Source organism: Mycoplasma sp. 5912 (assembly GCF_054353835.1).
This window is the reverse complement of record NZ_JBTHHI010000004.1, coordinates 1-57,671: the sequence shown is the minus strand read 5'-3', so window position 1 is coordinate 57,671 and position 57,671 is coordinate 1. Positions and strand designations below refer to the sequence as shown.

The 57,671-nt window shown below is 29.6% G+C and carries 60 protein-coding genes, 8 tRNA genes, 1 rRNA gene, 1 pseudogene and 1 riboswitch (1 of these 71 running past the window's edge); of the genes and pseudogenes, 11 read left to right on the top strand and 59 right to left on the bottom strand.

Annotated elements, in window-relative coordinates:
- The 11 genes from ACXYRP_RS02030 to ACXYRP_RS01980 all read right to left on the bottom strand — a co-directional run.
- On the bottom strand, window positions 1-223 hold the beginning of the coding sequence (locus ACXYRP_RS02030) for a hypothetical protein (RefSeq protein ID WP_458615109.1). The gene continues 233 nt to the left of window position 1, outside the view; only the first 223 of its 456 coding nucleotides appear in the window; it begins with the start codon at window positions 221-223; the stop codon falls past the left edge of the window.
- A complete protein-coding gene (locus tag ACXYRP_RS02025; RefSeq protein ID WP_458615108.1) occupies window positions 211-2,619 on the bottom strand; it encodes an ATP-binding cassette domain-containing protein in 2,409 nt (802 codons plus the stop codon). The genes ACXYRP_RS02030 and ACXYRP_RS02025 overlap by 13 nt, the downstream gene beginning before the upstream one ends.
- The gene (locus ACXYRP_RS02020) at window positions 2,612-3,661 is read right to left on the bottom strand and encodes an ABC transporter ATP-binding protein (protein WP_435130201.1); all 1,050 of its coding nucleotides are present in this window, start codon (window positions 3,659-3,661) and stop codon (window positions 2,612-2,614) included. The genes ACXYRP_RS02025 and ACXYRP_RS02020 overlap by 8 nt, the downstream gene beginning before the upstream one ends.
- Before the next feature lie 8 nt (window positions 3,662-3,669).
- The gene (locus ACXYRP_RS02015; RefSeq protein WP_458597243.1) at window positions 3,670-5,025 is read right to left on the bottom strand and encodes an ABC transporter permease; all 1,356 of its coding nucleotides are present in this window, start codon (window positions 5,023-5,025) and stop codon (window positions 3,670-3,672) included.
- Complete coding sequence (locus ACXYRP_RS02010; protein ID WP_458597242.1) at window positions 5,026-6,186, bottom strand: ABC transporter permease; 1,161 nt, start codon at window positions 6,184-6,186, stop codon at window positions 5,026-5,028. It abuts the gene before it with no gap.
- 55 nt (window positions 6,187-6,241) lie between these two features.
- On the bottom strand, window positions 6,242-9,241 hold the full coding sequence (locus ACXYRP_RS02005; protein WP_458614210.1) for an OppA family ABC transporter substrate-binding lipoprotein: 3,000 nt from the start codon (window positions 9,239-9,241) through the stop codon (window positions 6,242-6,244).
- 1 nt (window position 9,242) lies between these two features.
- Window positions 9,243-11,084 carry an oligoendopeptidase F gene (pepF, locus tag ACXYRP_RS02000; RefSeq protein ID WP_458615107.1) on the bottom strand — a complete coding sequence of 614 codons (1,842 nt, stop codon included), beginning with the start codon at window positions 11,082-11,084 and terminating at the stop codon, window positions 9,243-9,245.
- A 95-nt stretch (window positions 11,085-11,179) separates the two neighbouring features.
- Window positions 11,180-11,346, bottom strand: a riboswitch (Lysine riboswitch).
- A 187-nt stretch (window positions 11,347-11,533) separates the two neighbouring features.
- Window positions 11,534-11,851 carry a histidine triad protein HinT gene (gene hinT, locus ACXYRP_RS01995; RefSeq protein ID WP_435130186.1) on the bottom strand — a complete coding sequence of 106 codons (318 nt, stop codon included), beginning with the start codon at window positions 11,849-11,851 and terminating at the stop codon, window positions 11,534-11,536.
- Window positions 11,844-13,142 (bottom strand): HinT-interacting membrane complex lipoprotein P60, encoded by a 1,299-nt coding sequence (locus ACXYRP_RS01990; RefSeq protein WP_458614666.1) that lies wholly within the window; start codon window positions 13,140-13,142, stop codon window positions 11,844-11,846. The genes hinT and ACXYRP_RS01990 overlap by 8 nt, the downstream gene beginning before the upstream one ends.
- Complete coding sequence (locus ACXYRP_RS01985) at window positions 13,142-15,316, bottom strand: HinT-interacting membrane complex protein P80 (RefSeq protein ID WP_458615106.1); 2,175 nt, start codon at window positions 15,314-15,316, stop codon at window positions 13,142-13,144. The genes ACXYRP_RS01990 and ACXYRP_RS01985 overlap by 1 nt, the downstream gene beginning before the upstream one ends.
- A 217-nt stretch (window positions 15,317-15,533) precedes the next feature.
- Window positions 15,534-16,745 carry a hypothetical protein gene (locus ACXYRP_RS01980; protein WP_458615105.1) on the bottom strand — a complete coding sequence of 404 codons (1,212 nt, stop codon included), beginning with the start codon at window positions 16,743-16,745 and terminating at the stop codon, window positions 15,534-15,536.
- A 252-nt stretch (window positions 16,746-16,997) separates the two neighbouring features.
- Between ACXYRP_RS01980 and ACXYRP_RS01975 the strand changes: the two genes are divergently transcribed.
- On the top strand, window positions 16,998-17,528 hold the full coding sequence (locus ACXYRP_RS01975) for a hypothetical protein (RefSeq protein WP_458597234.1): 531 nt from the start codon (window positions 16,998-17,000) through the stop codon (window positions 17,526-17,528).
- On the opposite strand, the gene rrf is transcribed toward ACXYRP_RS01975, so the two are convergent.
- A 5S ribosomal RNA gene (gene rrf, locus ACXYRP_RS01970) occupies window positions 17,528-17,633 on the bottom strand. The two genes, ACXYRP_RS01975 and rrf, sit on opposite strands and share 1 nt — an antisense overlap.
- Window positions 17,634-17,768: 135 nt before the next feature.
- Here rrf and tig point away from each other — a divergent pair.
- Window positions 17,769-19,088 carry a trigger factor gene (gene tig, locus ACXYRP_RS01965; protein WP_458597233.1) on the top strand — a complete coding sequence of 440 codons (1,320 nt, stop codon included), beginning with the start codon at window positions 17,769-17,771 and terminating at the stop codon, window positions 19,086-19,088.
- A gap of 95 nt (window positions 19,089-19,183) precedes the next feature.
- On the opposite strand, the gene ACXYRP_RS01960 is transcribed toward tig, so the two are convergent.
- The 25 genes and pseudogenes from ACXYRP_RS01960 to tpiA all read right to left on the bottom strand — a co-directional run bounded on the left by ACXYRP_RS01960 (window position 19,184) and on the right by tpiA (window position 33,764).
- Window positions 19,184-20,122 (bottom strand): L-lactate dehydrogenase, encoded by a 939-nt coding sequence (locus tag ACXYRP_RS01960; protein WP_458597232.1) that lies wholly within the window; start codon window positions 20,120-20,122, stop codon window positions 19,184-19,186.
- A 147-nt stretch (window positions 20,123-20,269) separates the two neighbouring features.
- Window positions 20,270-20,710, bottom strand: a complete 441-nt coding sequence (gene rplO / locus ACXYRP_RS01955) for a 50S ribosomal protein L15 (RefSeq protein ID WP_458615104.1) — start codon at window positions 20,708-20,710, stop codon at window positions 20,270-20,272.
- A complete protein-coding gene (rpsE, locus tag ACXYRP_RS01950; RefSeq protein ID WP_458597230.1) occupies window positions 20,710-21,420 on the bottom strand; it encodes a 30S ribosomal protein S5 in 711 nt (236 codons plus the stop codon). Before rpsE ends, rplO begins: the two co-directional genes overlap by 1 nt.
- A 2-nt stretch (window positions 21,421-21,422) precedes the next feature.
- Window positions 21,423-21,773, bottom strand: coding sequence for a 50S ribosomal protein L18 (gene rplR, locus ACXYRP_RS01945; RefSeq protein ID WP_458614289.1), 351 nt, complete (start codon window positions 21,771-21,773; stop codon window positions 21,423-21,425).
- A gap of 12 nt (window positions 21,774-21,785) precedes the next feature.
- On the bottom strand, window positions 21,786-22,328 hold the full coding sequence (gene rplF, locus ACXYRP_RS01940; protein WP_435130157.1) for a 50S ribosomal protein L6: 543 nt from the start codon (window positions 22,326-22,328) through the stop codon (window positions 21,786-21,788).
- 10 nt (window positions 22,329-22,338) lie between these two features.
- Entirely contained in the window at window positions 22,339-22,734 is a 396-nt protein-coding gene (rpsH, locus tag ACXYRP_RS01935) for a 30S ribosomal protein S8 (protein WP_435130154.1), read from the bottom strand.
- A 2-nt stretch (window positions 22,735-22,736) separates the two neighbouring features.
- Window positions 22,737-22,922, bottom strand: a complete 186-nt coding sequence (locus ACXYRP_RS01930) for a type Z 30S ribosomal protein S14 (RefSeq protein ID WP_435130152.1) — start codon at window positions 22,920-22,922, stop codon at window positions 22,737-22,739.
- On the bottom strand, window positions 22,922-23,467 hold the full coding sequence (rplE, locus tag ACXYRP_RS01925; RefSeq protein ID WP_458597228.1) for a 50S ribosomal protein L5: 546 nt from the start codon (window positions 23,465-23,467) through the stop codon (window positions 22,922-22,924). The genes ACXYRP_RS01930 and rplE overlap by 1 nt, the downstream gene beginning before the upstream one ends.
- Before the next feature lie 2 nt (window positions 23,468-23,469).
- Window positions 23,470-23,805: a 50S ribosomal protein L24 gene (gene rplX, locus ACXYRP_RS01920; protein WP_435130147.1), complete on the bottom strand. Its 336-nt coding sequence runs from the start codon at window positions 23,803-23,805 to the stop codon at window positions 23,470-23,472.
- An 11-nt stretch (window positions 23,806-23,816) separates the two neighbouring features.
- Window positions 23,817-24,182, bottom strand: coding sequence for a 50S ribosomal protein L14 (gene rplN, locus ACXYRP_RS01915; RefSeq protein WP_435130145.1), 366 nt, complete (start codon window positions 24,180-24,182; stop codon window positions 23,817-23,819).
- Entirely contained in the window at window positions 24,182-24,451 is a 270-nt protein-coding gene (rpsQ, locus tag ACXYRP_RS01910; RefSeq protein ID WP_458615103.1) for a 30S ribosomal protein S17, read from the bottom strand. Before rpsQ ends, rplN begins: the two co-directional genes overlap by 1 nt.
- Before the next feature lies 1 nt (window position 24,452).
- Window positions 24,453-24,647, bottom strand: coding sequence for a 50S ribosomal protein L29 (rpmC, locus tag ACXYRP_RS01905; protein WP_458597227.1), 195 nt, complete (start codon window positions 24,645-24,647; stop codon window positions 24,453-24,455).
- Window positions 24,647-25,066: a 50S ribosomal protein L16 gene (rplP, locus tag ACXYRP_RS01900; RefSeq protein ID WP_435130137.1), complete on the bottom strand. Its 420-nt coding sequence runs from the start codon at window positions 25,064-25,066 to the stop codon at window positions 24,647-24,649. Before rplP ends, rpmC begins: the two co-directional genes overlap by 1 nt.
- The gene (gene rpsC, locus ACXYRP_RS01895) at window positions 25,044-25,718 is read right to left on the bottom strand and encodes a 30S ribosomal protein S3 (protein WP_458597226.1); all 675 of its coding nucleotides are present in this window, start codon (window positions 25,716-25,718) and stop codon (window positions 25,044-25,046) included. Before rpsC ends, rplP begins: the two co-directional genes overlap by 23 nt.
- The gene (gene rplV, locus ACXYRP_RS01890) at window positions 25,718-26,059 is read right to left on the bottom strand and encodes a 50S ribosomal protein L22 (RefSeq protein WP_458597225.1); all 342 of its coding nucleotides are present in this window, start codon (window positions 26,057-26,059) and stop codon (window positions 25,718-25,720) included. Before rplV ends, rpsC begins: the two co-directional genes overlap by 1 nt.
- Window positions 26,059-26,337 (bottom strand): 30S ribosomal protein S19, encoded by a 279-nt coding sequence (gene rpsS, locus ACXYRP_RS01885; RefSeq protein WP_435130128.1) that lies wholly within the window; start codon window positions 26,335-26,337, stop codon window positions 26,059-26,061. Before rpsS ends, rplV begins: the two co-directional genes overlap by 1 nt.
- Window positions 26,337-27,182, bottom strand: coding sequence for a 50S ribosomal protein L2 (gene rplB / locus ACXYRP_RS01880; RefSeq protein ID WP_458597224.1), 846 nt, complete (start codon window positions 27,180-27,182; stop codon window positions 26,337-26,339). Before rplB ends, rpsS begins: the two co-directional genes overlap by 1 nt.
- A 115-nt stretch (window positions 27,183-27,297) precedes the next feature.
- On the bottom strand, window positions 27,298-27,765 hold the full coding sequence (gene rplW / locus ACXYRP_RS01875) for a 50S ribosomal protein L23 (RefSeq protein ID WP_435130122.1): 468 nt from the start codon (window positions 27,763-27,765) through the stop codon (window positions 27,298-27,300).
- The gene (gene rplD / locus ACXYRP_RS01870; protein ID WP_458597223.1) at window positions 27,765-28,601 is read right to left on the bottom strand and encodes a 50S ribosomal protein L4; all 837 of its coding nucleotides are present in this window, start codon (window positions 28,599-28,601) and stop codon (window positions 27,765-27,767) included. Before rplD ends, rplW begins: the two co-directional genes overlap by 1 nt.
- A gap of 137 nt (window positions 28,602-28,738) precedes the next feature.
- Window positions 28,739-29,398, bottom strand: a pseudogene (rplC, locus tag ACXYRP_RS01865) (50S ribosomal protein L3); the annotation flags it as partial.
- An 18-nt stretch (window positions 29,399-29,416) separates the two neighbouring features.
- The gene (rpsJ, locus tag ACXYRP_RS01860; RefSeq protein WP_458615102.1) at window positions 29,417-29,725 is read right to left on the bottom strand and encodes a 30S ribosomal protein S10; all 309 of its coding nucleotides are present in this window, start codon (window positions 29,723-29,725) and stop codon (window positions 29,417-29,419) included.
- A gap of 189 nt (window positions 29,726-29,914) precedes the next feature.
- Window positions 29,915-30,253, bottom strand: coding sequence for a thioredoxin family protein (locus ACXYRP_RS01855; RefSeq protein WP_435130113.1), 339 nt, complete (start codon window positions 30,251-30,253; stop codon window positions 29,915-29,917).
- Window positions 30,254-30,263: 10 nt separating this feature from the next.
- Complete coding sequence (locus ACXYRP_RS01850; RefSeq protein WP_458597221.1) at window positions 30,264-31,235, bottom strand: hypothetical protein; 972 nt, start codon at window positions 31,233-31,235, stop codon at window positions 30,264-30,266.
- A 1-nt stretch (window position 31,236) separates the two neighbouring features.
- Window positions 31,237-32,901: a ribonuclease J gene (locus ACXYRP_RS01845; RefSeq protein ID WP_458607681.1), complete on the bottom strand. Its 1,665-nt coding sequence runs from the start codon at window positions 32,899-32,901 to the stop codon at window positions 31,237-31,239.
- Window positions 32,902-33,029: 128 nt separating this feature from the next.
- Complete coding sequence (gene tpiA, locus ACXYRP_RS01840; protein WP_458597219.1) at window positions 33,030-33,764, bottom strand: triose-phosphate isomerase; 735 nt, start codon at window positions 33,762-33,764, stop codon at window positions 33,030-33,032.
- Between the two features lie 105 nt (window positions 33,765-33,869).
- On the opposite strand from tpiA, the gene recU reads away from it, so the two are divergent.
- Entirely contained in the window at window positions 33,870-34,358 is a 489-nt protein-coding gene (gene recU / locus ACXYRP_RS01835; protein ID WP_458597218.1) for a Holliday junction resolvase RecU, read from the top strand.
- On the opposite strand, the gene ACXYRP_RS01830 is transcribed toward recU, so the two are convergent.
- The 9 genes from ACXYRP_RS01830 to ACXYRP_RS01790 all read right to left on the bottom strand — a co-directional run bounded on the left by ACXYRP_RS01830 (window position 34,355) and on the right by ACXYRP_RS01790 (window position 41,931).
- Entirely contained in the window at window positions 34,355-34,636 is a 282-nt protein-coding gene (locus ACXYRP_RS01830) for an HU family DNA-binding protein (RefSeq protein ID WP_435130097.1), read from the bottom strand. The two genes, recU and ACXYRP_RS01830, sit on opposite strands and share 4 nt — an antisense overlap.
- Before the next feature lie 81 nt (window positions 34,637-34,717).
- Window positions 34,718-35,374, bottom strand: coding sequence for a chromate transporter (locus tag ACXYRP_RS01825; protein ID WP_458615101.1), 657 nt, complete (start codon window positions 35,372-35,374; stop codon window positions 34,718-34,720).
- Window positions 35,375-35,473: 99 nt separating this feature from the next.
- Window positions 35,474-35,962, bottom strand: coding sequence for a chromate transporter (locus tag ACXYRP_RS01820; protein ID WP_458615100.1), 489 nt, complete (start codon window positions 35,960-35,962; stop codon window positions 35,474-35,476).
- Window positions 35,963-36,000: 38 nt separating this feature from the next.
- Window positions 36,001-36,504 carry a hypothetical protein gene (locus tag ACXYRP_RS01815; protein ID WP_458597215.1) on the bottom strand — a complete coding sequence of 168 codons (504 nt, stop codon included), beginning with the start codon at window positions 36,502-36,504 and terminating at the stop codon, window positions 36,001-36,003.
- A gap of 137 nt (window positions 36,505-36,641) precedes the next feature.
- Window positions 36,642-39,188 carry a preprotein translocase subunit SecA gene (gene secA / locus ACXYRP_RS01810; protein ID WP_458614296.1) on the bottom strand — a complete coding sequence of 849 codons (2,547 nt, stop codon included), beginning with the start codon at window positions 39,186-39,188 and terminating at the stop codon, window positions 36,642-36,644.
- Between the two features lie 30 nt (window positions 39,189-39,218).
- Entirely contained in the window at window positions 39,219-40,154 is a 936-nt protein-coding gene (gene tsaD, locus ACXYRP_RS01805) for a tRNA (adenosine(37)-N6)-threonylcarbamoyltransferase complex transferase subunit TsaD (RefSeq protein ID WP_435130082.1), read from the bottom strand.
- On the bottom strand, window positions 40,154-40,690 hold the full coding sequence (locus tag ACXYRP_RS01800) for a tRNA (adenosine(37)-N6)-threonylcarbamoyltransferase complex dimerization subunit type 1 TsaB (RefSeq protein WP_458597213.1): 537 nt from the start codon (window positions 40,688-40,690) through the stop codon (window positions 40,154-40,156). Before ACXYRP_RS01800 ends, tsaD begins: the two co-directional genes overlap by 1 nt.
- A 7-nt stretch (window positions 40,691-40,697) precedes the next feature.
- Window positions 40,698-41,087: a tRNA (adenosine(37)-N6)-threonylcarbamoyltransferase complex ATPase subunit type 1 TsaE gene (gene tsaE / locus ACXYRP_RS01795; RefSeq protein ID WP_458597212.1), complete on the bottom strand. Its 390-nt coding sequence runs from the start codon at window positions 41,085-41,087 to the stop codon at window positions 40,698-40,700.
- Window positions 41,074-41,931, bottom strand: a complete 858-nt coding sequence (locus tag ACXYRP_RS01790) for a DegV family protein (RefSeq protein WP_458614299.1) — start codon at window positions 41,929-41,931, stop codon at window positions 41,074-41,076. Before ACXYRP_RS01790 ends, tsaE begins: the two co-directional genes overlap by 14 nt.
- Window positions 41,932-41,969: 38 nt before the next feature.
- Between ACXYRP_RS01790 and tapR the strand changes: the two genes are divergently transcribed.
- The 4 genes from tapR to ACXYRP_RS01770 all read left to right on the top strand — a co-directional run bounded on the left by tapR (window position 41,970) and on the right by ACXYRP_RS01770 (window position 45,676).
- Complete coding sequence (gene tapR / locus ACXYRP_RS01785; protein ID WP_458615099.1) at window positions 41,970-42,548, top strand: TyrS-associated PheT N-terminal domain-related protein TapR; 579 nt, start codon at window positions 41,970-41,972, stop codon at window positions 42,546-42,548.
- A complete protein-coding gene (tyrS, locus tag ACXYRP_RS01780) occupies window positions 42,548-43,783 on the top strand; it encodes a tyrosine--tRNA ligase (protein WP_458615098.1) in 1,236 nt (411 codons plus the stop codon). Before tapR ends, tyrS begins: the two co-directional genes overlap by 1 nt.
- A 138-nt stretch (window positions 43,784-43,921) precedes the next feature.
- The gene (locus ACXYRP_RS01775; RefSeq protein WP_435130064.1) at window positions 43,922-44,578 is read left to right on the top strand and encodes a LemA family protein; all 657 of its coding nucleotides are present in this window, start codon (window positions 43,922-43,924) and stop codon (window positions 44,576-44,578) included.
- A gap of 9 nt (window positions 44,579-44,587) precedes the next feature.
- Window positions 44,588-45,676: a hypothetical protein gene (locus tag ACXYRP_RS01770; RefSeq protein ID WP_458615097.1), complete on the top strand. Its 1,089-nt coding sequence runs from the start codon at window positions 44,588-44,590 to the stop codon at window positions 45,674-45,676.
- A gap of 15 nt (window positions 45,677-45,691) precedes the next feature.
- On the opposite strand, the gene ACXYRP_RS01765 is transcribed toward ACXYRP_RS01770, so the two are convergent.
- The 3 genes from ACXYRP_RS01765 to ACXYRP_RS01755 all read right to left on the bottom strand — a co-directional run bounded on the left by ACXYRP_RS01765 (window position 45,692) and on the right by ACXYRP_RS01755 (window position 48,853).
- Entirely contained in the window at window positions 45,692-46,567 is an 876-nt protein-coding gene (locus ACXYRP_RS01765; RefSeq protein ID WP_458597207.1) for a MurR/RpiR family transcriptional regulator, read from the bottom strand.
- A gap of 175 nt (window positions 46,568-46,742) precedes the next feature.
- Entirely contained in the window at window positions 46,743-48,524 is a 1,782-nt protein-coding gene (locus ACXYRP_RS01760; RefSeq protein WP_458615096.1) for a PTS transporter subunit EIIC, read from the bottom strand.
- Entirely contained in the window at window positions 48,524-48,853 is a 330-nt protein-coding gene (locus ACXYRP_RS01755) for a hypothetical protein (protein ID WP_435129125.1), read from the bottom strand. Before ACXYRP_RS01755 ends, ACXYRP_RS01760 begins: the two co-directional genes overlap by 1 nt.
- 181 nt (window positions 48,854-49,034) lie before the next feature.
- Here ACXYRP_RS01755 and ACXYRP_RS01750 point away from each other — a divergent pair, with 181 nt between their 5' ends.
- The 4 genes from ACXYRP_RS01750 (at window position 49,035) to tuf (ending at window position 53,206) form a co-directional block, all read left to right on the top strand.
- Window positions 49,035-49,883: an N-acetylmuramic acid 6-phosphate etherase gene (locus ACXYRP_RS01750; protein WP_458615095.1), complete on the top strand. Its 849-nt coding sequence runs from the start codon at window positions 49,035-49,037 to the stop codon at window positions 49,881-49,883.
- Complete coding sequence (nagA, locus tag ACXYRP_RS01745) at window positions 49,883-50,983, top strand: N-acetylglucosamine-6-phosphate deacetylase (RefSeq protein ID WP_458597205.1); 1,101 nt, start codon at window positions 49,883-49,885, stop codon at window positions 50,981-50,983. The genes ACXYRP_RS01750 and nagA overlap by 1 nt, the downstream gene beginning before the upstream one ends.
- A 7-nt stretch (window positions 50,984-50,990) precedes the next feature.
- Window positions 50,991-51,713 (top strand): glucosamine-6-phosphate deaminase, encoded by a 723-nt coding sequence (gene nagB, locus ACXYRP_RS01740; protein ID WP_458597204.1) that lies wholly within the window; start codon window positions 50,991-50,993, stop codon window positions 51,711-51,713.
- Window positions 51,714-52,012: 299 nt separating this feature from the next.
- The gene (tuf, locus tag ACXYRP_RS01735) at window positions 52,013-53,206 is read left to right on the top strand and encodes an elongation factor Tu (RefSeq protein WP_435129111.1); all 1,194 of its coding nucleotides are present in this window, start codon (window positions 52,013-52,015) and stop codon (window positions 53,204-53,206) included.
- A 72-nt stretch (window positions 53,207-53,278) separates the two neighbouring features.
- On the opposite strand, the gene ACXYRP_RS01730 is transcribed toward tuf, so the two are convergent.
- The 10 genes from ACXYRP_RS01730 to ACXYRP_RS01685 all read right to left on the bottom strand — a co-directional run bounded on the left by ACXYRP_RS01730 (window position 53,279) and on the right by ACXYRP_RS01685 (window position 57,364).
- Window positions 53,279-53,893, bottom strand: coding sequence for a signal peptidase II (locus tag ACXYRP_RS01730; RefSeq protein WP_458597203.1), 615 nt, complete (start codon window positions 53,891-53,893; stop codon window positions 53,279-53,281).
- On the bottom strand, window positions 53,886-56,558 hold the full coding sequence (gene ileS / locus ACXYRP_RS01725; protein ID WP_458615094.1) for an isoleucine--tRNA ligase: 2,673 nt from the start codon (window positions 56,556-56,558) through the stop codon (window positions 53,886-53,888). Before ileS ends, ACXYRP_RS01730 begins: the two co-directional genes overlap by 8 nt.
- Before the next feature lie 102 nt (window positions 56,559-56,660).
- A tRNA-Phe gene (locus ACXYRP_RS01720) sits at window positions 56,661-56,736 on the bottom strand.
- Window positions 56,737-56,738: 2 nt separating this feature from the next.
- Window positions 56,739-56,814: transfer RNA gene (locus ACXYRP_RS01715), tRNA-Asp, on the bottom strand.
- 2 nt (window positions 56,815-56,816) lie between these two features.
- A tRNA-Met gene (locus ACXYRP_RS01710) sits at window positions 56,817-56,893 on the bottom strand.
- Between the two features lie 36 nt (window positions 56,894-56,929).
- Window positions 56,930-57,022, bottom strand: a tRNA-Ser gene (locus ACXYRP_RS01705).
- Window positions 57,023-57,026: 4 nt separating this feature from the next.
- Window positions 57,027-57,102, bottom strand: a tRNA-Ile gene (locus tag ACXYRP_RS01700).
- A gap of 22 nt (window positions 57,103-57,124) precedes the next feature.
- Window positions 57,125-57,201 (bottom strand) — tRNA-Met (locus ACXYRP_RS01695).
- Between the two features lie 5 nt (window positions 57,202-57,206).
- Window positions 57,207-57,283 (bottom strand) — tRNA-Ala (locus tag ACXYRP_RS01690).
- A gap of 4 nt (window positions 57,284-57,287) precedes the next feature.
- Window positions 57,288-57,364, bottom strand: a tRNA-Pro gene (locus tag ACXYRP_RS01685).
- Between the last annotated feature and the right edge of the window lie 307 nt (window positions 57,365-57,671).

The following is a 57,671-nucleotide window of genomic DNA, read 5'->3' as shown; positions in this document are numbered from 1 at the left end:
ATTTAAACACTAAAATAAGTAATACAAATGCTAATGTTATTAAGGCAGAAGCAGTAAAAGCATTAATAATTCAATTTACATCTTTTTTATGGTTTATTCCTGCTGAAATAGCAAAAATAAGCCAGAAGATAAGAAAGTATGCTAATAAAATGTAATAAAATCGTTTGCTTTTAAACTGTGATTTAATTAAATTAGTAAATTTTGCTCACATTATTTGCTTCATTTTCGGATTTGCTCATCTGTTGCATAAACATAATGAGTTTGCTCATTTTCGCTAATATCTTGATTTTTAGGTAGATTTGGATATTTTTGCTCATCCATATATGAAAGTTCAAATTTTACATCCTTAAATTTCTCATTAGCATTTGAAATTTTAGGAATTGCTTTAAATAAATTAATTGTATATGGATGAATGGGGTTTTGATAAATTGCATTAGTATGTCCTGATTCAACAATTTTACCTAAATGCATTATTAATACCCGATCTGCAATATATTCAATCATTGATAAATCGTGTGCAATAAAAATCATTCCAATGTTCTTTTGTTTACATAAATCCATAAGCAAGTTAACAATTTGTGCTTGAATCGAGATATCCAAAGAAGCAATTGGTTCATCAGCAACAATGATTTTTGGTTCTGTGATTAAAGCACGAGCTATCACAATTCTTTGACGTTGACCACCTGAAAATTCATGTGGATAACGATAGGCAAATTGTTTTAACAAACCAACATCTTCTAAACTTTTGTATATGGTATTACGAGTTAAAAGACTTGATATCTTATAAATCCGTCAAAATTTAGTGATGAAATTAATTGGTTTTTTATAAAATTTATTTTGCAGGAAAATATCATAATTGGATATACCTAAAAATAAATAAATAGCTTTCAAGTCTTTATTTAAATACCTACTTTCAATTTCAAAAGATTTAATTCCATTTAACTTATCATATACATTTGAAATAAAAACTTTATAATCAACTTTATATTGCTTTAATGTTGCTTTAAGTTTGTTATGTAAATGCACATCATCTTTTTTGTTAATAAGTTGCTGTTTAGTTTTATCAATATAATTTGCTTTAAAGTATGATAAAAATTGTTTATGGATTTGGTTGAATTTACCTATCAATCCTTTATCAATAGCAATAAATGATTTACTAATATCTTCTTGCTCTTGAACTTGCTTTTTAAGTTCTAAAACTCTTAATTTATATGAATCCATATAAGTTTGAAGTTCTTTATCGAAGTTTTCTTGTGTTTGTTGCAATCTTTGTTTTGCTTGGTTAAAAGCATCTTTATTTATTTTTGGTTTAACAAAAAATCCTTTAATGGTTGTTTTTAAGCTTTTTACAAAGGTTTTTCACTTACTTTTAGCATCACTTCAATATTGATCCTGGATGTGTTTAGATTGATTTAAATAATCCGATAAATCAATGCTGAAATTTGAAACCACAATATTTTTAATAGTTTTTGAAAATTCAGAAAGTTTATTAAAATCAAATGGATTGGCATTAAGTTGATTTTTAAAAAACTCACTTGATTTGTCTTGCAAATGATTAATTAACTGTTGCAACTCGTCAAAATCTAAGTATCTAAGTTTAGATTTATGCTTTATAAATATCTTTTTAATATGATTATTTAGATGATATATTTTTACCTTATAAGCAAAATAATCAATATATGGACTTCCATATGCTTCATTAAAAAGTAATTTTGATTCATTTTTTAACTCTGAAATAAAGTTATTTAATGAGTTTTTTGAATCCAAATACTTTTCTCTTCAAGAAAATAAAGATTTTTTTAGTTCGCTAGCAGCATTAAAAGTATTTTGTTTAGATTCAAAATACTCATATGTGTGTCAAAGCAGTTGTTTTTGTTTTTTATATTCAGCCCTTGCTTGTTTTAGTTCAACCTCATCTAAATCAATTTGTTCATTTCGAAATTGCTGTTTCTTCTGATCATATAAACTAATTAATTTTTCAGTGTTCTTGTATAAACTATCAATAATCAGTGAGTTATTTTTACTTTTTTCTTCTAAATATGCAAAATATGCATTAAATTTATCTTCAAAACTTCCTTCAACTGCATCTAAGTCGAAATTATTAAAATATTCACTTCATTTATTATAAAATGGTTGGTTTAATGAGTTTGCTATTTTTAAATTCTCCAATTTTAATTTCAGCGCTTCTTCTAAAAAAGAATAATGAAAGTTGTATTGAACCGATTCTCAATCCTTTTTAATATCAGAAATTTTATTTTTTATAACACGGTTTACCACTAAGGGTTCTTTTAGAATACTAAAGATATTATTTTGTCCATTTAATGAAGCCATAGGGTCTTGGAAAATCATTTGAATATTTTTACGCATAAAGCGATTTGTCTTACGCGAGATTCGCTTCCCTGATACTAATTTACCATTAATTCGAACAAAACCGTTATAATCATCATATAAACGAAGCAATGAACGTCCTACGGTTGTTTTACCAGAACCAGATTCACCAATTAAACCAAGGATTTCACCTTCAGAAACATCAAAACTAACATCGTCGACTGCTTTATTAATATGATTTTTATTAATAAAGAACTTTTTTAAATTTGTAACTTCAAGTATTTTACTCATCTTTAAATACCTCTTTAAAGCTTTTTAATCGTGATGTTAATTCGGGACTTAATGAAACTTTGGGTGCATCAGGATGCAGCAATCATGTTGCAGCTGCATGGGTGGAAGAAACTTCAAATAATGGAGGTTCTTTAATAAAATCAATTTCTAATGCATAATCATTTCTCGGAGCAAAAGCATCGCCAAGTGGTAAATTATTCATATCAGGTGGTGTTCCTTTAATTGAATATAAGCGATCTTCTTTGTTTTCTGGGATCGCAGAAATCAACGCTCATGTATATGGATGTTTTGGATCGGTAAAAATATCTTTTTTGCTTCCTTTTTCAACTATTTTTCCAGCATACATAACATAAATATAATCACAAAATTTAGCTACAACTGAAATATTATGACTAATTAAGATAATAGCAATATTCATTGAAGTACGGATTTCATCAAATAAAGCTAACACCGATGCTTGCACTGTTGGATCAAGTGCTGTTGTTGGTTCATCTGCGATTATTAAGCTTGGCTTTAATGCCACCACCATCGTAATTACAACTCTTTGCTTCATCCCACCCGACAAAGTATGTGGATACATATCAAAGACACTTTCACAATTACGGATTCCAAATTTATCAAGTAAACCTACTAAGTATTTTCTTTTTTCACTATATGGCTTACTTTTTCATTCTGGATTTTTATTTAAAGCATCTAAAAGTTGTTTTCCTACCTTACGGGTTGGATTTAATGATGTAAGTGGGTCCTGTGGGATGTAACCAATTTTGTGTCCACGAATCTTTTGTCAGTAACTTTCTTTTTTTGAATCAATTAAGCTAATTCCATCAATTTGCATAATTTCAGCAGAAACAACTGAATTATCATTAATATTTAAAAATGCTTTTGATGTAACTGACTTACCAGATCCTGATTCACCGACTAAACCAACTATTTCTCCACGGTTGATAGTAATATCAACTCCTCGCACTATGCTGATGAATTTGTTATAACCGGTTTTAAAACTAACTTTAAGATCTTTGACAACTAATAATTTTTCTTGCATAAAATCTCCTATTTAGTTTTGATTACTTTTGGATCAAGAGCATCATGAACACCTAATGCGATAAAGTATAATGATACTGAAATTGAAAGTAAAATTAAGGCAGGTAGTAATAATGATCAAAAGTTTTGTGCTGCTTCAGATGATGCTGAAAAGATTATTTCTCCTAAGTTTACATCAGTGTCACTACTAAAAAATCCTAAGAAAGCAAGTGATGAAACTGAAAGAATAATTGATGGAATTTGAGTTACATAATTAGTAGCAATTTTACCAATTATTCCTGGTAATGCATGTTTATAAATCAAACGAATTTTTGAAGCACCTACTGATTTGGATGCAGTTATAAACTCAGAATCTTTAACAGTGATTATAAATAAACGAGTTCCCCCTACTGATCCAACTCACCCAACCACAACCAATGCAATTCCTAAGGCTAAATCAGATGTACCGAATAAGGTAACTGCAATTAATAACCAAATAAGAGTTGGTGGTGCTGAAAAAATATCAATAAAACGCATCATGATAGTATCTATTTTAGAACCAACATGGAATCCTAAATATGCTCCTATAATAACACCAATAATAGTTTGAATTGATGCTACGATAAATGCTAAACGTAGTGCTTTTCAAGTTCCAACTCATGATCGAGTTCAAATATCGATACCCTTTGCCGTTGTTCCTAAAAAAGTATCTAATTTTGTTTGTGGATTTAAAGCAAGTGCTTGATCATATAAACTTTGATATTCGTTTTGATTTAAATTTTGTGCAATATTTGATTTATCAAAAATCAAATATGCACTGTATACTCGGTATCAACGATACATATCAATTAATATTTCAGATTGCTTTGTCGGTCCATTAATGCTTTGCACTGTATATTCTCTTGTTTTTAAAACTGAAGCAGCAGTGGCATCTTTTGAAATATCTAAAAACTTATCAAAAAAGCCTCCATAATTTTCGTGAAAAGCTGCTTTGTATTTTGGAATATCTTGTTCAAAACCAGCGCTTTTTAGTGTTATATAAGGTTGATACGAAGCTGGTAAAGATTTTATCGAAGGAGGCCCAAAAATAGTTTTACCTTGTTGATCTGCAATTAAATTTAAACTAATTGTGTCTGAAATCGATTCATTTGCTGAATATTTAGAACTAATAGTTACAATAATCGAAATTAAAAGCACGATTATAAAGACAATTAAAAATAATACGGATGGTCAACTTTTAAAGAATCTTTTGAGAATTTCTAAAAGTAATTTTTTTGGTTTTCCAGCTATATTAGAAAATGTTTTTTGGTTATTTGCTAGTGCAAAAGGAGTTTGTATACCATTAAAAGATAATTTATATTTTTTATTAAATTCTTTTGCAGTCATCTATATTCCTTTCGCTTTCATTCTAGCAAATTCTTCGTTTCTTTTTCTGGTAACTAAGAACAGTTTTCATAAGTTAGAACCTTTTGTTCCATATTTAATGCGTGGATCTAAAATGGTATATGAAACATCAACTAAAACGGATGTAAATACCCCGAGTAATGTGAAAAAGAAGGTATTAAACATAATAATATTAATTTCACCATTCGGAAATGCGTTAGCAATAATTTGTGATGTCCCAGGAACTTTTCAATATCTTTCGATTACTATTCCACCAGTTAACAATCCAATATATGATGGAATGATAATTGCAGCAAGTGGAATTGAAATATTACGTAATACATATTTAAAGAATATTTCAACTCTACTTAGTCCTTTTGATTTTGCTATTAAAACATAATTTGATGTTAGCACAGTAATAACTTGATTTCGAGTGTAACTGATATAACCTGATAATGAACCTAAAACAATAATCACAATTGGTGGTAATCACGAAATAACAACTTGACTTTGAGTCTGTGCTGCCGCTTCTGCCGTTCCAGGTATCGCAACAGTTGGTGAAACACCAGATGAGGCTAAAATAGTAATTAAAATTGGTGCTACTATAAATGAAGGTAATGCAATAAAAATTAATGAAAAGAAATTTACCACTGCATCAACTCATGTACCACGTTTATAACCAGCAAAAATTCCAAACAATATCCCTAAAAATGCACTAATAACAAATGCTGGTAAAGTGATAATAATTGAGTATTTTAAGCGCGAAAAGAATAATTGTGGGATGCTATTTACCCCTAAACTTGCAAATAATTTATCATCAAATGGTAAACCAAACGGATTCGCTTTATTAGTAAATAAATCATTTACCCAATAACCAAAACGAATTATTGGATTAAGTTTATAGGTTTTTCAAACATTTTGATATTGGTCATACTTTCCACGTCAATCACTTGGTAGAAAATGATAATCAATACTTTTTTCAAAACTTTGTCTAGATATATTCTGTAATGCTACCTGACTTTGACCTTCAGCACCGTTCTTTGAATTTGCAGTTTGTACAAATGGATTATCAGCAAACTGTGCTGTAAGTGTATATACAACAAAGATAATGATAATCAATGTTAATAATGCAAATCCTATCCGTTGTAAAATGTACTTAGTCATTTATCTCCTTATTTAATAATGCAAAGACAATTAACTTGCGTTAATTGTCTGGATATTATTTGGTTGCAACTTCGTATGAACCATAGTTGGTAGCATTATCAAGTGTTGCAGGTATGATAAAGTTTGGATTGCTCAATCCTTTTACAAATGAATCTTTTAATGTTCCAGTTGTTATAGTCATATTCATTCCTGTTAAATTACGGAATTCAGCAACCATATTTAACAATGCTTTTTTATTAAATACATCTTTTGTTTCATCTGATGTATTTAATCATAATCAGAAGTTTGCTGAAATTGTAAGAGGTGGTAAGTATTTTGCCTCATCTTCTTTGCTTAAAGGAACTAATTGTTCTTTTCCGTCAACTGTTTTAAGTTGATATTGATTTAAATAAGTGGAAATATCGTTTGTGTATTTATTTCCCAACTTAATTAATTTTTCAAGTGGAATCGAGAATTTAACATTGTTTTTAGGATCCTCAATAAATTTCTTTCAGTATTCAGCTGCTTTAACAAGGTTTGGATAATTTACTTGAAGTTTAGCTTTATAATCTGCATCAGTGTTAATTCAAGTAAATAATTGAATTAAGTTACCTTGAAACATATATCCATCAAAACCTGATCCGACTAAATTATAATCATATCCTCAACCAGTTACTGTGTATGGAGTTGATCCAAAATTAAAAAATTCATCAAAGTCTTTTCTATTATTATTTTTTTCAAATTTAACTTCAAAACGATCAGGATATAAACTATTAAGAACTTTTTGCATTCCTTTATAAACATTTTCATGAACTGAATTAATATTTGTAAATCGAGCACGAACTGTGAATCTTACTTTCTTTGTATCCTCTACTTTATCAAGATCAGGATGTTGTTTATAAAATTCATCCAATACTTCTTTCATCTTTGTTTTCAATATATCTAATGCACTTGAACTAAATTGATCATCAGCAGTTTTACCAACTATCGAATTTTCAGATGGTGATAATTCGGTTCCGATTTTTTCACCAAGATTAACTTTTTGTCCTGTTTTTGAATCTACTACAAACACAGTTGATAATTGGTCTCAATATGGACGTAATGTATTATATTGCAATGATGTATCTGAGTCGTTATTACGGATGGTTACATCTTGTGCAAAACCCGAAATTCACGGAATTGTAAGATTAGGTGTTAATAACTCTTGAGCAACATATGCTCAGTTGATTGAAGCAGTTAGAATATTCATAAATTCTGCTCCTAAACCTGTGGTAGCTGCTTTTAATGTATTAGTTGCAGTTCCGGCTTTGATATCAGTCAATGAAGCTCCATAAACTAATTTTGTATATGCATCATTCATAAATGAAGCAGTTGTTGATTCTTGTTGATTTTGCGGAATTCATGTAGGTGTAAATCCATTATTTGAATGACTTGTATTTCTAGATTGAACATCTCTTAAACCTCATTGCACAGGGTTTGCTGAAATTTCTTCGTGGTATGCCTTTAAATTACTATAATTTGCACTTGCTGTTAAACCTGCTTTAAATTGCTCATAATTAAATTTTGCAAAACCATCTCCTAATGGAGTTGTAGTGTAGGTATTTTGAAAAAGTTTTACACGTCTTGGATTATTAACAAACTTTTGATTTCAATAGTTTGGATTTAACTTAAAAGTATCAGTTAGCGAGGTTCCATCATAACCAGCATAGTAATATTTACCAGCAAATAAAGCTGAATCCATTGACATTCCATATCAGTATATCCCAGATTCTTTAGCTAAACCATCTTGTAAATTGTTGATTTTGTTTTTGATGTCTGTTTTATCTGAATCACTTATATCACCACTTTTATAGAAGTTTGGTAGTTGTTTACTTGCCACAGTTTCTTCGATATATTGTGATGGAGCAGGAATTAAATCATAACTGTTAAAGAAAAACTTATCATATGCTAAATCAAATTTAGATTCTTTTTTTGGATCTAATTCTTGTAAAACAAAGAATTCACGTTGGTCATCACCTGTTCCTTCAACATGTACTGATTGTGTTTTATCTAAAATTTTATTTACATCAATGTTATAAAGTTCATATAAGTATTTATTAGTTCAACTATTTCCTTGAGCTCTAAAGTATAAATCTCCATTTACAACATATTTTTCACGTGCTAATTTTTCAATTTCTTCGGTTCCTCCATTATTTAAACGAAATAGTGAATCCTGTCCAGCATAGGTACGTAATACTCCCATTCAAAAATCTTCTGCTTTAATTGGATATTTTGTTACTTCACCTTTAGAATTAATTCATTTTTGATTTTTTCGGATTCTAAATGACATCTTAGTTGCTTTCTTTAAAGCATGTCTAAATGTATCGGAGTTAATTGATCTAGGATTATCACTTTGCAATTCAACTAAACTCAATGAATAACTACCATCTGGTTTATCGGGTTTTGGTAGTAATGGAGCATCATCTTGATCAAAAACCATATCTTTTGTTGTTCCATCATCTTGTTTCACTGTCAAAATAACTGCATCTGCTAATTCTAATGAATATCTAGAAACCGATGGTTTATGAATTGTGCGAGTCTTAATTGTTTCTAATGTGTTTGTATCTTGCACACTAGTTTCTGTGACTTCTGGACGACCATAAAAGTTTAATTCAACTAATCTTGGAATTTCTGAATCATATGTAGATTCGGTTAATCCACCTGTGGTAAATGAAAGGTCGTAAAAATTTCTTGAATCAGAATGGGTAGAATCGTATTTAACTGTATATAATCCGCTTGATGCTTGTTGTGAAAAAGAGGTTTTCCCATCAAGATTAATTGTTTTTGCAGGTGGATTAATAATTCCTAATAAAGTATCAGTCGATTGATATTTTTGTGTATCAATTTGCTTGCTAGGATATGCAAAAGCTGTGTTATATTTATCATCTGCAGGTGGTTTCGGTAAACCGGTTTCATTGCCTGGGGTTATTTCTTGATTACCTACTGATGTGGTCGAACCACCACCACAAGCAACAGCAACTGGTAATACCAGAGAACTTGCTGACAATCCTAATCATAAAAATTTCTTTTTTTTCATATTATTTTCCTTTTTTGTCTACTTTAAAAATTTTCTTACCTAAATTAATTCATTGGTCTACTATTTCTGAAAGAAATTGCAATCCATCATCATAAAAGTTATCATTCATTAAATCTACACCCACTTTTTTTAAAATCTCAATTGGATAATCACTACCACCTGCTGATAAAAAGTTGTTTATGTAGTTATCTAAAGCAACTTTACCTGACTTTTTATATTGTCTAAAAAAGTAGGTAGCAACTAGATGTCCTATAGCATATTTATATACATAAAATCCATAGTAATAATGTGGGACATAAATAGATTGGATGGTATTAGCAACTGAATATGGTTGCTTAGTTAGAGTGTATTTTAAATTATTTACATAATAGAGCTTACTAATTGAATCATAACTACCAGATACTTTCCCTTGTGAAATCGCTTGGTAAAGATCATATTCGTAGTTAGCTCAATTGGTTTGCTTTAAAACAGTACCGACAAATCCTGCGATCATTGAATCGAGAATTTGAAATTTTAATTTGTCGTTTTTTGAATTAGTTAACATATAATGTGCTAACATAAATTCATTGTATATTGAGGCTATTTCAGCTAAGAAGATGGGATACATTGAATTAGGTAAGTTTTGCCGAGTATCTGAAAAATACGAATGCATTGAATGTCCTAACTCATGTACAAGTGTTTCAACACTACGCAGTGTCCCTTCGAAGTTCATTAAAATGTATTTTTTGTCAATTCCATAGGTTCCACCGATGCTATAAGCACCACCTCGTTTGGTATTGGTGCTCATATAATCAACTCATCGCTCATCGATTGCTTTGCAAACTTGCTGATAATACTCATCTCCAAAAGGTTTTAATGCTGCTTTAGCAAGTTCATTCATTTCGGAAACTGTATAAGAAGTTTTCACATTAACTAAATCGCGAGAGTAATCTCATTTTTGACGTTTGCTATGAAATTTAAGATAATAGAACTTATCACTTCATTGCTTATATTTTTTTAATATTGTTTTACTTGAAGCAACTTTTTCAAAAAGTTTCATCAAGATTTGATTTGATACCTTATCTGAAGCTGTTAGCATTGCTACAGTAGAATCATATTTACGTAATTTTGCTTCAGTAGTCAATGCTTTGAAATGTTGGAATAATAATTCGGCAAATGTATCTTTGTGGTTAGTAAATGCTTTTCAATAATTTAAATATGCTTGCTTACGCACATTAGCATCATCGGATTTAAGAAGTTTTTGATAAATAGTGGGATTAAGTTTAATTTTCTTACCTTTTTTAGTTTTAACTGTTCCATAATATAACTCACTATTTGAAAGAATACTAAAGATATTATGTGGATTTGGTTGCCCGAATGCTGAATTAACTAAGTATTCTTCAACTTTATCATCTAATTTATGTTCATATTCTTGGATTTGATCACAAATACTGCGACGATACGATGCTAAGCGAGGATCGTCTTTTCATACCTTCATTTTTTCCATATTAGCATAAAAACGATTCGATTCAGAACCAAACTCGGTATTGAGTGTGTGTGATAAAAATTGAAATTCTGATTCTAATTGTTTAAATTTCGCATTAACTAAATCGGTATTTAAATTATTTGAAATATAATTATCAATTTTAAATGCTAATTTGGTTTGTTGCTCCGATAACATCACATCAGTTAAATAAGATTCGATGCTATCATATTTGCTATCTTTATTTAAAATTCTGCTTTTATATACCTTTTTATACTCTGAAATTAGTTCTTCTATGCTGCTACCACTAAGAATATCATCTAAATCTCAGGTATATTCACTCGGAATATCCTTATGATTTTTAAATTGCTTTGCTTTCATATTGCTCCTATTGTTATGAAAAAAGTCTTGTAACTTATAAATTTACAAGACTTTTTAATCAGTATTTAATATCATACTATCTAAAATAAGAAATGTAAATCTATAGCACCAATGGTTCAACCAAAGAGTAGAAATCTTTTATGCTTTTCTACCAACTTAACTTACTGCCATAAGTTAGGTTTCGGCTTTTATACCCTTTCATTAACTTTTTAGCATGCCTGCAAGGTTAATTACTCTTGTTAAAAGCTCCTCTATAGTTTAGCTCACAGATTACTACTATGTCGTAATCTGTTAAACTAACAACAACAGATTATGACAAAATTAAACGTTAATAATATTGCAACGTCTATTAATATATGTCATAATAATTTGTTGTGTTCCTTTTTTCATAGAAAGTAGTATACCAAAAAAATCATTAAAGCAAAATAAAAAAACACAATTGCTTGTGTTTAATCAAAAGGAATGATATGAATATGAGTATGAAATACCATCTGACCTGCTGAAGCACCAGTATTAACTAATAATTTAAAACCACTTTTATTGTGTTCTTTGATATATTTAGCAGCCAACTCACGAGCTTTTAACATTGCATAAATAAAGTCTGCATCGTTGTTTTCTAAAATGTTTGCTTCTGGGGTTTTCGGAATAACTAAAAAGTGTCCAGGTTGAAACGGTTTAATATCATATATTGCAATTACTTTTTCATCTTCATAAAGAATTTCTGCTGGTATTTGACGATTAATAATTTGGGTAAAGATACTAGCCAAGGAACTTAGAATCCTTTGCTGAATCTTTTAATTTTGCATCATCTATACCTACAGAAACACGGTAACCTAAATCTAAGAATGCTTTGACAACTTGATCATATAAAGCAGAATCAGAAAGGTTTAATAAAACGGATAATTTAATAATTTTGTCTTTAAAAGGAGTAGCATCGAAACTAATAATTTTTTTAGTAATTTTTGCCGGTTGTCCTTGCTTGTCTTTATCTGGATTGTCTATTTCAATTGTTTTACCAATCGGTAAAACTCAGTTGAAAAATGATACTTGAATATTTTTATCATCAGAAGAAATATTAATTGCTTGCGATAAATTACCATTAGCATCGACTGAAACTAGACGAGAGTTTACAGGATCATAAAATCCACTTAAATCGCTATAATTTGCGATGTTTTTTAAAATCTCAATATTTGATGTAGCTCCATCTTTTCCGACTAAGAATCTAAATTTATTATCATTTTTTAAAATACCTACATATGAAGCAAGTTGCTTTTGTTGACTAGCATCAAAAAATAATAAGTCGTCAGAAGCATTTTTGTTAGTTGTATAACTTGTTTTTGCTAAATTATTATAATCATTGATACTTGAAATTTGACGAGTTTGTAGGGTAAAAATATCATCTGCATTAGAACTTTTGTATTGTCAAAGTTGCACAAACTGGTTTTTGACTAAATAATCTATTAATAAAAAGTTATTTAAGTCAAAATTATCTTTATTTGCATCATAGTCACTTTTATTAATCTTTTCTAATTCTTCTTTTTTATTGATTTTAAAATAAGTAGCAACCAATAAATTTTTTAAAACATTATATCTAACATCTGATTCATCTATTTTAAATAATAATTTAAATTGATCCATATTCGGATGATTATTGGTAATATTTTGTGGTTGTAATAAGTTTAAATCATTTTGATTGAATAATCCTAATTTTTGTAATTTAGCAAGTTCTTTATTATAAAAATCATTATCCTTTTGTGATTCAAATGCTAAATATGCTAAATATGCATTATATGCATCAGTTGCAAAACTTTGCGATTGCAAAAGTGTTTCATTAATTTGGGTTTGATTTTTATTATTTAAATCGAGATTATAGTATTTGCTTACTACTCCTAACAATCAAGTTTTTTCGATTTCTTTTTTGATTGCATCTTTTTTTTCAAAAGATAATTCTTGTTTAGTTTTTTCAGGAGTATTAACTTTGGTTCCACATGCTACAGTGGCAATTGGTAAGATGCTAATTAAAGAAGATAAAGCAAAATACTTAAAGCGTTTTAACATTATTTATCTCCTTTATTAAGTTCATTTGCTACAACTGCTCCGATGACATCAAAAGCAGATTTGTCGCTGTAGGTATATTTTTTGGTATTTAAATCAAAGTAACCGACTTTTAGTTGACCATCTTGATAAACAATATTTAATGAATTATTTTTATTATATGTATCATTGATTCATTGATTAATTTTTGAGATATCATCTAAATCTTTTGATAAATGAATTCCATTATCTATCACCTTTATCCTTGATTCTACATTTGTGATATCACTTTGTGTATAATCAGTGTTAGTTAATGAATTTGGGTTCTTTGTATTTAATACTGTTGCAACAAATTTTGGATCAGAAAGTGCATTAAGTAAAAAATCTTCTTTTGAAATACTTGCACTTAATTTATCTGTAATATGTAAATTTGTGTTATTGCCTGCTAATAAGTTTAATAAGTCACTTTTAATAAAATTGTTATAGTTATCTTTTGAAATTTTATAATCTGAAAATAACATTAATCCTTTATCAGTAGGGATAAGATAAAAATTAGGTTTGTTTTTGATGCTATATGCAAACGCTAAACGTTTATTACTGTCATCGATATTTACTGCGAATGCTTTGTTAAAAGTATCTTTGATATAAATGCTAAATTGATCACTTGTTAGCGAATCTATTAGTCGTTTTATATTAGTATTTACATTATTTACTAACTCAGAAAATTCTTGAATTTTGCTTTTATCTTTTGATTCTGAAATTGTTTTTGCTTTATCTAAATCAGATTGAATCAATGATTCAAGTTGTGGATTAAATCCTTTTGGTAATTGGTAAATAGTTGATAAATCAATTTGAGGTAATACAACAGATGTTTTGTTAGCATTAGCTTGTTGTTCAAAAATTCCTTGGGTTTGTGTTGCTAGTGCTTGATTTACATCCAAGTTAACTAAATCAGAAAACGATGTTATACCATTTGTTGCTAATGTGTTTGATTTAGTTAATGTTAAGTTATCTAAGGCAAATTGAAATTGCTGCTTACTTGGAACATCTGAATTTGACTTACTGATTCCATATAAAGTAGGAATATCTACAAAATTATTAAGGTAATCTATATTTGCTTTAAGAATTGGACTACCATCTGCTGTTTTTACACTGGTATATCTTAAGATATTAATAAGTTTATCCTTTGCACCATCTTTATCAAAAGAAAACGGGAGCAATAAATCTTTGTTTGCTACACCTGGAAGTAAAATTGAGGTTGTAATATGAATATCATTTTTTGCAAAATATTTTGCCACTAAAGCACTTGGATCAATTTTGTCTTGAATAAATGATTTGGTTGTAAATAAAATAATAGAACTTGAATTAGCATCGGGTCGAAAGTATGTAACATTTTCTTTTAAGTATGGGACTACATTATCACCTTGTTTATAAAGCAAATCCTGCAATTTATTTCCGTTTGCATCAAAATGTGGGATATCTCTTTGTGCCTTACGGTTTAATGCACTTGCAGAAATAATTTTAGTTTCAATTGTAAAACGACGTTTGGCTTCAGTTTCAACTTCCTTAAATGTTGCATATTCGACTGCTTCATCAATGTTTTTAGAATTACCATACTCTGTTTGCAACTTTTTATTTCAAGCATCTAAATAAGTATTGGGTTGAAATGATTGACGGGTACTTTCGAATTCTGCATTAATTGCTTTGCGTTTTTCTGAACGGATTATTGCTAATGATTTTAAATCACTCGCTACTTTAGGATTTTCACCAGGTAATAATGATGCATTATAAATTTGGCGATATTCATCAACTGCTTTTTGCTCTTGATCATAAAAATAAAATACTGCTTGACGGTAAATATCATCAATTTGTTTATCATTTGCTTCTTTATTACTTTCTAATGCATTTTCCAAATCACCTACATTCATTTCAGTAGTAATCTTTGATTTATCATTAGTATTAAAGAATTTGAATGCCGCTGCATTTTTTGCTTGTGCCTGCACATAATCAATTCGGTTAACGCTTATACCTAACGGTATAGCAATAGCAGCAATAATAATCACCCCTAGCGAACCTAAAATCCCAAAATTAATTCAATTTCTTTTGCGGCGATTAGTTTTGATAAGTTTTTGCTTATCTTCATACGAATCATTAAGTTCGGTTAAGCGTTCAAAAAATGTCTTTTTTCTCTTTGCCATTTTTACCTCAATTTTGTTTCTTATATAAAAGTTTTTAATATATTATAGCAAAAAAAATGTATTTTTTGCAGCGATTTGGTAATGCTATATTTGTATTTATCCACCTATATATCATATGTTCTTAAAATTGTATAGTATTAATAATATGATTATAAACTTGTTAGTAAATAAAATTATGCAACTTTATTTTGTATATAGTTGCATAATTTTATATTTTTTACTTTGTTTTTTGGGTTGTTGTAGTGCTCGATGATCCTGATGCAGAGCTAGTTGTAGTTGCTTTTGTTTCTTTCTTTTCGTCTTTTTTTCCACCTTTATATGTTATAACAGCATCTGCTTTACCATTACCTCTCATAATTGTTACTCATAAATTATAATTTGTTTTCTTAATATGTTCAAGTTGTTCAGGAGATAATGTTGATAGATTTTCAGGCAGCTTTTTACTTGGGTCTCTTGGTGGGTAACCGAAAATTCAACTATTTAATCCCCTCCCTAATCCTAATGCATCTCTAATTGCTAAATATTTTTGAACATCGTGTTTTTGTAATCAATTTAAATGTTCAGTTGTTATATCAGAAACATTTGCAGGAATCGCAACACTACTATAATCTTTTTCAGGTATAGGTTTTGGTTGATTTTTTATTGGTGGTAATGTACTTTCGGTTTCTTTGATATCCGATTCATTTCCTGGTTGTCCAAAAATTCAATTATCAGGCAAAGGTTTTAATACTTGCATAATCGCTTGAAATTGTGAAAAATTATGCATTTTTATTCATTCAAGTTGTCCAGATGAGATGGTTGATAAATCAGTTGGAACTGCTATTTTGCTATAGTCTATTTGTCTTTGTGGTTTATCTATTGGAGTAGTTGAAAATGTATTAAGGTTTTTATTCATATTTTCAACAGAGAAAAGAATTTTTTCACTTCCGTCTTTTTTATAAAAAGCAAATGAATAAAATTTATTTGGTATTAATGCATTATCATTATCTTTATCTCATTTAAATAAAAGTGGATATTGTCCTTCTTTAAGTGGATCTTGATTTACATCAACACTAGCATATGCTGCCTTAATGTCTCCGTCTTTTACAAGACTATTATCATCAAGTGATTTAACTTCTGCTGCAATAGCAACTCAATCACCTTTAATTCCGACAAGTGGTTGGTCGTGGAGAACAAAGACAAATGAACCATTCTTTGACATATAGTTTTCACTTCTAGCAGCAGGGTGCTTTAAATAAATAACTTTTATATCTGCTTTAGCAGGTGCTACACCATATTCAGTAACATTAATTGATTGATCTGTTATTTTTTGTTCTTTTGCAGGTGCTTGAGTTTTACCTGCACCACATGAAACAGCAACAGCAGCGACAGTTGTTAAAGTAACCCCTGATGCCGATAAGTATGCTAAAAGTTTCTTTTTAAATTTCATATTATCCTTCTTTCTCAATTTCATAATCAATGTGAAATTGTATGTTATATCGAAATTAGTAATGAAATATAACATAAATAGTTATTTTATGTTTTTTTTTTTTTTTTTTGCAAAGAAATGTGAGAATTTTACATATTTTACTTTCCTTGTTATTTGAAATTTTCACAAAATTTCCATATTTCTTCTTTTTCTAGAAAATCCTATGAAAAAATATCTCATGAAAATATTATTATGATTTAGTATAATTAATTTATGAATATTTTTAATGACAAAAAAACTATAATCGCTTTTAATGAGCTAGCTTATCAATTTAGATTTGTTTATTCTTTATTTGGTGAGAGCTTAAAGCAAGCTAAAAATGGAAATCTACCTTTTGATGATATAGAAACAATTATTACTTATAACACACTAATAAAACTGAAAGAATCTGGATTACCATTAAATTTAAATTTAAATGAAAAAAATATTTTTATCCCACAAATTAAAATAAATAATGAATATATTTATCTAAATATCCTGATACAAAGCAATAATATAAAAGCTAATTCAAAAAATTCTATAAAATTATTAAAAAAAATAAACGATGGTAATTTTTGTATATTGCCAAAGTTATTTGATTATATATATGATAAAAATCCTGATACATGAGTTTTTGTTTATTATGATTTTTTAGATAAAAAAACGAAACTATACACTATTTCAAATATAAATATTAATTATTATAAAACAATTAAAATTGATAATCTGGAACTGCCTTATATAAATATTGAAAAATCGATATAAAAAAGCAGCTTCCTATTTTGACCGTTAGGCTATCGTCGGCGTAAAGTGGCTTAACTACTGAGTTCGGAATGGTATCAGGTGATTCCACTTGCTATGGCTACTGGTAATATAATACAGATTTTTTTTAAAATACCAAATATTTTTTTATTTTTTTGTTTGAATTCATAATTAATAAAGATATAGTTTTAAAATCACAGAAAATAAGGTAAAATATAATAATATATTATGTAAGGAGAACAAATGATTAAACACCAAGAGCATAAAGAATTAGCTGAATATACAATTAAGGTTTTAATTCCTACTGATGAAGTAAAAAAGAAAAATGACTTTTATTTTAATGAAGCTTTAAAAAAGGTAAAGGTTCCTGGTTACCGTCCTGGAAAAGCACCGCGCGAGAAATTAGAAGCATATTTAGACACAAATGCTATTTCACGAAAAACTGTTGATTCATTTCTTCACTCAAGTTTCAACGATGTTGTAAAATACTTAGATGACAAAAAAATTAAAGCACTTTCAAAATATTCACTAGATGTTAACCCTCAAAAAGATGGTAGTTTAGAGATTTCTTATCATTTTCCTATGTGACCTGATTTTTCAAAAGTAGATTTAAAGAATTTAAAAGCAAAAATTAAACTTCCTAAATCAGGTGAAAAAGATAAGAAACAAATTATTGAAGAGTTTTATAAAGAAACAGCTATTAAAGAAGTAGTTAGTGATCCAAAAGTAAAGTCAAAACTTACTGATACAGTAAATATTGATTTTAAAGGATTTATTGATGATGAACCTTTCGAAGGTGGTGAAGCAGAAGGTGTTGATTTAGTATTAGGATCAAATACTTTTATACCTGGATTTGAAGACCAATTAGTTGGTAAAACAACAGGATGAAAAGGTGATATAAAAGTAACATTTCCTGGTTCATACTTCGTAAAAGAATACCAAAACAAAGAAGCAATTTTTGAAGTTAAAATTAATTCTATTACTCGCTTAGTGCAAAAAGAAATAACAGATGAAATTGTTAAAGGATACAATTTGGGTGAAAATGTTCAAACAAAAGATCAATATCTAGATTTAGTATTCAACAAAAAATTAAAAGAACATTTTATAACATCGATTCATAATTTTGAAAAAGATATCATAAATGAAATGTTAGAAATTGCTAACCCTGTTGTCCACCCAAATTTATTAGAAGATGCTATTAAAAAACTACAAGAAGATTTTGATAAGAATTTAAAGCAATATGGAATTAAAAAGAAAGAATACTTCCATCTTGTAAAATCAACTGAAGAAGATATTCAAAAGGAATTTGAAAAGACTGCATTAGAACAAGAAAAGAAAGCATATGCAAGTAGACATATGGCTGAAATCTTACCAAAAGATAAAGATGAATTAGAAAAACAACTAAATGAATTTAAGGATTTATTAGTTGATTATCCAATTGATCAAAGAGATAAATATGCTTCACTACTAATTCTTTATTTAATCATTAAAGAAAACAAACATAAAGATTCTACAAAATTAGCAAAAGAGTTTATTAAGTTTATTAATTTCTTAGCTAAATAAAATAATATAACGAAGTTTTTTACTTCGTTTTTTCTTTCTTTTATTCCTAAGATTATAAAAAAACAGGTGATTTACTCACCTGTATATATGTGTTATTACATTACTGACTTAATTGCAGCTTTAATAATTCCTACTGATCTAGCAAATTTTTCTTTTTCTTTATCGTTTAATTTAATTTGCACAATTTGCTTAATTCCTTGACTTCCAACAACTGCTGGAACACCAATTACAACATCACTAGTTTCGTATTCTCCATTTAATAATACTCCTAGTGGTAATACAGCATTTGCATCTTCTTGGATGTATCTAAGAATTTGTGCTAAACAAGCACCTATTCCATAATAAGTTGCTCTTTTTCTTTCAATAATTTTATACGCTTTGGTATAAACAGGTTTTTCAAGTTCTTCGATGTAGTTTGAAGCATTAATTCCTGTTTTTGCTTCAAATTCTGAGAAAGGTAATCCGGCAATTTTAAATGTTGAGAAGTTTACAAGTGATGAATCCCCATGTTCTCCAAGCACAAATGCTTCAATATTGTTGGTTGAAACACCTGTTTTCTTTGAAAGTAATTGTTTCAGTCTTGAAGTATCAAGGATTGTTCCTGATCCAATAACTTTTTTAGGATCAAATCCTGTTTCTTTCATATATACATATGTCATTACATCAACTGGATTTGATGCAATAAGAGTAATTCCTTGGAATCCACTTTCCTTAATTTGTTTAGCGATATCTCTCATAATAAGAGCATTATCTTGAACCATTTGTAATCTAGTTTCACCTGGCACTTGTGGTCTTCCTGCTGTAATAACTACTACATCTGCATCTTTTGCATCAGTATAACTTGCTGCAAAAACTTCAAATTTACGAACTGATGGAACAATAACATCTTCTAAATCTAAAACATTTCCGTCTCTTGGTCCATCGAATTTGTCTATAATACCATATTTAGCAGCTAATCCTTGATTAATTGCTGAATATAAGAATGAAGCACCAACTGCTCCGGCACCAACTAAAATAACTTTTGTTGCTTTCATATAAAACTCCTTTAAAATGTATGCTATCCTATTATACTATTTTTATGGTATTAATAACTTATTTTTTTATTTTTATTTTGCTTTATTTTGTATGCAAGAGTTTGATAATAAAAAAACTAATACATTTAATGTATTAGTTTTATGTTATTATAATTCAACTACTTTTCCACCATTAGCTTTGACAGCTTCTTTTGCTGCTTGCGAAGCTTTATTAACAGTTACAGTTAAGTTTTTGCTTAATGTTCCTTTCGCTAAGAGTTTAATAGGTAGATTTCTTTTTACTAATCCTTTTTTAAATAATGATTCAATAGTAACTTCTGAGTTATTTTCATAATGTGTTTGCAGTTGATCAAGGTTAATGATTTGGTATTCAATATGGTTTACATTAGTAAATCCGCGTTTTCCTAAACGACGGAATCACGGAGTTTGTCCCCCTTCAAATCCTAACCTATGTCCTTTGCGCTTGTTTTGTCCTGATTGACCTTTACCAGCTTGTTTTCCTTTACCAGCAGCATGTCCACGACCTTTACGGTGCTTGCTTGGTCTTGAACCTTCTGTTGCTTTAAGAGTATGTAATTTAATTGACATTATCTTAAGTCCTTTACATCTTTATTTCTGATTTCAGCTATTTGTTCTGGTGTTCTAAGTTGTCTAAGTGCTTTAACGGTTGCTTTAACAGTGTTAGTCTTTGAACGAGAACCATATGTTTTAGTAACAATATCTGAATAACCTGCTAATTCTGCGACAGCACGCACTGTACCTGAAGCAATCAATCCTTTCCCTTTAGAGGCAGGTTTTAGCATAACCTTTGATGCTAAGAATTTAGCATAGACTTCATGTGGGATAGTAGGTGATTTTGAATCAAAAGGAACTGAAATAAGGTTGTTTTTCGCATCTTTAATTGCTTTTTTAATGGCATCTGGAACTTCATTAGCTTTTCCGTGTCCATAACCTACACTACCTTTTTTATTCCCTATTACCACAAAAGCAGAGAAACTAAATCTTCTTCCACCTTTAACAACTTTGGTAACACGAGCAATATCGATTACTTTTTCGCTGTATTCAGAAACTTCTTTATTGCGACGATTGTCACGGTTTGCTGGTTTTTTAAAACGGTTTTCTGTTTTTGACCCACGGTTTGGTCTGTCAGTTGCATTTGTATGAACTGGTTTTTGTTCTGATGAGTTTGATGGCTTGTGGTTAATATTTCTGCGAGGTCTAACTTCCTTAGTTCCGGTTGTTGGTCTGACAACCTTATAATCTTTTTTAGGTTCTTTATTTTCTTTTTGGTTTTCCATAACTAGAATTTAACTCCTTTTGCTCTAACTGCATCTGCAAATGCTTTGATTCTTCCGTGATATAAATATCCACCACGATCAAAAACAACTTCTGAAAGATTAAGTTTTAAGATTTTTTCTCCCATTAAATCACCTAATTTACTTGCAGCAGTAATATTTCCACCATATCCTGGTAAAGATAAAGTGGATGCTGATGCTAATGTAACTCTTTTTGAATCATCGATTAGTTGCGCATATAAGTTTTGGTGTGATTTAAAAACATTTAAACGTGGTTTGCTTGCACTACCAACAATGTAATGACGGGCACGATTATGCTTAAGTTTACGTGCTTGATTTCTTGATAATTTCGCCATATTTGCTGCTTACTATTTAGAAGCAGTTTTCCCTTCCTTACGTCTAATTTTTTCACCTTTATATGAAATCCCCTTACCTGAATATACACTTGGGGTTCTTACTGCACGAATTACTGATGCAAAATGCCCAACACTTTGCTTGTCAATACCTAAAACTGAAACTTCGGTTTGTTTAGGACTAACTACAACTTTAACATCTGCTGGAACTGTTAATGAAACAATATGACTGTATCCAGCTGATACATCTAGCTTATTTCCTGTTAAAACTGCTTTGTATCCAACACCCTTAATTTCAAGATCTTTTTGAAATCCTTTTGAAACTCCTAATAACATATTTGCAATATGTGCATTGGTGGTTCCGTGTAGTTGTTTAGTAATTTTTTCTTCGTTCGCACGAACGGTTGATACTTTATTCCCATCAACATGAATTGAAATAAGTGGACTGAATTTTCTTGATAAAGTTCCTAATGGACCACTGATAGTAACAACATCAGCATCCATTTTAAAGGTTACCCCTGCAGGAATAGTTAAAACACGATTTCCAACACGAGACATATCCTAAACCTTATCAAATGTAGGCAATAATTTCACCACCTACATTTTCCTTTCTTGCTTCTTTTCCAGTCATTAAACCTTTAGATGTAGAAATAATTACAGTACCATAACCTGAAATAATAGAAGGAATTTCATCTGATTTAACATACACACGTAAACCAGGTTTCGAAACCCTTTTAATCCCAACAATCGCTGATTGTCCTTTTTTATATTTTAATGTAACTACAATTTGCTTATCTATACCTTCACCTTCAACTGCATAAGAAGCAATGTATCCTTGTGATTCAAAAAGTTTTACAATTGCTTCTTTTTTCTTAGAAAAAGGAATTGAAACGGTTTTATGTCTACGCGCGTTGGCATTTTTAATACGAACCACTAAATCTGAAATAGGATCTGTTATAAACATAATTATCAACTCGCTTTCTTCATACCTGGAATTTTACCTTCATGTGCTAAGGTTCTAAAGCAGATACGACATACTTTATATTTTCTTAAAACCGCATGTGGACGTCCACATAATTCACAACGTGTATAAGCACGTGATGAGAATTTAGGATGACGTTTTGCTTTAACAATTAATGCTTTTCTCGCCATTATTTAGCTCCTTTTTTCTCGAATGGTACACCTAGTAATTCTAATAAACTACGTGCTTCTGCATCTGTGTTTGCTGTAGTTACGATTAGGACATCAAGTCCTTTAATGCGACGAATTTTATCAAATTCAATTTCTGGGAAAATAATTTCCTCTTTAATCCCTAAAGCAAAGTTTCCTCTTCCATCAAATGCTCTAGGATTTGCCCCACGGAAATCGCGAATCCGTGGCATCGCAACATGAATTAATTTTTCTAAAAAGTCTCACATACGACCTCTGCGTAAAGTAACTTTACCACCCATAGGCATCCCTTCACGAAGCTTTCATGAAGCATTTGACTTTTTAGCTTTGGTTTGGAATGGTTTTTGTCCTGAAATAATGGTTAATTCGTTTAAAACTTCTTCGATTGCTTTTGAGTTTGAAACCTCTTTACCTGCAGTCATATTCAATACGATTTTTTCTATTCTTGGAACTTGCATTATTGATGAGTATTGGTATTTTTCTTTTAAAGCAGGAACTGCTTTTTTAACATAAACATCTTTTAGCATAATTAATTAATATCCTTATTGGTTTTTTTAACAAATCTTACTTTTTTACCATCTTTATTAATTCTGTATCCAAGTTTTGAAGCAATATTTGGTTGTGATTTTGTGGCTTTTTTTGCTAAATAAGCAACATTTGATACATGAATTGGAGCAGCCATCTCTTTAATTGAACCGTCTTGATTTTTTTGGCTAGGTTTGTTGTGTTTAGTTACAATATTAACATCTTTGATGATAACACGGTTTTGTGAATGTAATACTTTTTCAATAGTTCCAGTTTTACCTTTTTCGCTTCCAGCAATAACTATAACTGGATCATTTCTTTTGAACTTAATTTTTGACATAAATCAACTCCTTATAAAACTTCTGGTGCTAATGAAACTATTTTTGGAAACTTGTCACGCAATTCACGAGCAACTGGTCCAAATACCCGTGTTCCTCTTGGTGTTAAATCTTCTTTTAAAAGTACTACAGCATTATCATCAAAACGAATATATGAACCATTATTACGGTGTATTCCGTATCTTGAACGAACTACAACCGCTTTCACAACTTGACCTTCCTTTACCATTCCAGTAGGAATAGCTTTTTTTACAGAACACACGATTATATCACCGATATTAGCAACTTTTTTCTTTGCCCCACCTAAAATACGAATTACACCGATTTCTTTTGCACCTGAGTTATCAGCAACATTTGCTTTTGATAATTCAATTAGCATTATTTATTTCCTTCTAAGGCTTTCTCTTTAATTGAAACCAATCTGAAGTGTTTAGTTTTAGAAAGCGGTCTAGTTTCCATAATAACTACCACATCATTTAATGCTGCTTGATGATTTTCATCATGTACTGCAAATCTTTTAGTAGATTTAAAACGTTTTGCATAAAGTGGGTGCTTTTTAAAAGTATCAACAGCAACAATAATGGTTTTAGCAGTTTTCCCCGCCGAAACAACTGTTCCTGTTAATGTTTTTCTAGTATTTCGTTCCATATTATTTTGTATCCTTTTTTTGGTTTAATGCTGTGAGTGCTTTTGCAATATCAGTTCTTAAAACTTTAATTTTGTGTGTTTCTTTCAAATCACCAGTAACATTACGGTATCTAAGAGTGAATAATTCTGCTTTTAATTTAAGCACTAATTCTTGTAATTCTTGCTTTGACTTCTTTTGTAAATCTTTAAAAAGCATTATTGTACTCCTTCTTTTTTAACAATTTTTCATTTAACTGGTAATTTATGTCCAGCTAAACGAAGGGCATCGCGAGCCACTTCTTCAGAAACTCCACTTACCTCAAACATCATTGTATTAATTTTAACTGCTGTATATCATAGTTCAGGAGCTCCTTTTCCTGAACCCATACGAACTCCAATTGGTTTAGAAGTTTTTGAAAAGTGAGGGAAAATACGAATAATAACTTGTCCTTCACGACCCATTCTACGAGTAGCAGCAATACGAGCTGACTCAATTTGACGTGCAGTTACTCATGCAGATGTAACTGCTTGTAAACCATATTCACCAAAATTCACTGTGTTTCCTTTGGTTGCCTTACGTTTGTCATGCTGAACCACAAATGGTTTACGATATTTAGTTCTTTTTGGTTGAAGCATATTTATCATCTCCTTCCAAAATTTCACCAAGTGAAATTCAAACCTTAACCCCAATTGCTCCATAAGTAGTGCGAGCAGTTGCTGTTGCATAGTCAACATTTTGTCTTAAAGTATGAAGACGCATTTCTCCATCAGAATAACCTTCTGTACGAGCCATATCAACACCATTTAAACGTCCTGATACCATTGTCTTAACACCTTTGGCTCCAGATTTTAAAGCAGCACGCATTGCTATTTTTTGTGCTTGACGGAAACTGTCACGATTTTCAAGCTTAGTAGCAATCATTTCTGCTAATAATCTTGCATTTAAATCTGGTTTTTTAAGTTCAACAACTTGAATTCTAAGGTTCAAGTGTTTGTTTTTTACGAATTTTTGAACCTTTAATGTAAGTTCTTGGATGTTTTTACCTTCTTGACCTAAAACTGCTGCTGGTTTTGCAGTGTGCAAGAATACAGTAACTTTATTATCTTTATTTCTTTTAATTTGAACTCTACCAATTTGATATTGACGCACTAATTTATCGAAAAACTTATAGATTTTAGCATCCTCAACTAAATAATCACCATAATTTGCTTTTTCAGCAAATCATACTGTATTGTGTGCCTTAGTAATTCCATAACGGAACCCATTTGGATTAACTTTTTGTCCCATTAGTTTCTCTCCTCTAAAACAATTTTAAGGTTTGATGTGCGTTTAAAAATTGAATAAGCACGACCTTGGCTTCTTGGTTGAAATCTTTTAAGAGTTGGTCCTTCATTGACATAAACTTCTTTAACAAATAATTTCGATGCATTCATTCCGTGGTTGTTAGTTGCATTTGCAATTGCTGAGTTAAGTAGCTTCATAAAAATTGGTGCTGATTTTTTTGATGTGTTTCTTAAAAGCCCTAAAGCAATTGAAACATCTTTTCCTCTAAATAAATTAGCCACTAATTTTGCTTTTGAACTACTTACTCTTTGAAGTTTAACACTTGCTATAGCTTGTTGTGCCATTATTTCTTCTTACCTTTATCTGCGCCGTGACCTGAAAAAGTACGAGTTGGAGAGAATTCTCCAAGTTTGTGTCCTACCATATCATCGGTTACATATACTTCGATAAATGATTTTCCGTTATGAACTGCAAATGTTAATCCAACGAAACTAGGGAAAATTGTTGATCTTCTTGATCATGTCTTGATTGGTTTTTTAGGTGCTTTTCCTTCAACGATTGCATCAACTTTTTTAAGTAAGTGATCGTCTGCAAAAGGTCCTTTTTTCAAACTACGTGACATTATTTAGCATCCTTTCTTCTTCTTAAAATAAGTTTATTTGAAGATTTCTTTGTTTTTCTGGTTTTCACACCAAGTGCTTTTTTACCTCAAGGAGTAAGTGGAGCTTTACGACCAACTGGTTGTTTTCCTTCCCCTCCCCCATGTGGGTGGTCTACTGGGTTCATTACTGAACCACGTACGGTAGGTCTAATTCCTTTATGTCTATTGATTCCAGCTTTACCAACATTAACAAGTAAATGTTCTTCGTTACCTACTACACCAACTGTAGCACGACAACGAGCTAAAATACGACGTGTTTCACCTGATTTAAGTTTTAACACTACATATTTTCCATCATCATCCTTACCAAGAATTTGTGCAGAAGTACCTGCACTACGAGCAATAATACCTCCCCCTCCTGGTTGCATTTCAATGTTATGCACGAATGTACCCTCTGGGATAAATGCTAATGGTAGTGCATTCCCTACTACAATATCAACATTTTCTCCTGAGAGAACTTTTTGACCTAAAACAATCCCTTTAGGTGCTAAAATATATCTTTTTTCTCCGTCTGCATACGCTAACAAACAAATATTTGCCGATCTGTTTGGGTCGTATTCGATTGTTTTAACGATAGCAGGGATATCATCTTTGTTACGTTTAAAATCAATGATTCTGTAGAATCTTTTAACACGTCCTCCACGATGTCTAACAGTGATCTTTCCTTGATTGTTACGACCAGCATGGTTTTTTAAATTTACCAACAATGATTTTTCTGGTTCATGACCTGAAAGATTTGTTTTAAAATCTAATGAAGACATATTTCTACGACCATTGGTAGTTGGCTTATAATGTTTTAATGCCATTTATTTTGTCTCCTTGCTTAAAAATAGTTGCGGATCTTTCTTTTAAGCAGTAATTTCCGCTCTGTAAACTTAATAAATTAATGAATATCATTCCCATTCATTAATTATAAGAAGATTATTCACCACCGATTTTACGTTTTGTGGTAGTTTTCTTAGCAACTGAAGCAGTTTTAGTTGCTACTGTTTTTTTAGCAGCTAATTTTTGTGCTACTTTTGCTTCAACATCGGCTGATTTTTTAGCCTTTGCTGCTTTTTCTTCTACTTTTTGTTGTGAATTATCATCTGCTTTTAATTCACTTTCGTTAGGCAAGTAGTTCATGGTTTGTCCATCTTTTAAGGTAACCATTGCTTTCTTATAACGATTAGTGAAACCATGATAACGTCCTACATTCTTTGCTTTTTTATTAACTTTTATTGTATTTACACTTTCAACTTCTACTTGAAAAATTGTTTCAATTGCTTCTTTTATTTGGTATTTATTTGCAGCATAATCAACCTTAAAAACATATATATTGTTTTTTGTTCTTAAAATATCTGTTTTTTCTGAAAGAATAGGTGCTTTAATAACTTTAGTTAATTCCATTATTTAACTCTACTTTCTAGCAATTTAAGACTTTCATTTGAAACGATTAATACATCTGCTCCAATTAATTGTTCAACTGATAAAGAGTTTGCTTTTGATGTTGAAACATTTTGCAAGTTCGCAGCAGATTTATATACAATAGGACTTTCAGTAACGATTAATATACGTTTTAAGTGATCTACTTCTAATTCCTTTAATTTTGCAACTAATGCTTTAGTTTTGATTGCATCTAATGATAAATCGTTAATAATAACTGCTTTATCATTTGCTAATAAGGTTAGTGCAGAAACAAATGCTGCAAATTTAACTTTCTTATTAACTTTAAGTGAATAGTTTTTGTTTGCTTGTGGTCCAAATGCTCTACCACCACCTACTCAAATTGGTGATCTGGTTGAACTATGACGAGCTCTTCCTGTCCCTTTTTGTCTTCATGGTTTTTTACCACTTCCGCTTACTTGAGCACGGTTTTTAACTTGGTGTGTGCCCTGTCTTCTTGATGCTCTTTCAGATAAAATGGTATCAAAAACTGCTTGGGTGTAAATTTTTTCAGAACCAAAAAGTGATTTTGGTAATTGTGCATAAAAGTCTTTTTTAACAACAGTTTCTTTTACAACAGAAATCTTTGCTGACTTAGGAGCAGATTTGGAAGTTGTTTTTGTTTGCTTTGATGTTTCATTGGTAGATTTAACTTCTTTGTTTATATTTGTTTTTTTAGCATCTGAATTTGTTTTCTTTGAAGTTGATTTAGAAGCAGGCTTATTTGCTACTTTTTCAGCTGGAGTTTTTTTAGTTACAGGTTTTGTGTTTTCAGTTTTTTTGCTTTTAGTTTCAGCCATAACTATTTTTCTCCTTCCTTAGCCTCTGCTTCATCAATCAATGCCTTAAGTTGCACAGATGTCATACCCACAGAAACCTCAATATTATATTTTTTAGCATGTTCGATTAATTCATTCATTAATTGCACTTCTGCTACATTAACTAATTTAACTTCTTTATGATCTGGTAATCCTTTTACTGCTTTACGAATCATAACAAATGATTTTTTAGGGCCTGGAATTGAACCTTTTACTAATAAAATATTATTATCAGTATCAACTTTAATAACTTCTAAGTTTTGCACTGTTGTTTTTGCATGTCCTAAATGACCCGGCATTGTCATGCCTTTAAAAACTCTGTTACCTGAAATATCTCCAAGTGAACCTGTTTGTCTTACTGGTTGTGAACCACCACCACCACCGTGAGATTTAGGCCCAATAGCTTGGTTGTGACGTTTAATAGTTCCTGCAAAACCTTTACCTTTTGAGATACCGGTTACATCTACTAATTCACCTGATTTAAAAATGTCAACTGTGATTGTTTGTCCAAGTTCATAACCTGACATATTACGAACTTCTTTTACGAAGCGCTTAGGTGTTGTGTTTGCATTTTTAAAGTGTCCTGTAAGTGGTTTGTTGCTACGACTTGACTTTTTATCAAAAACTGCTAATTGAGTCGCTACATAACCGTCTTTTTCTACAGTAAGCACCTTAGACACAACATTTGGTTGAACTTCCACTACTGTAACTGGTACACTAGCACCTGTTTCAGTAAAGATTTGAGTCATACCAACTTTACGTCCTAAGATTCCTTTCATTCGATCTCCTTAATTAAATTATTTTTGAACTTTTACTTGTAAAAGCACACCAGCAGGTAAATCTAAACGATTAATTTTATCGGTTAGTTGTGCTGAAGGGTTCTTGATTACAACTAATCTTTGGTGTGTTCTACTTTCAAATTGTTCACGACTAGTTTTGTTGATGTGAACAGATCTTAAAATAGTAACTTCATCTCTTTTAGTTGGAAGCGGAATTGGACCACTAACATCAGCTTTTTCTTCTTTAGCTAACAAAAATAATTTCTTTGCTGCTAAATCAACTAATGCTTGGTCAAACCCTTTAACTTTGATGTTTAATTTACTCATTAAATGTTGTCTCCTTGTTCGATTTTTGAACATAACTCCCTATAAAAACCTCAACCGTCCTCAACAACAATGACGATTAAGCAACCTTATAGATCAATGTTATAGTTGCTTTTCAATTATAAAGCAAAAATAAAAATACAGAAATCAAAAATCCTGTATTTTTTCTAACAACGGATGTTGGTGTATCAACTATGAAATTCTGTTTTCTATTCACTCTGAAAGCACTTCTTCTGGAACATATTCAAATGCTTTTTCAACTATTTCAGTACCGTTTAATAAAATCATTGTAGGAACCTTTAGCACTTTTCATTCTGTATCTGGGTTTCTAAATAATTTTGCTTCTTCAGCATCCACATGAATGAATTGTACCTTAGTTTTTTCATATTTTTTTGCGATGCGATCCAAGGTAGGTTTCATCATTTTACAGTCTCCACATCAACCTGTTGTGAAAATCAAGAATGTTAAATCATCTTTTTGCTTGCTTTCAATAAGTTTTTTAGCATCATCTCATAATAATTTGTCAAACATAATAACTCCTTTAATTAAAATCTAATTTATCTAGTTCATCTAAGAAATCTTCATTTTGTTGTTGTTGAATTATTGAAGTTTCAACAGCATTTTTAAGCAGTTGATTCACTATTTGCTCATCAACTCTTGATAGTATACTCTTTTCTAGTAATTTAAAAGATGTTTTTTTGTAATCTATATCATAAAATTTTGCTGCTTTAAATAAAAAATCAAGATATTTTTCAAAATGAGTAGTTGATAAATAAAAACTTTTATGCGAATTTATAAATTTCTTATATTGCTGAATATTTCACTTATTTTTCTTGATAATTAACTTGATATCAAGGATATATAAACACAAAAAAACGACTATACCTATTAATAATAAAATTACTAATAAACTTGATAATGTAGGTAAATAAAACAAATTAATAAGTGTATCAAAAACAACCCCAACATTATTATAAATTGAAATATCCTCAATAGTTACTTTTTGTTTCGATGTCATAAATTTTGCATATCAACCGTTTTTAAAAATATGTGCAGGAAGCTTTGTGTTAAATTCTACATCATGATTGTATATATAATGCAGGATTAAATGAGTTAAGATAACAAAAAACAAAAAGAGAAATAGTAAAATTTTCAACATTCAATTTTTAAATGCAACAAAATCTATTTTATTCACACGAGATGTTCAACTGATAGCTTTCTTTTTAGTAAATAAAGTAAAAATTCATACTAATATCGCTAAAAATCCAAACAATAATGCAAAAAAGATGCTATTTCCAAATAAAAGCCCATATGTATATAAATATGTTCATTGCAGTCAATTAGGTAAAATTTTTGATACATATAAAGCACAAAAAAGCAGACTTATAAGGTAAAAACTCAAAATTAAAATTAACTTTCAAATTTTGAGTTTTTTTTCTAAAGTAATATGGTTGCTAGGTAAAAATTCAATGAATTTTAAACCTAGCGAATTAAATAATTTACTTTTTTTCATATTATATAGTTGTTAGTGAAAAAGCGATCATTGGATCTTTATCGGTTATTTTAAAGATTCTTTTTCTTACTGTTTTTCTGACTTTTTCATTGAATTCACGCATTGTAGTAAAAGTTTTGGTATTAATAATTTCAATAATTGTATCTTTAATCAAATCATTTATTCTTGGTTGCTCTTGCACATCGATAACACCTACATAATTGATATGTAATTGTCCAATAATTTTCTTGGTTTTTGCTGAATAAAGCGAATTAATAATAATTACACCTTCGCGACCTAAAACTTCACGTTCTGCTAAAACTTCTGATGAAATATCCCCGACACCAAAACCATCTATAATGGTATCTCCAACATCTTTAATTTTACCATTATGTGAAATTAATTTTCCATATGCAAAATGTGCAACTTTTCCGTTTAATAAAACAATCGGATTAACTTCTTTTGCTAAATTTTTATCTTCTTTTATGTATGTAACTAAATCTACTAAATAACGATACAACCCTTGAGCAGGTAGTAAAACAGTGGGTTTAAGATTCTTAACCAAATTAAATACATCTTCTTTACTCGGACGACAATAAAAATATTCTTTTTCAGAAATATCAACTAAATTTGATGTCCTTTTTGCAATTTCATCTAATGTTACAGCTGCAAGCGATTCAAGACCGTTAACTGGAGGAGCAATCATAATTACACTATCATTTGAATCTATTTTTAAATATACATCTTCGTTATTAAGAATTCTTATAAAACGGGTATATAAACGTTCAATAGCACCAGTTACAAGCACAACAGCATTTGGATGCTTACTAATTTGTTTGTAATCAATTATTTCGGGGAACTTAAAATCTGGACTTATTTTTGCTTGAATTTGCTTCATTAAAAATAACAAATCTGCGTATGCTTTTCCATAAGGTATTACTGGACGATTATATTTATTAGCAAGTTCTATAATCTGCTGCATCGATACCATATCTTCACTATAACCACCTACTATTATTTTAGTATTTGGTTTTGCAAATCTAAATGTTTTTTCTACACTATCAGGTAGATATAATTTTTCAATTGCTCTACCACCACCCTTATCTTTACCTGCATCAGTAACCAATGCATTAATTTTACGTTTATTAAAAAGTTTTGGTAAATGTAAAAATCAAGTTCTACCAAAAATTCCTAAATCACCTTCAATATAATTAAACATAAACACATAATCACCATTTGGTGTAATAAAATCAAAACCTAAGTTACCTGGAGCGCTTCCTGGTAGTCCGATAGGTTGCACAAGTATGTTTCCAATTTTCTTACGGTCTGATAGAGCAATTAATTTATACGAATCATTTTTAATATTGTATTTATTAAGGCGTTCTTGGATGATTTGTTTATTTATAAAAGATGTATAAATTTTTAATCCTGGTATTTTCATTAAAAGTCACGGAAGTGCAGAAAAACTTTCATTACGAATATCTGTAATAAAAATACCTTGAATTTTTTTGCGATGTTTTTCTAAAAAAGTAAAATCAGGAATTAGTGTATCAACACCATTATTAGAGTTAATTGGTATTTTTACACCTGCATTTACAACATATAAATCATCGTTGTAGTCTAAAACATAACAATTTTTACCATTTTCATCTTGCCCACCTAAAGCAAAAATATTTACTTTTTCCATTTGTCTCCTATGCTTATTCAATATAAATTCTTAATTTTAAAATAGTATATCTATTATAACAAAACAAAGTTAATTTTTATTTTTTTAATGATATTATAATAAAAAAGGCATAACTTATTATGCCAATCTTATTTAGTATTTTTCAATAAATCAATAAAACTTTTATGTTCTAATGAAGCACCACCAACTAAAAATCCATTGATATCAGGTTGTTTAGATAATTCTGCTATATTACTTGGTGTAACACTTCCACCATATTGCACTACCACATCTTTTGATGTGATTTCGTGGATATATTTACAAATATCTTGTGCTATTTCAGGTGTTGCAACCTTTCCGGTACCGATAGCTCAAATTGGTTCATATGCGATAACTACTTTTTTCAAATCTAAATCTTTTAAAGAAACTTCAAGTTGCTTTTTAATAACTTCTTTGGTTTGTCCTGCCTGATATTGCTCAAATGTTTCACCAACACATATAATTGGTTTTAAATGGTATGAAATAACTTGTTTTGCTTTTACATTTACTAACTCGTCTGTTTCAAAATGATATTTACGTCTTTCTGAATGTCCTAAAATAACATACGATACATCTAAATCGATAAGCATACTCGCAGATGTATCACCTGTATAAGCACCTGATTCATATGGTGAACAATCCTGTGCTGCTAAGCGAAATTTTTCAACTGTATTAACAACAAATGAACATAAATTAGCAGCAGGTACAGCGATACCAAATTCAATGTTTTTTGGTAATAATTCATTGTTAGAAAAATATCAATCACCAAATTTCTCAAAAAATTCCTTGGATTCTGAATAAGTTTTATTCATTTTTCAATTACCAATAATAAGTTTTCTCTTCATTTAACTCCTTTAAAGTATTTTACAGTATTTTTAAATTATTTTTATAAATAAGTTTATTTTATGTTCTGTTCTAGTTCATTAATGTATTTTAATTATAAATAAAATATGAATAAAAATCGTGGAATGTTTTTGGAATCAGTTTTGAATAAAACGATAGATTATTATTGAAGACATAAAATTGCTTATATTGAAAAGAAAGGATTGGATGTTACATTAAAAACAATAACTAAGGAAGGTAAGAAATTAGTAGTAAGAGATTCAAATATTTACAAAAAAAGTACTGTTGATTACATCGGCTGCTATAAAGGTATTTTTGTGTGTTTTGAAGCAAAAAGTTGTAACGAAGATCGCTTTGATTTAGCAAACCTTAAAGAACATCAAATAGATTATTTAAATAATATCAATTCAAATGGAGGGATAGCTTTTGTTGTTATATTTTTTTCACATGTAAATCGTTTTTTTAAAATTTATACAAGGTATTTATGTAAATTATTTAAAGATGGTATACATTCAATTAAATTAGATGATGTAATAAAAAATTCCAAAGAACTTTCTTTAGAATTTCCATGTATTTTAAATATACTGGATGACTAAGCTTTTAAATCGACTAAATCTCTTAAATATTTAGAAGGTTTATATTTAATCACACGTTTTTGTGGAACAACTTGCTCTTCTTTTGTAAATCTGTTTACTATTGTACGTTGTTTTTTAACCACTGTAGAGAAAATACCTAAGTGTGATAATCTAACTGTGTCTTCTGCAATTAATTGTTCTTTAAGAACAAAAACCATTGCATCAAGTACTTTTTCAACATCTTTTGGTGATGTCTCTAATCTATCAGCAACTTCCAATAAGAAATCTTTTTTTGTCATTTATTCTCCTTGTTAAATAAAATATAGGTATATTATAATACTTTTTCAAAAAAATGCCTATATTTTAGGGATAAAAGTTTTTTAACTGCCTGAAAAAGGAATTGCAAACAAAAAAAATGAAATAGCTATATTTATAACAATAATTAAAAATAATGAAAACTTTTTCCTAGCAAGATAATATGAAAACAAAATTCCTATCGGGACATATATTTTTAATAATATATTTCGATATCCAACAAAAAACACTTCTTTTTTTTCTATCGCATATTTAGCCAGCGATTTATTAAATGACACTTCAGGGACAAAGATAGCTAAAAATAACTGTAATGCGAGAGATAAAATAATTCCAGCAACAATTGGACGCATAATAATTAACATATTTTTTACAAATGTATTAGTTTTGAACTTATTAATATATTTCATTGCTAACACCATAATAATAATTGCAGGTAAGCAAAAAATAAGGTATGTTAAAAACATTGCTAAATAACCCCATCATTGTCCGTTTGCTATTATATAACCTGTAAAAAAAGCAAATTTTGTTGAAACTACACCAGGGGTAGAATTTGCAACAGTGAATATTGTATTAATATCGTCATCATTAATATTTGCATCAAAGTTTTGTGCCAAAAACATTCATAATCAACGAAAGATTGGCATAAAAACTTGTCCTCCACCAAATACTGATAAGGAAATTAAAATCAAAAAAGGTAGAGCAACTAAAAAAGCCAAAATCATTATTTTCTTCCTAATTTAATTTGTTTTTTCTTTTTTCATAAAATCAAAAAAATTATTGAATATATTAATAAAACTAAAAAAATTGCTACTACCGGAATGTTATATGGTGCCGGAACAAAAAAAACTATATGAAAATGCAAAGATAAAAATAGTAAGTCATAAAGGCATAAAAATTGCTTTATTTGCTTGTTTAATAAATCTAATTGCAAATTCCAACAAAAATGCAATAATCGCCACTAAAACACCTACTGATAGGATTCTTACATACTGAATTGGTATTTTATTAACTAAAATTAAAAAAGCAAAAGCAAGTAAAACATGGGGTAAAATTGCTATAAGTGTAATTAATGTTCCTTTTCATTTACCTAATAAATGAATTGATATATATGAAAGTGTTTGAATAACAGAAGCGCCTGGCAATAAATTGGTAACAATGACAATGTTTTCAAACTCTTCAAGTGTAATTCAGTTTCTTTTTTCAACTGCCTCTCTTTTAATAATAGGCATTAAGGCATTGCCTCCACCAAAACCTATAAAAGTAACTTTCAAAATAAATAAAATTAATTGTGTAATATTAACTTTTCTCATAATTATTTAAGTAAAAAAGCATACTATGTGTATGCAATTTACTTTTTCTTTAAATTATCTGAGAATTTTTCAAATTCAGAAGCTAAATCTTTAAAAGTTGCAGTTTCACCTGGTTTTAATGTTGAGCAATTTCCTTTACATTCTGGTTTTTTACATTTTGGACATGTTGATTCAGGTCTTTTAAGTTTGCATAATCCTTTGCAATCTGTTTTACCACAATGTGGACAGGTTTGTGATTTTTGTAATTTACATTCTCCCTTACACTCTTTTTTTTCACAGTGTTTGCAAACTTCTTCTTTTTTCATTTTACATTCACCACGACAACCTAATTTACCACATAATGGACAAACATGTGCTTTTTGAAGTTCGCATTCACCTTTGCAACCTACCTTACCACAATTTGGACAAGCAATAGATTTTTCAGTAGTTTGTTTATTTAAATGACATTTGACATCCTTGCAAGTAACAGCATTATGAGAATGTGTTTTATTTACCTTACATTCTCCTTTACATCCTATTCTTCCACATGAACACTTTTCCATAATTATTCTCCTTTATTAAAGTTCGTTATATTGAGATTTAATTTGCAATATTTAATGCTCTGTAATTTTACTATATTTAGATAATAAAATAATTAAAAAGCGAAAAAATGCCGTTATTTTATTAATAAAACAGGTTTTTAGTTTTTTGATAAATCCGAATTTTGATTTTCAAGCATTTCCTGCTGTTTTATTTCTTCAATTCTTCTGACAACAGAATAATATAAATCAACTAACTCTTGTTCTTGTTCTTCCAATGTTTTATAAGGATCTAAACTAAAATTATTTTTAACTTGTAAAAATACTGGGTCTGAAAGCATTTCTTTGGTAATAAGGGATTTTTTGCCAACATGATTTGAGAAAATACTTAACATAACATTGTATGCTATATCATCTAGTAATGCTTCAAAAAGTTTAGTTCCTTCATCGGTATAAATTTGATAAGGATTTTTTTGCGAGTATTGAACCAAATGCACATTTGAACGCAATTTATCCATACGGTTGATATGAGTTTGTCATTTATTATCTAAAACCCTTAGGATTGTAGCACGTTTTAAATCAACTAATTCTTCGTGTGATGTTTTTTCGGCTGCATTCTTAAGTCATTCTTGATATACACTTAAAACAATATTAGAAACATAATCTGGTAAATCGCTTTCATGAATCGCACTAATTTCTTGTAAATTAAATTCAAACTTAACTAACTGACCGATATTAGCATTTAAAAAACTTACTAAACCTTCATAATTATAAATTTTATTATGAAGTTGATATTCACCACTTTTCACTATTGCACGAGCTGATGAAGCAATCATTCTACGAACAATAAAATCAATATTAGGTGAACCCAAAATTAAATCACGCTGTGAGTAAATCAAATCTCTTTGCTGACGAATAACATCATCATAATGCAACACTGATTTACGCGAATCATAATTCAATCCTTCGATTTTCTTTTGGGCATGATTAAATGCGTATTTAGTATTTTTATCAGTTATTTCGCTTCCATCTTCGCTTTTGAAAGCATCTTTAAAAACATCAAAGGTTGAAAAACGACGCATTAGTTGATCATGCATAGAAATAAAGAATTTACTTGTTCCGATATCACCTTGTCTACCGGAACGACCACGCAACTGATTATCAATTCTTCGCGATTCAGCTTTTTCGGTTCCTAAAACATACAATCCACCTAATTTTAATGCCTCAGGTGATGGTTTGATATCGGTTCCACGACCAGCCATATTAGTAGCAATTGTAACTGATTTAACACTACCTGCCTTTGAAATAATTTCAGCTTCTTGAGCATTTTGTTTTGCATTCAAAACTGTATGTGGAATCCCTTTATGAAGTAGCATTCGGTGCAATAATTCAGATTCTTCAATCTGTGCAGTTCCTACCAATACTGGTTGTCCTTTATGATAAAGTTCTGCTATTTTTTCAACAACTGCATTTCATTTATCTTCATAACTTCCATAAATTGAATCAGGTTCATCAATTCTGGCGATAGGTTTATTTGTGGGAACTACATTCACTCGCATATTATAAATATCAATAAATTCTTGTTCTTCAGTTTTTCCTGTTCCTGTCATTCCACATAGTTTTTTAAACATTCTAAAGAAGTTTTGGTATGTTATTGTCGCTAGAGTCTTGGTTTCCGCTTCAATTTCAACCATTTCTTTTGCCTGTATTGCCTGTTGCAATCCTTCGGAATAACTACGACCATCCATTATCCGGCCAGTAAAACTATCAACTAGTTCGATTTTCCCTTCACGTACTATATATTCAACATCAACACGCATAATTTTATGGGCACGCAAAGCATTCTGAATCAAATGTATATGTTCAGAATTTTCGATGTTATAAATATTTTTAGTTTTATAAAAACGATTTGCTTTAGCAATTCCTTGGTGAGTTAAAGCAACAGCCTTTGATTCGTCGTCTATGATATAATCATCAGGGCCTAGGGTACGAACAAATTGGTCTGCAGAAAAATAAGTTGCTACATCTTCTTGTTCACCCCCTGAAATAATTAAAGGTGTTTTTGCCTCATCGATTAAAATTGAATCAACCTCATCAATTAAGCAAAACTGAAGCCCTCGCTGAACTTTTTCAGCAACATTTTGCACCATATTATCACGTAAATAATCAAAACCTAATTCTGAATGCACTGAATAAGTTATATCGCACGCATAAGCGGCTCGTTTGTGATCGGGATCTAATTGTGCTTTATTTATTCCTACGGTTAAACCTAAAAAGTTAAAAACTTGTCCCATTTCTTCAGCATCACGCACTGTTAAATATTCATTAACTGTTGAAACAATAGCGCCTTTACCCAATAAGGCATTTAAATATACAGGTGCAATTGAAGTTATCGTTTTTCCTTCACCTGTTTTCATCTCAGCAACAGAACCTAAATCTAATAAAAGTCCACCTAAAATCTGAACATCAAAAGGACGCTTACCTAAAACCCTTTTGGTAGCCTCCCGCGAAACCGCAAAAACATCATTACGAATTTCTTCTAATGTATGTCCTTCTGCAAGAAATTTCTTGAAAATTTCTGTTTGTTTTTTTAGTTCTTCATCACTAAGTTGTGAAACATATTTTTCAAGTTTATTTATCTGTTTTAAAGCACTTTCTGCAATTCGCATTTCAGTTGTTTTAAAATCTAACATCTTTGATAAATTCATATTATTTAATTATACTTAATTTGTTATTTTTTAATATATTTTATTTGTAAGTCTTATATATGCTGCTTGTGCTATCATAGCTGCATTATCTGTTGCATATTTTAATTTTGGTATGATGGTATTTGGGTGTAATTTAACAAATTCTTTACGCAGTTCTGAATTTGCCGAAACTCCACCACCTAAAATTAATGTTTTAACTTTATATTGGTTCAATACAGCAGTTGTTTTTTCACACAAATATTCTATCGCTGTTTTTTGAAAACTTGCAACAACTTGGTTTATATCAATATCAATATTTTTCATTTTTTGATTATTTATATAATTCAAAACCTGTGTTTTTAAACCACTGAAGGAAAAGTCATATGGATTTTTAGTATGTGGTTTGCTAAATTTTATATATTCACCTTGATAAGTTTGTGAAATCTTATCAATTAAAACACCACCAGGAAAACCTAACCCAGATTTAACGGCAACTTTATCAAAACATTCTCCAACTGCATCATCCAATGTTTCTCCAATAATATCAAAATCAAAAACATCATGAGCAAGAATAAGTTGTGTGTGACCTCCCGAAACAAGTAAACATAAAGCAGGGAATTCAACATCTTGATCAATTGTTGCTGAAAACAAATGTCCGTGCAAATGATTAATTGGTATAGGCAATTTATTAATAGAAAGTGCTATGGCATAGGCGAATAAAAAACCAATTTGTAAGGTTCCTATTAATCCGGGTTCCTTTGTATAGGCAACGTAATCTATTGTCTCAATAGGATATTTATTAAAAATTATTTTTTGTAAAACAGCAATGTTCTTAACATGTTCTCTGGAAGCTAACTCTGGGATTGTTCCACCATATTCTTTGAAAATATCAATTTGTGAAATTGTGGATAACTGTAAAATCTTACCATCTTCTAATATTGCTAATGATGTATCGTCATGTGATGTTTCGATACCTAAAATACGCATTATTTACTTCCTATTTGTGGTTTTTTAATATATGTAGGTTCAACTTCTAATGGATGTTTTTTTGTAAAAATGTGTTGATAAGCAAGGAATTTGGAAATAACTTTCTGGTAATTAATGTTATCAAGGGTTATATTATCTGTTGCATCAATAACTTTAGTGCTTTCAAAGATATCTTCTGTTTTTAAGAACATCTGTTTATCAAAAAAATAAACTTTTTTTCCTTGTGCATCGGTGTAAAAAGTATCTTTATCATTCTGCATCATCAAAAGTTCAAATGTCGTAGTTGTATAAAAATCAATATTATTAGCCAATGCTAGTGTTCTAAAGAAAACAAAACCAACTCGAACTCCTGTAAAAAAACCAGGACCTAAATTTATATATAAACCATTAATTTCATTAATTTTTATATTAAAATCATTGAAATATTTAACTATTAAATCTATCTTTTTTTTATAATTTTCTAAAATCACTGATTTTATTAAATTAAAATTAAGGTCAAATAAAGCGATACAAAAATCTTTTCCAGTGGTATCCAAAAATAAATTATACAATTTCAATTTTATACTTTCTTGTATTATCAAAACTTATGTCAACTTTTACATATGCATCAAAAAGTAAATTCTTTTTTTCCGGTCATTCAATAGCTACAATATTGTCATCAAAGTAATCTTCAAATTCATCAATATCACCTTTATATGTATATAAATCAATATGAACTAATCCGTTATAAACTTTCATATAATTAAAACTAGGTGATGTAATATTTTCTTTTATTCCTAATAACTTACCTAAAACTTGTACAAAAGTTGTTTTTCCTGCACCTAATTCACCAGATAACAAAAGATACTTTTTTAGTTTTATTATAGGTAAAAAAGTTTGAATATTCTCTTTTAGTTGTTCTAAATCGTTAGCAAAAAAACTATATTCTTTCATATTCTTTCAACGAATCAACAATATTTTCACCTGTCCCAATTACTATCGCTTCTGGCCCAGTATGAATAGCAACAACAGTAGGGATTGGAAAAACTAGAATGTTACCATCATAAGAATTTTTATAATAATCAATAATTTCTTGATCAAAATCACCATTTGCTGTTAAAAGAACTAAATCTCGGTTTTCTTTTAACTCTAATTTGCGGTTAATTTCATCAAAAACACTTTTTAAAAAGATTCTCCCTTTTCCTTGTTTAACTAATTTACCCTCACGAAAACGAATTAATGGAACTATTTTTAAAAGTTTTGCTAAGGTTGCTAATGCTGGTGTTAAACGACCTCCACGAACTAAATAATCATTATATTTAGGTATCAATGTAATATCTAAACTTTTATTTCAGTCAGATACATTTTTAATCGATAAGTCTACATCGTTGCTCAGAGCAAACTCTTTTTTAAATCTTGAAACTTGATCTAAGACTGTAAAAGAAAGATTTAAAGAAGCAATCACCTTAAGTTTAGGAAATTCCTGCTCAAGGTTTTTTAAAATCTGATATTGGCCCGATAAATGCATTGAAATAGGGAATACAACTAAATTTTCATATTCATTAGATAATTGGGCAAATAAATCACTTGCATAACCAATTGGTGTTGCAGATGTTAAAACATTTTTAGTATTCTTATTAAATACTGTAAACAAATTGTCTTTAGTTATTTCAATACCATCTTGATATGATTTTCCATCTATTTGGATAATAAGTGGTAAATAATAAAATCCTAGTCTTTGTGCTTGTTCTTTTGTCAGCCCACTAGAGGAATCAATAATAATTGCTAGTTTTTTCATACTTATCTATTATAATAAAAAATGTTATAATGTTAAATATGATTATATGTAATAATTTAAATAAGTTTTTTTCTAATACATCTATTATATTCGTGGATGCAAAAGTAGTTATAAATAAACAAATTAGAACACAGAATGCAATATTTTTCATAGATTCGCAAAACAATGTAAATTCAATTAATCTTCTTGATAATAAGTTGCTTGATATTAAGGGAAATCAAAGTTATTTTACTTTAAACACAGAGCAAAAAAGTATATTGATGCAAATTGCTAAAACAGAAGGTCTTGTTATAAAAGATGAACAAAAATTTATTTATGGAGAAATTATAGAAAGAAATAATCATCCTAATAGTGATAAATTATACATTCTTAAAATAAATATAAATAAAGATAAATTAATTCAAATTGTAACAAATACAGCTGATTCACAGGTTGGTAAAATAGTAGTTTTAGCACTTCCTGGAACAGTTATTAATGATGGTAGCGCTGTTTTATTAAGCAAACTTTTAGATGTTGAAAGTTTTGGGATGTTATCGGGTTATAAAAGCCTAGGATTAAATGGTGATGGTTTAATTTTTGGAACTAAAAACGATATCGGAAAGGACTTTGGATTTTAATGAAAAATATATTAAAAGAATTAAATAATCGTGGTATCTTAAAACAACATAGTAATATTGATAAATTTAATAATTTAACTACAAATGATGCTGTATATGCTGGATTTGACCCTACTGCAACTAGTTTGCATTTAGGTAATTATCTGCAAATTTTAACCTTACTTCGTATGCAAAAAGCAGGATGAAAGACCGTTGCAATCCTAGGTGGGGCTACCGGGATGATTGGTGATCCTTCGTTTAAAATCAATGAAAGAAAACTGCTTAATGAAAAAGAATTAATAGAAAATAAAAATAAAATCAAAATGCAGCTTGAACATTTTGGATTATGTGTAGTAGATAATTATGAATTTTACAAAGATATGAATTTAATTACTTTCTTAAGGGATGTAGGAAAATTAGTTAATGTTGCATATATGTTATCAAAGGATTCAGTTGCTAATAGAATTGAAAACGGATTAAGTTTTACTGAATTTTCTTATCAATTAATTCAAGGATGAGACTTTATTCGTTTATATCAAGATTATAATGTAAAAATTCAAGTAGGTGGTTCTGACCAATGGGGAAATCTTTCAACTGGATTAGAAATGATTTCAAAAAAAATAGGAAACGATCATCAAGCATTTATTTTTACAACTAACTTATTAACAGATGAAAATGGAAATAAATTTGGTAAATCAACTGGTGGTGGAAGTTTATGACTTGATAAAAATATGACTAAACCTTATGATATGTATCAATTTTTATATAAGCAACCAGATAGCCAAATTGAAAAACTTTTAAAATGACTAACATTTTTATCACTTGATGAAATCGAGAATGTTATGCAAAAACATATTAAAGATCCAGCAAATCAATATGCTCAAAAGGTTTTAGCATACGAAGTTATAAAAGACATCCACAGTGAAAATGATGCTAAAATATCGCAAGCAACAAGTGAAATTTTATTTAATAAAAACTTTGATATCACAACTTTATCAATAGATATAATCACTTCTTTAAAAAATCAAATTCCTACTTTAACTGTTAAAAAAAATAACAATATCATAGAATCGTTGATTGAAAAAAAATTAGTTCACTCAAAACGTGAAGCTCGTGAATTTATTGAAAAAAAAGCAATTAAAATAAATAATGTTGAAGTGAATTTACAAACAACTTTTCAATCCAAGCTTTTTGATGGGAAGTTTGCTTTATTACATATCGGTAAGAAAAAGGTATTTTTGATAGAAATTCATTAGAATTTACACATTTTTTTCTTCTAGTAAAAGAGAATTGCCTTACAAAAGTCTCTGCAAATATTTGCTTTGACTTTTTAAATTTTTATGCAAATTTTGTATAATATAACAAGTTATTATGACAAATAAAGAAAGGACAATATGGCAAATTTAGTTAATAACAGAGAAGCACATCATCCAGATGGATTTCAACCAAATGTAGATTCAAGACCTACTGCTGCAACAACATCAACAGCATCAAAGGTAATTTTCTGAATCCTTGGAATTCTTCTTCTATTTAGTGGTGTAATTTATTATTTTGTAAAAAGAAATAGTTTTAATAGAATGCAATTACAAACAAATGAATCGGCTTCAACCATTGATGTGTTCTTAACACAACGTTATGACACATTAAACAAACTTGTTGAAATTACAAAAAGTTACAGCAAGTATGAAAATGAAACACTTACACAAATTGCAAAAATGAGATCATTAGTAAGTCAAGGTGGAGTTGCTAATGCAAATGAAATCGAAAAGCTTAACACAAGTGTTTTCGGAAGATTGATGGCAGTTTCTGAAGCATATCCAGAACTAAAAGCAATGGATGCTTATAAAGAATTAATGAATCAATCAACATATTTAGAAAGAGAGCTACAAGCTGCAAGAAGACTATATAATAAAGATGCTAACATCTTTAATAAAGAAATTTTCTCATATCCTGCTTCAATTATTGCAGCAATGTTAAAGCTTGAAACTCTTCCTTTATACGCAGCATCTGAACAACAAAAACAAGATGTTTCAATGAAAGGTTTATTTTAATAATAAATAGTGAGAGTTGTTCGCGATTATCAAAAGTTTGCTGATTATAAAAATAAAGCAGACGAAAAACTTCTACCAATTGTTACAACAGTAGTAAATAACATTCTAACTCCCGAAGTAATGAATGAATATAAAAAAGCATTTAAAAAATTCTGAGTATCTCTTTTAAGTACTATTATACCTGGTGTTGTATTCTTAATAATCGGTGCCATTATTATCAGTGTAGTAAGTAATGGTTTTATTCCTTTTTTTGTTTTTTTAATCTTATTCATTATTTCTATTCTAATTGGTGTTATTTTAGGTGCTGTCTATTGAAGAAAATTTTATCGTTTTAGGGTTAATTTAGCTCATGTATTAAAACAAAACTTAAACCAAGAAGCACTATATGTTGAATCATTTAATATCCTTGATGACGAAATGGATTATATACCAACAGAAGAAAGCACTGACTTTAAAGAAGCATTTAGACATTGTCAAGTTAGCAAAAAGGATTTACATAGATTTACAGTTGGTATTCCTGGTGGGGCATATATATCAGAAGTTAAAGAACCAAAACATTGTTTATTAATGAAACACTATCCACTTTCTCTTATAAATGTCCACTGAGTTTATGAAAGAAGAGATAGTAAAGGTAATCTAACTGAAGAAAAACATTACTATACCGGTATGCTTAAAATAGATACAAGATATCTTGAAGATAAAGCAATGGTATTTACATTAATGGTTGGAAAACTTGCTAGTGGTAGTGATTTACAAAAAATTCAAATGGAAAACAAAGAATTCAACAAGTATGTTACACCAATGATAAACGATAGATTTAAAGCCACAATGATGTTTACACCATTATCACAAGAATTAATGCTTAAGCGTCTTAAAGATACCCAAGGTTCAAAAATTAAAAGATTTAATGTTTTTTCTACTGGAGATTTTATCTACTTAAACTATAATGTTGATTTTGGGTTTATGTATCTTAATGTCCCACTTCGTTTAAAAAACAAAGAAATAGTAATTAATAAAATTTATAACGATCTATTAATTGACACTTATACTTTATACTATATGCTTTCATTCATTAACATTCCAATTTACTTACAATAAAATAAGGTTTGCACCTTATTTTTTATTATCCAATAAATTATTTCAACTACTAATATAATCATTAATCTGCGAAAAGATTTTCTTATTTTTATCTATTTTTACTGATAAAAATGAATAAATAATATCACAAAGCATAAAATAAGAAATCTTTGAGCCTAGCACTCCGATACGATACTTTTGCTCAAGCGAATCGACATACAATAAATTCAACGAATGATTGCTTTGTAAACTCTGATTCTTTGTTCATACAGAATATGGAATATTATTTGTTTCTAAGAAGTTTATAACAAATTTTATTTCTAAAGTTGTTCCTGATTTAGATATCACTGTTACATGCACTTTTTTAAGTTGTAGCAATGAATTAAAGCTTAAAAAGGTATGTACATCACTACAATATAAAACATTAAATCCTATTTTTCTTAAATTATTAGCAAAATAAGCTGATATCATACCAGAATCACCAATGCCAAAAAATAGATTAATTTTGTATTCTAATAATGTGTTAATATACTTATAAATGTATTTATTATCTAAAAACTTATTTACACTTTTTTCAATTGTAAACATATAATGTGATTTAATATTAGAAATTACATCTGATAAATTTTCGCTTGATTCATTATTATTTCAATCAATACGATCATCTAAATATTGCAATCTTGCTGAAATATAGATTCTTATATCTTGAATATTTCTAAAACCTAATATTTTTGAAATACGAGAAATAGTTGCTTGTGACACATCAAGCTTATCAGATAATTGCAAAGTTGATAATTCTAAAAAACCATTAGGATATAAACTAATAAAATCGGTTAATTTTATCAATGATTTTATATGTTGATTTGATGTAATTATTTGCTTTAGATTATTATCAAAAATTTCTTTTTTCATAGGTAAAAATAATTATAAATTTTGCTTATAAAAATGCAAATTATTTTTGTTTTTATGCTTTTTATGTTTCTTTATTTTGCAATATTTTTTTCTTTATTCCACTTCTTTATTTTAATTAATCTTATTATAAAACTATTTAATATAAAAAGATGACACATCTGTGTCATCTAAATTATTATAATTCCGCACCTTTGTTTGATGTTATCTGGTTATTAATACTTTCTGCTTCGACTCCAACTATTGCTTGAAATGATTTTTCAGAAACTTTTACTAAACCAAATACACCTGCTTTTTTCAAATCTTCTTCAGATACTTTACTTCCATCTTTAACTTCATAACGAAGTCGTGTTGAACAGTTTTCAAAAGTTGTTATATTATCTCAGCCACCAAAAGCCTTAACAATATTTCTTGCTTTTGTTGAAAAGCTACCATCATTTGCTTCTGGTGAGACAACTTCTTTTGTTTCTTCTTCTGAACGTATGATACCTTCACCACGACCAGGTGTTGATAAGTTAAATCCTTTGATAAATCCAACCCCTACACCAAAGTAAGCAGCAGCAGTTACAAATCCAATAGGGAAAATTCATCCTGGGTTAGCAAACACTCTTGCTGCGCCTGTATAACCTGATTCGTTGATTATTCTTAATGACTTAGGTATTGAAGTAATGTAGTCTAATAATCCAGCTGAAAATCCAAATCCTAATTGTATTCCAAATGCTCCTGTTATAAATGCAAAGATACCCGTTAAGATTGCATGTGATAAGTATAAAAGTGGAGAAACATATAAGAAAGCAAATTCAATTGGTTCAGTAATACCTGTTAAAAAGCTTACAATTGCTGCTGATCCATATAATGATGCAACTTTAATCTTTTGTTCTTTGGTTTCTGCTGAATAAACAAATGCCCCAACTAAAGCAGGCAATCCGAACATCATCATTGGGAAGAAACCTGCTTGGAAGATACCGCCTGGGTTGCCTTTTGCTTGTCCTTGTAAGAAAATAAGAATATCACCATTTACAGTTTGTGATGGATTACCTTCTTTTGGTCATTCACCTAATTGGAATCAGAAGATGTTATTTGGAATATGATGTAATCCGAATGGAATTAAAAGCCTGTTTAAAAATCCATATACACCCATTATTCCCGCTCTTGTAAAGCGCGCTTGTGCTGATAAATTAAATGATTCACCTTGTTTTGATGTTACGGCTTTTGACATCGCTTCTGAAATAGCAAAAATCACATAACCGATTCAAGGGAAAATAACTGCTCAAACAATTGTAAATAATGTTGATGCAATAATAGCAACTGCTGGAACTAATCTTTTTCCACTAAAGAATCCTAATACTTTTGGCAATGCAACATTGTTTGAGTGATTATATACAAATGCGGTTAAAGCACCTACTACAATACCATTAAGTACATTTTTAGCAAGAACGTCATCTGTTTTCTTTCCAAAAATTGTATGAAAACCAGTAGAAACTACTTGATAAGTTCTAGTAAATTCCTTAAATCCTGTTCCTGATTTTGTATCTTTTGGCGAAGATGCTACAAAATCCTTAATAACACCTGTATCAGTATCTACATAACCTTTATGTACAAACAAAGTTCCATAATACACATCGGTTAAAGCAACCATTAAAAAGGTTAATATCATTATTCCAATAAATCCAGCAAATGCTGCTTCACCCCGTTTGTCTTTTGTGAAAGCAAATGCTACACCTACTGCAAATATAATGTATAAGTTTGAAAATACTGCATCACCACTTTTTAATAATAATGATTGCACAAACTTACCAAACGGAGAATCACCTGGTAATTCTGCTCCGATTCTTAACAAGATCGCAGCAACCGGTAGCACCGCAATCGGAAACATCAATGCTGATCCTATACGTGAGAGTTTTGTCATTCATCCTTTAACTAACCCACCTGAAAATGTTTTTTTAGCAGTTGTAGTCATTATTTACCTCCTGCTTTAGCTAAAAGAAGTTTTTTCTTCTTCAAAAAGAATCCATGTGAAGCAATTGTAGCGATAATTGCTCCAAAAAAGCTAAGAAAGAATAAGAATCCCATTGCACCTATCACATCTGATCGAAATTTTTTGAAAGCAGCAACATATGCATCATAATGAGCACCTAGTTTTTCTTTTGAAAACCCGTGACTGTTTTCTGTGAAACCTCCAAATAATCCGATAAGTATGATTAAGAAGACAATAAATAAAGTTCATAAAATAATATAAACTCATTGCGACCAGTGCAAGTCTTTGAGTTTTTTTAAAAATTTATCCATATAACCTCACTGAGTGATTTACACTCTAAAATATTATAAAATCATTTTCATATACAAATGCTAAGATGAAAAAATTTTTCATATTTTTTGTTTTATTAATGATGTTTAATATAAAAAATAAAAAATTTTTTTATTTAACATATCAAATAGACTTCCATAATAAAATAATTGCGAGGTTGTTATGAACAAACATTTAGATACATTAAATTATAAACAGCTTGTAAATATTTTTGCTGAATCAAATAAAGATGTAATCAAAGCATATAATAATTTGAAAAAAGATATTATTCAACTTGCTAAGCAATGTGTTAAAGTCATCAAAAAAAACGGTAGAATATTTTATGTAGGTGCTGGTAGTAGTGGAAGAATCGCTTTATTAGATGCTTTAGATATTTTACCTACATTTGGAGAGTTAAATTGATTCAAATACTCGATGGCTGGTGGAGATGCAGCAATCTTAACGTCATTAGAAGGCTATGAAGATGATTATAACTTAGGTTATAGTGATGCAAAAAAAGAAAATATTAATAATAAAGATTTAATCATCGGTTTGTCTGCATCGGGAAATACTAAATATATAAAAGGTTTTTTTGTTTATGCAAAAACTACTAATGCAAAAACTACCTTGATAGCAAATCAAAAAAATGGAGACTGTGAATCTGTTTCAGATGATGTTATAGTTGGTGATGTAGGTAAAGAAGTTATTTCTGGTTCTACTCGTTTAAAAGCAGCGACTTTGCAAAAACTTATCTTAAACACTATCTCATCAATTACTGCTATAAAACTAGGTAAAGTATATGATGATTTAATGATTGACTTAATTCCTAAAAACGAAAAATTAGTTAAGCGTAGCATTGATATTTTAAAACAAATAACACATATATCTGCATTAGATGCACAAAAGTTATATTCAGAAGCAGATCAAAATATTAAAGTTGCTGCTGTAATGCATTTAAATAAAGTTGATAAAATAAATGCGATTAAGCTATTAAAAAAATCACATAATAATTTAAGGGAAGTAATTGGATAATGAAAATAAAAAATGTTAAAATTATAAATTATAACAACATCATTGATTGTGCTGATATATATATAAAAGATCATAAAATACAAAAAATTATACCAAATCAAAATCAAGCAAAATATATAGCAGTTCCTGGATTTATCGATACACATATACACGGTTTTTATAATTACGATGTTATGGAAGGAAGCGATGCGGTTTCTGCTATTTCAAAAAAACTTGCTCAACATGGAACAACTGCTTTTATGCCTACATTGATGACAAATCAGTGACAAAATATTTTAGATGTTTTAGACGATGTGAGTAAAAATGCTAAATATGTTGCAAGAAATTTAGGTTTGCATTTAGAAGGTCCTTTTATTGCAAATGCTAAAAAAGGAGCACATAAATTTGAGTATCTTAAAAAACCAACTGTTTCAGATATCGAACAACTTATTAATGCATCACAAAACACACTAAGAAAAATATCATTCGATCCTGATGTGGTAGATATAGAAGTATTTAAACAGATGCAAAAACACAATATAATAGGGTCTATCGGACATTCAGCAACTGATTTTGAAACTGCATCAATCTTCTTTGATAATGGTTGCAAATCTGTATGTCACTTATGAAATGCAATGTCAGGAATCGACTCAAGAAACCCAGGTTTGCTTCAGGCTGCATTAATGAACGAAAACACTTATGTAGAAATGATTTTCGATTTATTTCATATTTGTAAGCAGTCTATTTGATTCACTATCAAAAATAAAGGTTTTGATAAAATTATTGCTGTTTCAGATGCAATTAAACCTGCTTATTATAAAGATGGAGAAAATATTTCAGGTGATATCCCTGTTATAAAAGATGGATTAAAAATAACTTTAAAAGACAGTAATACTATTGCAGGTTCAGGTATCAGTATACACGATGCTTTTAAAAACTTATTGAGTATCAATGTAAATTCTTGTGATGCAGTAAAAATGACATCATATAATGCTGCTAAATACTTAGGATTAAATAAAAAGTTAGGCAAAATTAGGATAGGTTATCTAGCAGATATAGTATTAATGGATTATAATTGAAATATTAAAAGTGTTTATATTGATGGAAAAAAGGTAAACTAAGGAAAATATGAAAGTTATAATTAAAGAAAATTCAGATTTACAAGCTAAATATGCAGCAGATTTAATAGCAGATGCTATTAAATCAAGACCTAATTTAAACATTTGCTTTGCAACTGGTAACTCTCCTATAAAAACATATCAATTATTGATTCAAAAATATCAAAATAAAGAGATTTCTTTTAAAGATGTTACAACATTTAACCTTGATGAATATGTTGGAATTGATATAAAAAACCCTTGCTCATACCATTATTTTATGTTCAATACACTTTTTAATTATATTGATGTAGATAAATCAAATATTAATCTGCCAAACGGAATAGGAAATATTGGTTTAAATGCTAAAAAATATGAAAAGTTAATAGCAGAAAAAGGTGGTATAGATTTAATGATACTAGGAATCGGTATCAATGGACATATTGCATTTAATGAACCAGGTTCAAAAATCAATGATATAACTCGTGAAGTAATTTTGACTAAAAGTACTATAAATGCTAATAAAAAGTATTTTGACAATATAAAGTTAGTTCCAAAAACAGCTATATCAATGGGTATCGGAACTATATTAAAAGCAAGAAAAATTATTTTGTTAGCAGATGGAGATTCTAAAGCAGATGCAATTACAAAAACAATAAATGGTCCTGTTTGCTCGGATGTTCCTGCTAGTTTCTTACAAACACATAATGATGTAACTATAATTTTAGATTCAAAAGCAGCAAAATTATTATAAAACTTTCAATAAGGAAACCTTATTGATTTTTTGAATAATTTATTTTATATAAATCAATCATTTAGTAAATAAAATCATAGAATAAAGCCTTAAAAGCATAATCTTAATGATTAATGAATATAAAAAATATGGTAAAATATATTAATACAAAAAGCAATTTCTAAATTATATAAAAGAATTTGCTAAAATTATTGGTGCTTATGGACAGGACCTAGATGAAAGACTAGGCTATGGTTGGTTTTAGCGCTAAGACAAACTAAATTAATTTAAATCATAAACAATATGAAAGGAATATTAATATGGCAAAATTAGAATTTGATCGTAGTAAAGAACACGTTAACGTTGGAACCATTGGACACGTTGATCACGGTAAAACAACTTTGACTGCTGCTATTGCTACAGTTTTATCTAAAAAAGGACTTTCAGAAGCTCGTGATTATGCTTCAATCGATGCTGCTCCAGAAGAAAGAGCTCGTGGAATTACAATTAACACAGCACACATTGAATATCAAACTGAAAAACGTCACTATGCTCACGTAGACTGTCCTGGACACGCTGACTACGTTAAAAATATGATTACCGGAGCAGCTCAAATGGATGGTGCTATCTTAGTTGTTGCTGCAACCGATGGACCAATGCCTCAAACTCGTGAACACATTCTTTTATCAAAACAAGTTGGTGTACCTCGCATCGTTGTATTCTTAAATAAATGTGATATGTTAGAAGGTGATGAAGGTGCAGAAATGATCGACCTTGTTGAACTTGAAGTTCGTTCACTTCTTACAGAATATGGATTTGATGGAGATAATGCTCCTGTTATCCGTGGTTCTGCATCATTAGCATTATCAGGTGATGCAAAATGAGAACCAAAAATTATGGAATTAATGGATGCGGTTGATACATACATTGAAACACCTATTAAAGACTTTGAAAAACCTTTCTTAATGGCTGTTGAAGATGTATTCACCATTACAGGACGTGGAACAGTTGCTACAGGACGTGTAGAGCGTGGAACACTTAAATTAAACGAAGAAGTTGAAATCGTTGGTTTAAAACCTACTAAGAAAACAGTTGTTACAGGAATTGAAATGTTCCGTAAAAACCTTAAAGAAGCACAAGCTGGAGATAATGCTGGATTATTACTTCGTGGAGTAAACCGTGAAGATGTTGAACGTGGACAAGTTTTAGCAAAACCAGGTTCAATTATCCCTCACACAGAATTTGAAGCAGCTATTTATGTTCTAAAAAAAGAAGAAGGTGGACGTCACACACCATTCTTTAAAAACTATAAACCACAATTCTACTTCCGTACCACTGATGTTACTGGTGGAGTTGAATTTGATGCAAAACGTGAAATGGTTATGCCAGGAGAAAACGTTAACTTAAAAGTTAAATTAATCGCTCCTATCGCTGTTGAAGCAGGAACCAAATTCTCTATCCGTGAAGGTGGACGTACAGTTGGTGCTGGTTCAGTAACAAAGATTATTAAATAAACAATTTAAAAGTCGGGTTTATATCCCGATTTTTTAATGCTTTGCAAACAAAAACAAGCATATATGCTTGTTTTAATGAATTATTAAATCCCTATGTCTTTTAAGGTCTCTAATTTTGCTCTCTGGTATCAAACTACCGATAAGCAATAAAGCAATTCCGGTGAAAATTAATGAATCAGCAAAATTAAATGTGCCATCTCTGTTTAAAAAAGGTATAAAGAAGATGTCTTTAACATAACCACTAAAAATAAAACGATCTAACATATTACCTAAATCACCTGCCAATATTATTCCCACAAATATTGCACGTATTTTATTATGTTTATCTAAAAACAATCCATATGTTAAAATAAAAATAAACAAAATGATTGAAATGGTTTGAATTAAAGTTGTATTACGAGTTTTAGCAAAAGTAATTCCACCGTGTCAGATGCTTCGTATCCCAAGTAGTGGCGAAACTGTGTAACTATTTAATATAGATTCAGCAGGAAATCTTTGTCTATTATAAGATACTTCAAAATTTTGATCCAAAGTTTTTATTGAACCGTGATTAAATAATAGATTCTTTGTCATCTGATCTATAAATAAAAAAACTATTAATGAAGCAAAAATAAATATATATGTTATTAAAATACGTTTTTTATTTACAGATAAGTAGTTTTTTAATATTTTTATTTTTTTATTCATGAAACTCTCTTACAATTTGCTCACATTGATTACATAAATCATTTTTAACATTTTCTTTATCAAAATGATTTCAACATCTTAAGCATTTTAATGAATCAAATTTTTCAACTTTTAATTCATTTCCCTGTGTTATTTTTCCTACCATTAATAATGTTTTTAAATCAAGTTTAGCTATTAAATCAGATGTTTTAGGTAAAAATAATTCTAATTCATTTGATCGCTTCACTAAATTAGCTTTAATCGCATTTTCAATTAGCACATTAACTTTATCACGTAGTTCAAAAAATTCTTTATATGAAGTAATTAATGCTGCATCATATGCTATTTCAGAAAGTTTTGGTAAATTTTCTAAAAATACTGATTCATATTTATCTTTTTTATTAAAGAACTCATATGCTTCTTCGGATGTGGTAGGTAAAATCGGAGCAAGCGCTATTATAAGAAATTCGACTATCTCATACATATTTGTAAGTGTCATAAGTCGTTGTGGATCGTTTAATGAACGAACATACAAAATATCTTTGGTAACAGACAAATAGAAGCTAGAAAGCTCAACAACATAGTTTGAAAGCAGTTTTACAACCATTAAAAACTTATATTCGTCATATGCTTTAATTACATTGTATTTTAATTCTTGAAGTTGTTGATAAATAAACATATGGATTCCGGTTCTTTTAATGTCTTTAGAATATTCAAAATTATTTAAGTTACCAAGCAAGAATTTAATGGTATTTCTTAATTTACGGTATATTTCGGTATTTTGATTTAAAATATCTTCACTTATTGAAATGTCACCTTGATATTCTGAATTTGCAACTCATAATCTTAAAATCTCTGCACCACGTTTATTGATAATATCAGAAGGTTCAACTGAATTACCTTTTGACTTAGACATCTTATTTCCCTTAGCATCTACAACGAAACCATGTGATATAAGATTTTTATAAGGTGTTAATCCTTTATATGCAACTGAATTAATAATTGATGAGTTGAATCAACCACGATATTGATCAGTTCCTTCTAAATATAAATCATATGGTGATTGTAAATTCGGTTCAATTACAGCAGCTACACTTGAAACACCTGAATCGAATCAAACATCCATAATGTCTTTTTCCTTAGTAAAACCTTGATTTTGATATTTTAAAGGTAATAATTCTTCAGTTGATTTTTCTCATCAAATATCAGTTCCGTATTTTGCTACTAAATCTATAACATGATCAAATAATTCTGAATCAAAAACTGGTTTTCCATCCTTATCATAAAAGATAATTAGTGGAACTCCTCAACTTCTTTGACGTGAAATAGTTCAATCAGAACGATTTTGAATCATTGAATATAAACGTTTTTTCGGTCATTCTGGATAAGTAGTAACATTATTTTCAATTTGATCTAAAATTTGCTCTCTAATTTTGTCAATTGAAACAAATCATTGTGGTGTCCCGCGAAAGATAATTGGTTTATGAGTTCTTCAATCATGTGGGTATGAGTGCTTAAATCTTTCAAAGTGTAATAATTTGTTTGCTAAAAATTCTGATATTTTCTTATTTGCATCCTGATAAAACATCCCATCAAAATCAGTATTGGTATTTTCAATATAACCTTTATCACAAATATGCATAATCATCTGTAACTTATTTTTTTGTCCAATTAAAAAGTCATCTTCACCAAACATCGGAGCAATATGAACTAAACCAGATCCTGATTCAACACTAACATGATGTCCGATCACTAATGGAGCATGAAACTTCAAAATTGGTGTTAAATATTCAATATTATAATTTAAAATTTGCGAACCTTTAAAAACTGAAACAATATCATATGTATCTCAACCACATTTTGATGCAACAACAGTTAATAAATCAATTGCAATAATATAAAAACTTCCATTATTTTTTACACGAGCATATTCAATATCTAAACCAATTGCTACCGCTGCATTAGCCAATAATGTTCATGGAGTTGTAGTCCAAATCACTAAATTATCACCAGTTTTAACATTTTCAAAATTACTTGCTACAACTTCAAAAGCAACATATATTGATGGTGAAATTACATCTTGGTATTCTACCTCAGATTCGGCTAAAGCACTTTGGGAACTAGGTGATCAAAATACAGGCTTTAATCCTTTATATACCAATCCATCCATTACCATCTTTTTAAAAACCTTTAGCTGCATAACCTCATATTGTTTATCTAAGGTTATATATGATTTTGAATAATCGGTAAATAATTGCAAGGATTTAAGTTGGTTTCGTTGGTTATTAACTTGTTGTAAAGCATATTGAGCTGCTTTTTTACGTAAAATTACAGGATTAAGTTCATCCTTATTTAATTTGCTCTCAGTAAGCATTTTATGCTCTATTGGTAAACCATGTGTATCTCAACCAAGTACAAATGGTGAATAAAACCCTGATAAAGATTTATATCTAACAATAATATCCTTTAAAACTCTGTTTAATGCATGACCAACATGAATACCTCCATTAGCGTATGGTGGACCATCGTGCAAGATATACTTTGGGTTATTTTTATTTTTTGATAATACTTTTTGGTAAATTTTAGAACTTTCCCAAAACTGACGATATTTTGGTTCTTTAACTAATAAATTAACTCTCATTTCATAATCAGTTTTTGGCATATTTAATGTCTTTTTATAGTCCATATTTTTCTCCTTTTTTATATCTATATATTTTAGCAAAAAAATAAAAATTGCTATATTTTATAAACTAATTTACTGCAGTTTATAAAATATAGCAATTTTTGATGGTGGCTCCGGCAGGAATCGAACCAGCGACACACAGAGCTTCAATCTGTTGCTCTACCAACTGAGCTACAGAGCCAATGGCGGTCCAGACGGGGATCGAACCCGCGTTCTCCTCCGTGACAGGGAGGCGTATTAACCACTTTACCACTGAACCATTGGTTGCGGAAACAGGACTCGAACCTGTGACCTTCGGGTTATGAGCCCGACGAGCTACCAAACTGCTCCATTCCGCGATATGTTCTATAAATTCATATTATGTTAAGTTATGGTGGCGGGTGATGAGGGATTCGAACCCCCGCGGGCCGTAAAGCCCCTGGCAGTTTTCAAGACTGCTCCCTTCAACCGGACTTGGGTAATCACCCATATTGGTGGACCCAACAGGATTCGAACCTGTAACCAACCGGTTATGAGCCGGTTGCTCTAACCGTTGAGCTATAGGTCCATTTCCGAATTTATAGATTTTTTGGTAGCACCAAAGAGAGTCGAACTCTTGACCTTCCGGGTATGAACCGGATGCTCTAACCAACTGAGCTATAGTGCCATAAATGGTGGAGAGTATGGGATTCGAACCCACCACCTCCTGCGTGCAAGGCAGGCGCTCTAGCCAAATGAGCTAACCCCCCGAAATGGTGAAGAAGACAGGATTTGAACCTGCGACCACTACAGCCCAAATGTAGTGCTCTACCAAACTGAGCTACTTCTCCGTGTATTGGCTATAGTATTATACAATAAAACTATATATATCAAAAAAACTTTTCTTTTTTATTGCTAATATATTTTAGCATAATTTTGTAAAAATAAAAACATAAAATTTTAGATTTTTATTTTATCATTCTTGCTATATTAAAATATTTTTATGTTAATTAAATTTCTTTATTCTTTTTTGTGTTTTCAATTAAAAAAATGCCCCTTAGGCATAGTCCTTTGAAAACTGAATAGTAATTATAATTCATTAGAATGTCTTGAATACATTTACTTTTAAACCTATCAATTTATTAGTAATGGTCAGCT